Origin of the sequence: Streptomyces marispadix (genome assembly GCF_022524345.1) — a bacterium.
In the GTDB taxonomy this organism is placed as follows: domain Bacteria; phylum Actinomycetota; class Actinomycetes; order Streptomycetales; family Streptomycetaceae; genus Streptomyces; species Streptomyces marispadix.
Map to the genome: position 1 here is coordinate 5663701 of NZ_JAKWJU010000002.1, position 57671 is coordinate 5721371.

General features: G+C 70.6%; 45 protein-coding genes and 5 pseudogenes (2 of these 50 only partly in view). 34 read left to right on the plus strand and 16 right to left on the minus strand.

Annotation, left to right across the window (positions count from 1 at the left end; translation table 11 throughout):
* Positions 1–658: the 5' portion of a hypothetical protein gene (locus MMA15_RS23580; RefSeq protein ID WP_241063416.1), read on the minus strand. The gene continues 74 nt to the left of window position 1, outside the view; the window shows 658 of its 732 coding nt (coding positions 1–658); the start codon lies at positions 656–658; its stop codon lies off the left edge, out of view.
* Between the two features lie 880 nt (positions 659–1538).
* On the opposite strand from MMA15_RS23580, the pseudogene MMA15_RS23585 reads away from it, so the two are divergent.
* The 10 genes and pseudogenes from MMA15_RS23585 to MMA15_RS23620 form a co-directional block, all read left to right on the plus strand.
* A pseudogene (locus MMA15_RS23585) lies at positions 1539–3605 on the plus strand (beta strand repeat-containing protein); the annotation flags it as partial.
* Positions 3606–3615: 10 nt separating this feature from the next.
* On the plus strand, positions 3616–4206 hold the full coding sequence (locus MMA15_RS28565) for an Ig-like domain-containing protein (RefSeq protein WP_372498370.1): 591 nt from the start codon (positions 3616–3618) through the stop codon (positions 4204–4206).
* Entirely contained in the window at positions 4149–5774 is a 1626-nt protein-coding gene (locus MMA15_RS23590; RefSeq protein WP_241062092.1) for an Ig-like domain repeat protein, read from the plus strand. Before MMA15_RS28565 ends, MMA15_RS23590 begins: the two co-directional genes overlap by 58 nt.
* A 290-nt stretch (positions 5775–6064) precedes the next feature.
* A pseudogene (locus tag MMA15_RS28575) lies at positions 6065–6136 on the plus strand (hypothetical protein); the annotation flags it as partial.
* 340 nt (positions 6137–6476) lie between these two features.
* Positions 6477–6563: pseudogene (locus MMA15_RS28580) on the plus strand (hypothetical protein); the annotation flags it as partial.
* A gap of 152 nt (positions 6564–6715) precedes the next feature.
* Positions 6716–6961, plus strand: coding sequence for an Ig-like domain-containing protein (locus MMA15_RS23600; RefSeq protein WP_241062093.1), 246 nt, complete (start codon positions 6716–6718; stop codon positions 6959–6961).
* A 22-nt stretch (positions 6962–6983) separates the two neighbouring features.
* The gene (locus MMA15_RS23605) at positions 6984–8984 is read left to right on the plus strand and encodes a beta strand repeat-containing protein (RefSeq protein WP_241062094.1); all 2001 of its coding nucleotides are present in this window, start codon (positions 6984–6986) and stop codon (positions 8982–8984) included.
* 213 nt (positions 8985–9197) lie between these two features.
* The gene (locus tag MMA15_RS23610) at positions 9198–9608 is read left to right on the plus strand and encodes a MerR family transcriptional regulator (RefSeq protein ID WP_241062095.1); all 411 of its coding nucleotides are present in this window, start codon (positions 9198–9200) and stop codon (positions 9606–9608) included.
* Between the two features lie 75 nt (positions 9609–9683).
* Entirely contained in the window at positions 9684–9884 is a 201-nt protein-coding gene (locus MMA15_RS23615; protein ID WP_241062096.1) for a hypothetical protein, read from the plus strand.
* Between the two features lie 299 nt (positions 9885–10183).
* Entirely contained in the window at positions 10184–10798 is a 615-nt protein-coding gene (locus MMA15_RS23620) for a GyrI-like domain-containing protein (protein ID WP_241062097.1), read from the plus strand.
* A gap of 186 nt (positions 10799–10984) precedes the next feature.
* On the opposite strand, the gene MMA15_RS23625 is transcribed toward MMA15_RS23620, so the two are convergent.
* Positions 10985–11563: an HhH-GPD-type base excision DNA repair protein gene (locus tag MMA15_RS23625; RefSeq protein WP_241062098.1), complete on the minus strand. Its 579-nt coding sequence runs from the start codon at positions 11561–11563 to the stop codon at positions 10985–10987.
* Between the two features lie 438 nt (positions 11564–12001).
* Here MMA15_RS23625 and MMA15_RS23630 point away from each other — a divergent pair, with 438 nt between their 5' ends.
* The gene (locus MMA15_RS23630; RefSeq protein WP_241062099.1) at positions 12002–12925 is read left to right on the plus strand and encodes an alpha/beta fold hydrolase; all 924 of its coding nucleotides are present in this window, start codon (positions 12002–12004) and stop codon (positions 12923–12925) included.
* 139 nt (positions 12926–13064) lie between these two features.
* Here the strand turns inward: MMA15_RS23630 and MMA15_RS23635 are convergent, their stop codons facing one another.
* The gene (locus MMA15_RS23635; protein WP_241062100.1) at positions 13065–13484 is read right to left on the minus strand and encodes a hypothetical protein; all 420 of its coding nucleotides are present in this window, start codon (positions 13482–13484) and stop codon (positions 13065–13067) included.
* Between the two features lie 447 nt (positions 13485–13931).
* Between MMA15_RS23635 and MMA15_RS23640 the strand changes: the two genes are divergently transcribed.
* From MMA15_RS23640 to MMA15_RS23655, 4 genes are all read left to right on the plus strand, one after another.
* Entirely contained in the window at positions 13932–15953 is a 2022-nt protein-coding gene (locus MMA15_RS23640; protein ID WP_241062101.1) for a LodA/GoxA family CTQ-dependent oxidase, read from the plus strand.
* 41 nt (positions 15954–15994) lie between these two features.
* On the plus strand, positions 15995–17290 hold the full coding sequence (locus MMA15_RS23645) for an NAD(P)/FAD-dependent oxidoreductase (RefSeq protein WP_241062102.1): 1296 nt from the start codon (positions 15995–15997) through the stop codon (positions 17288–17290).
* Entirely contained in the window at positions 17287–18009 is a 723-nt protein-coding gene (locus tag MMA15_RS23650) for a hypothetical protein (RefSeq protein WP_241062107.1), read from the plus strand. The genes MMA15_RS23645 and MMA15_RS23650 overlap by 4 nt, the downstream gene beginning before the upstream one ends.
* Before the next feature lie 92 nt (positions 18010–18101).
* Positions 18102–18539, plus strand: a complete 438-nt coding sequence (locus MMA15_RS23655; RefSeq protein ID WP_241062109.1) for a PaaI family thioesterase — start codon at positions 18102–18104, stop codon at positions 18537–18539.
* 281 nt (positions 18540–18820) lie between these two features.
* On the opposite strand, the gene MMA15_RS23660 is transcribed toward MMA15_RS23655, so the two are convergent.
* Positions 18821–19393, minus strand: coding sequence for a helix-turn-helix domain-containing protein (locus MMA15_RS23660; protein ID WP_241062111.1), 573 nt, complete (start codon positions 19391–19393; stop codon positions 18821–18823).
* 67 nt (positions 19394–19460) lie between these two features.
* Between MMA15_RS23660 and MMA15_RS23665 the strand changes: the two genes are divergently transcribed.
* From MMA15_RS23665 to MMA15_RS23675, 3 genes are all read left to right on the plus strand, one after another.
* A complete protein-coding gene (locus MMA15_RS23665) occupies positions 19461–20462 on the plus strand; it encodes an NAD(P)/FAD-dependent oxidoreductase (protein ID WP_241062121.1) in 1002 nt (333 codons plus the stop codon).
* Entirely contained in the window at positions 20462–21112 is a 651-nt protein-coding gene (locus MMA15_RS23670) for a class I SAM-dependent methyltransferase (protein ID WP_241062123.1), read from the plus strand. The genes MMA15_RS23665 and MMA15_RS23670 overlap by 1 nt, the downstream gene beginning before the upstream one ends.
* 172 nt (positions 21113–21284) lie before the next feature.
* Complete coding sequence (locus MMA15_RS23675; RefSeq protein WP_308290584.1) at positions 21285–22613, plus strand: 4-hydroxybenzoate 3-monooxygenase; 1329 nt, start codon at positions 21285–21287, stop codon at positions 22611–22613.
* A gap of 135 nt (positions 22614–22748) precedes the next feature.
* Here the strand turns inward: MMA15_RS23675 and MMA15_RS23680 are convergent, their stop codons facing one another.
* The 4 genes and pseudogenes from MMA15_RS23680 to MMA15_RS23695 form a co-directional block, all read right to left on the minus strand.
* Positions 22749–23045 carry a DUF1330 domain-containing protein gene (locus MMA15_RS23680; protein ID WP_241062130.1) on the minus strand — a complete coding sequence of 99 codons (297 nt, stop codon included), beginning with the start codon at positions 23043–23045 and terminating at the stop codon, positions 22749–22751.
* Positions 23046–23317: 272 nt separating this feature from the next.
* Positions 23318–24678, minus strand: a pseudogene (locus tag MMA15_RS23685) (flavin monoamine oxidase family protein); the annotation flags it as partial.
* Between the two features lie 31 nt (positions 24679–24709).
* Entirely contained in the window at positions 24710–25042 is a 333-nt protein-coding gene (locus MMA15_RS28320; RefSeq protein ID WP_241062131.1) for a 2Fe-2S iron-sulfur cluster-binding protein, read from the minus strand.
* The gene (locus tag MMA15_RS23695; RefSeq protein ID WP_241062137.1) at positions 25032–27020 is read right to left on the minus strand and encodes an FAD-binding oxidoreductase; all 1989 of its coding nucleotides are present in this window, start codon (positions 27018–27020) and stop codon (positions 25032–25034) included. The genes MMA15_RS28320 and MMA15_RS23695 overlap by 11 nt, the downstream gene beginning before the upstream one ends.
* 67 nt (positions 27021–27087) lie before the next feature.
* On the opposite strand from MMA15_RS23695, the gene MMA15_RS23700 reads away from it, so the two are divergent.
* The 7 genes from MMA15_RS23700 (at position 27088) to MMA15_RS23730 (ending at position 34326) form a co-directional block, all read left to right on the plus strand.
* Entirely contained in the window at positions 27088–27720 is a 633-nt protein-coding gene (locus MMA15_RS23700) for a TetR/AcrR family transcriptional regulator (RefSeq protein WP_241062138.1), read from the plus strand.
* 338 nt (positions 27721–28058) lie between these two features.
* Positions 28059–29402 carry an MFS transporter gene (locus MMA15_RS23705; protein WP_241062140.1) on the plus strand — a complete coding sequence of 448 codons (1344 nt, stop codon included), beginning with the start codon at positions 28059–28061 and terminating at the stop codon, positions 29400–29402.
* Positions 29403–29469: 67 nt separating this feature from the next.
* On the plus strand, positions 29470–30393 hold the full coding sequence (locus MMA15_RS23710; protein WP_241062143.1) for a LysR substrate-binding domain-containing protein: 924 nt from the start codon (positions 29470–29472) through the stop codon (positions 30391–30393).
* Between the two features lie 298 nt (positions 30394–30691).
* Positions 30692–31957 (plus strand): flavin-containing monooxygenase, encoded by a 1266-nt coding sequence (locus tag MMA15_RS23715; protein WP_241062146.1) that lies wholly within the window; start codon positions 30692–30694, stop codon positions 31955–31957.
* Between the two features lie 149 nt (positions 31958–32106).
* Positions 32107–32523, plus strand: coding sequence for a RidA family protein (locus tag MMA15_RS23720; protein ID WP_241062148.1), 417 nt, complete (start codon positions 32107–32109; stop codon positions 32521–32523).
* Positions 32520–33188, plus strand: a complete 669-nt coding sequence (locus MMA15_RS23725) for a DUF1028 domain-containing protein (protein ID WP_241062153.1) — start codon at positions 32520–32522, stop codon at positions 33186–33188. Before MMA15_RS23720 ends, MMA15_RS23725 begins: the two co-directional genes overlap by 4 nt.
* A complete protein-coding gene (locus MMA15_RS23730) occupies positions 33181–34326 on the plus strand; it encodes a M20 family metallopeptidase (protein ID WP_241062154.1) in 1146 nt (381 codons plus the stop codon). The genes MMA15_RS23725 and MMA15_RS23730 overlap by 8 nt, the downstream gene beginning before the upstream one ends.
* A 43-nt stretch (positions 34327–34369) precedes the next feature.
* On the opposite strand, the gene MMA15_RS23735 is transcribed toward MMA15_RS23730, so the two are convergent.
* On the minus strand, positions 34370–34591 hold the full coding sequence (locus MMA15_RS23735; RefSeq protein ID WP_241062155.1) for a helix-turn-helix domain-containing protein: 222 nt from the start codon (positions 34589–34591) through the stop codon (positions 34370–34372).
* Positions 34591–35082, minus strand: coding sequence for a DUF2975 domain-containing protein (locus tag MMA15_RS23740; protein WP_241062156.1), 492 nt, complete (start codon positions 35080–35082; stop codon positions 34591–34593). The genes MMA15_RS23735 and MMA15_RS23740 overlap by 1 nt, the downstream gene beginning before the upstream one ends.
* Positions 35083–35473: 391 nt before the next feature.
* Here MMA15_RS23740 and dnaK point away from each other — a divergent pair, with 391 nt between their 5' ends.
* Positions 35474–37360, plus strand: coding sequence for a molecular chaperone DnaK (gene dnaK, locus MMA15_RS23745; RefSeq protein ID WP_241062158.1), 1887 nt, complete (start codon positions 35474–35476; stop codon positions 37358–37360).
* Between the two features lie 146 nt (positions 37361–37506).
* Here dnaK and MMA15_RS23750 read toward each other — a convergent pair whose 3' ends face one another.
* Entirely contained in the window at positions 37507–39369 is a 1863-nt protein-coding gene (locus tag MMA15_RS23750; protein ID WP_241062160.1) for a PucR family transcriptional regulator, read from the minus strand.
* Between the two features lie 426 nt (positions 39370–39795).
* Between MMA15_RS23750 and MMA15_RS23755 the strand changes: the two genes are divergently transcribed.
* The 5 genes and pseudogenes from MMA15_RS23755 to MMA15_RS23775 all read left to right on the plus strand — a co-directional run bounded on the left by MMA15_RS23755 (position 39796) and on the right by MMA15_RS23775 (position 46887).
* On the plus strand, positions 39796–40719 hold the full coding sequence (locus MMA15_RS23755; RefSeq protein ID WP_241062161.1) for an FAD binding domain-containing protein: 924 nt from the start codon (positions 39796–39798) through the stop codon (positions 40717–40719).
* Positions 40710–41315 (plus strand): annotated as a pseudogene (locus MMA15_RS23760) ((2Fe-2S)-binding protein); the annotation flags it as partial. The gene MMA15_RS23755 and the pseudogene MMA15_RS23760, both read left to right, overlap by 10 nt.
* Before the next feature lie 91 nt (positions 41316–41406).
* Entirely contained in the window at positions 41407–43851 is a 2445-nt protein-coding gene (gene pucD, locus MMA15_RS23765; protein ID WP_241062168.1) for a xanthine dehydrogenase subunit D, read from the plus strand.
* Between the two features lie 150 nt (positions 43852–44001).
* Complete coding sequence (locus tag MMA15_RS23770; protein WP_241062170.1) at positions 44002–45489, plus strand: NCS2 family permease; 1488 nt, start codon at positions 44002–44004, stop codon at positions 45487–45489.
* A gap of 126 nt (positions 45490–45615) precedes the next feature.
* Entirely contained in the window at positions 45616–46887 is a 1272-nt protein-coding gene (locus tag MMA15_RS23775; RefSeq protein ID WP_241062172.1) for an XdhC family protein, read from the plus strand.
* Between the two features lie 164 nt (positions 46888–47051).
* On the opposite strand, the gene MMA15_RS23780 is transcribed toward MMA15_RS23775, so the two are convergent.
* Positions 47052–48140: an ArsR/SmtB family transcription factor gene (locus tag MMA15_RS23780; protein WP_241062173.1), complete on the minus strand. Its 1089-nt coding sequence runs from the start codon at positions 48138–48140 to the stop codon at positions 47052–47054.
* Positions 48141–48479: 339 nt separating this feature from the next.
* Here MMA15_RS23780 and MMA15_RS23785 point away from each other — a divergent pair, with 339 nt between their 5' ends.
* Positions 48480–50375 carry a helix-turn-helix domain-containing protein gene (locus tag MMA15_RS23785; RefSeq protein WP_241062174.1) on the plus strand — a complete coding sequence of 632 codons (1896 nt, stop codon included), beginning with the start codon at positions 48480–48482 and terminating at the stop codon, positions 50373–50375.
* 109 nt (positions 50376–50484) lie between these two features.
* On the opposite strand, the gene MMA15_RS23790 is transcribed toward MMA15_RS23785, so the two are convergent.
* The gene (locus MMA15_RS23790; protein ID WP_372498294.1) at positions 50485–51573 is read right to left on the minus strand and encodes an endonuclease/exonuclease/phosphatase family protein; all 1089 of its coding nucleotides are present in this window, start codon (positions 51571–51573) and stop codon (positions 50485–50487) included.
* A 287-nt stretch (positions 51574–51860) separates the two neighbouring features.
* Here MMA15_RS23790 and MMA15_RS23795 point away from each other — a divergent pair, with 287 nt between their 5' ends.
* A complete protein-coding gene (locus MMA15_RS23795) occupies positions 51861–52265 on the plus strand; it encodes a YciI family protein (protein ID WP_277401360.1) in 405 nt (134 codons plus the stop codon).
* A 40-nt stretch (positions 52266–52305) separates the two neighbouring features.
* Here the strand turns inward: MMA15_RS23795 and MMA15_RS23800 are convergent, their stop codons facing one another.
* Positions 52306–53745 (minus strand): MFS transporter, encoded by a 1440-nt coding sequence (locus MMA15_RS23800; RefSeq protein WP_241062178.1) that lies wholly within the window; start codon positions 53743–53745, stop codon positions 52306–52308.
* A 210-nt stretch (positions 53746–53955) separates the two neighbouring features.
* Between MMA15_RS23800 and MMA15_RS23805 the strand changes: the two genes are divergently transcribed.
* A complete protein-coding gene (locus MMA15_RS23805; protein WP_241062180.1) occupies positions 53956–55644 on the plus strand; it encodes an AMP-binding protein in 1689 nt (562 codons plus the stop codon).
* A 190-nt stretch (positions 55645–55834) separates the two neighbouring features.
* On the opposite strand, the gene MMA15_RS23810 is transcribed toward MMA15_RS23805, so the two are convergent.
* Together MMA15_RS23810 and gcl are read right to left on the minus strand one after the other, a co-directional pair.
* Positions 55835–56725, minus strand: a complete 891-nt coding sequence (locus MMA15_RS23810) for a hypothetical protein (protein WP_241062182.1) — start codon at positions 56723–56725, stop codon at positions 55835–55837.
* 766 nt (positions 56726–57491) lie between these two features.
* Positions 57492–57671: the 3' end of a glyoxylate carboligase gene (gene gcl, locus MMA15_RS23815; RefSeq protein ID WP_241062183.1), read on the minus strand. The gene runs 1539 nt beyond the window's last position; only the last 180 of its 1719 coding nucleotides appear in the window; its start codon lies beyond the right edge, outside the window; the stop codon is at positions 57492–57494.

Sequence of the window (57671 nt, forward strand, 5' to 3'; positions counted from 1 at the left end):
CGCGCAGCCGCGTCGCCTCCGGCTCCGGCTCCACGTCCGCGAGCGCCGTGAGGGCTGGGGCCATGCCCACCAGATAGCCCAACTCCTCGCGCAGCCGCAGCGATTCGGTGAACCCGTGCCGGGCCTCCGCCACCTCGCCCTCCCGCAGCGCGAGCCCGGCCAGATGCCGCCAGGTGAACGAGCACAGCAGCATGTCGTCGAGCGCGGCCGCCGCGGCATGCGCACGCCGATACGCCGCGAGCGCCGACTGCGGTGTGTCGCTGAGGTGTTCGGCCAGCAGCCCGCGCCGGTAGTCGAGCATGGCCCGTCCGCGTGCCGTGGGCGGCAGCAGTGCCGCGGCCCTGCCGAGCGCCGCACGGGCCTCGTCGGAGCGGTCGCGTACGCCCAGAACCGTTGCCGTGTACGCGAGTTGGCCCCGCTCGCAGGCGGCCGCGCCGCGTTCCTCGTCGTCCTGGGCGAGGGCCTCGGCCGCGCGCAGCGCGGATTCCGCCGCGTCCCAGCCGTCGTTGGTGAACATGCACTGCTCGACCAGCAGCGCGGCCCGCCGCAGCGACGCGGCCGTGTCCACCGCCGCATACGGTTCGAGCAGCGCGGCCGCGTCCTCCCAGCAGCCGCGTGAGCGCAATCGCCACACCGCGCCGTCCACCGGCGAGGCCATGCCGGGCTGTACCGGCGGTGCGCCACCACCGAACACCGGTGACGGCTCGCCGTCCCCGGTCTTCAGTTGCACCGAACGTGACATGGCGGTTTCCGCCACAGTTGCCCTCCCAAGCGCACCGTTGAGCTTTCGAGCCGGATGTGAGCGCATCTCAGCACGGAGTGAGGGACTCGGCCAAGTGTTTGCTGTGAATCAGTTCACAAAGTTTTACTCGAAGGGCATGATTGCCAAGCACGGTCGGCACAGCGAGACCGCCTGGCGCCCACCCGCGGCCCGCACCGAGACCGTCACGAAGTCGCCCATGACAGGCCGACGTTGGGTCTCAGGGCCGCTTCGCCCGGCCCGCTGCGCCCTCTTCTCGGCGCGCTTGACCCGCTGCTCGTACGTACGGAGCCGCTCCGGCGACTCGGGACGGGAGCTGTCGGCCGCCGAGCGGTGCGCGTCCTGCTGTCCCCCAGGGCCGAACCTCCAGTAACCGGGACCCGCCCCTTCGGGTTGGGAACCGAAGCTGGTCCATCGCTGGAACACGGGCCCGCCAGGGGCTTGGTCCGGGTCGACGTTGCCGTGCGACGCGGTCACGAATGGAATCCGGGACGGCGACGCAAGACGGAGCGTGAACGGTGTCAACGCGCGCTGTTCAGTGCCGAGTTCGCCCCCAATGTGATGCCGCGCGCTGCACCATACGAGGTAATTGCCGCTTTTGCTCTGGTGTGCCGTCGCGAGGCGTGGGTTCATCGATGGTATTGGCCGCTGGTCACCCGTACCTCGTCGCCTGCGGGCGCCGCGCGGAGAGACGTTCTCTCCTCGCGCTCCCACTCCGGGCGAGGTCAGGGGTGTTGAGCCCTGACCCAGGGGCGGCGTCGAGTGAGCGCCCCGGGTGATGACGGTGCGGTCGGCACTACGAAAGGGGCGCATCGTGGCATCACCCACCCTTACCCAAGTGACCTCCTCGCCCGCCTCGTCTGTCTTCGGCCAGCCGGTCACCTTCACCGCCACGGTCACCTCCGTACTGTCCGGCCAAGGCGTCCCGACAGGGACCGTCACGTTCGTCATCGCCGGCAGCGGAGGCGGCAGTTTCACGGTGCCTCTCGACTCGAGCGGGAAGGCGACCGTCACCGCGACCTCCCTCGGGACAGGCGCGCACGCCGTCACCGCCACCTACAACGGCTCGGCCCAGTTCTCGCGCTCAAGCGGCACGTTCCGGCACGCGGTCCTCAGAGCCGCGACGACCACCGAGGTGTCGTCATCACCCAACCCGTCCCTGCCGGGGGCACCGGTCACCTTCACCGCCACCGTGACCGCGGTGCCCCCGGGGGCCGGAACACCCGGCGGCACGGTCACCTTCGTCATCGACGCGCTTCCTTCCATGACCGCGCCGCTCAACGCGAGCGGGAAGGCGACGGTCACCGTTTCCGGGCTGCCGGCCGGGCAGCAACCCGTCGTCGCCATCTACACCGGCAGCAACAACTTCCTGCCCTCCACGGCCAGCGGCACCCAGGACGTGACGCCGACGAAGAAGCCGACCACCACCACCGTGACGTCCACGCCGGACCCTTCGGTCTACGGTCAACCGGTCACGCTGAGCGCTTCCGTCGCCCCTGTGCCGCCCGGTACGGGGACCCCCACCGGTACGGTCACCTTCACCGTCGACGGCTCCGGCGGAGGCACGTTCACGGCGCCGCTCAACGCGTCCGGTGTCGCCAACGTCAGCCTCGTCACGCTCGGCACCGGCAGCCACAACATCGCCGCTGCCTACAACGGCGACGCCGCCTTCGCCTCCTCCGCGGGCAGCGACACTCACACCGTCGACCGGACGGCGACCGCCACCGCGGTCGTCTCCTCCCCGGACCCTTCGGTCTTCGGCCAGGGCGTCACCTTCACCGCCACCGTCACCTCCGTGCCTCCGGGCGCCGGAGTACCGACGGGCGACGTCGTCTTCACCGTCGAGGGCGCAGGAACGTTCACTGTGCCGCTGGCCGGGGACGGCACCGCCGCCACCACTCTCGACGCCCTGCCCGCCGGAGATCTCACGGTCACGGCCGTCTACAGCGGTGACACCGAACACGCCCCCTCTTCCGGCAGCGACACCCACACCGTCGACAAGGCGGCGACCGCCACGACGGTCGTCTCCTCGCCCGATCCCTCCGTGCCGGGCCAGGGCGTCACCTTCACCGCCACCGTCACCGCAGTGCCTCCGGGCGCCGGAGTACCGACGGGCGACGTCGTCTTCACCATCAGCGGCGGTCCCACCCTCTCCGCAGGGCTCGCCGGCGGCGTCGCCACCGTCACCACCAGCGCACTCTCGCGCGGGACGCACACGGTCACCGCGGACTACCAGGGATCAGCGGACTTCGCCCCGTCCACCGGCACCGACACCCACATCGTCGACGGCGCCTCGACCACGACCTCGGTCACCTCCTCGCCCGACCCCTCGGTCTTCGGTCAGCCCGTCACCTTCGCCGCGGTCGTCTCACCGGTGGCTCCCGCGACGGGAGTCCCGACAGGCACCGTGACGTTCGACATCGGTGGCACGCCCGCCACGGCGACCCTCGACTCGAACGGCGTGGCCCGCGTCACCGACAGCACCCTCCACGCTGGTGCTTACTCCGTCACCGCCACCTACAACGGCGACAGCGCGTACAACCCGTCCACGGGGTCCGCCACGCACACCGTCGCCCAGGCAGCCACGACCACCGTCGCCGCCTCCAGCCCCGACCCTTCGGTGTTCGGGCAGGCGGTCACGTTCACTGCCACGGTGTCTGCGGTGGCGCCGGGTGCGGGCACGCCTACGGGGAGTGTGACTTTCACGGAGAGCAGTGGTGGCACGGTCACCGTGCCGCTGGATGGGAGCGGTGTCGCCAGTTTCACTTTCGCCGAGCTTCCCGCGGGTACGTACAGCGGCACCGCCACCTACAGCGGAGACGCCGACTTCGCGTCGTCGTCGGGCAGTGACACGCATGTCGTCAGTCCGGCGGATACCACGACGACGGTCAGCTCGGCGCCTGATCCATCGGTGTTCGGGCAGGCGGTCACCTTCACCGCTACGGTGTCTGCGGTGGCGCCGGGGGTGCGTGTTCGGGCAGACGGTCACCTTCACCGCGACGGTCTCCCCCGTCCCGCCCGGCGCTGGTACGCCGTCGGGCACCGTCATCTTCACCGTCGACGGCACCACCACTCTCATCGCGACCCTGGACACCTCCGGTACCGCCACCGTCAGCACCGACGCGCTCGCTGCCGGAAGCCACACGATCGAAGCCGCCTACGCCGGGAGAGCCGAGGTTCCTCGCCTCGGACGGCAGCGGCACCCACACCGTCGACCAGGCGGCGACCACGACCTCCGTCTTCAGCGACCCCGACCCGTCCGTCTTCGGGCAGCCGACGACCATCACGGCCCGGGTGACGCCCGTCGCCCCCGGTGCCGGGTCTCCGACCGGGGCCGTCACGTTCGTCTTGAGCGGCGGCGGGGGAACGACCACCGTCCCTGCTCGACATGGACGGCACGGCACAACTCACCCTCGACTCGCTTGCCGCCGGGTCGTATTCGGTGACCGCCGCCTACAGCGGCGACACCGACTTCGCACCGTCCACGGGGACGGACACCCACACCGTCAACCAGGCCGCGACCACCGTGACCGTCACCGACACTCCCGACCCCTCCCCGTCCGGGCAGGTCGTCACCATCAGCGCGACGGTGGCATCGGTCGCACCGGCGCAAGGTACGCCCTCCGGCACGGTCACCTTCGTGGTCTCCGGCACCGGCGGCGGCACGTTCACCCAGAACCTGGACGCCAACGGGACAGCTCAACTGGCCATCAGCAGCCTCGGCTTGGGCTCGCACACGATCACCGCCACCTACAACGGCGCTCCGGATTACGCCGTCGCCAGCGGCACGGCGACCCACACCGTCGAGGTAGAGCCCTCCAACACCACCACCCTCACCTCGTCGCCGGACCCGTCCGTCTTCGGGCAGCCCGTCACCTTCACCGCCACCGTCACCCCGAGCCAGCCGGGACCGGTACCGACCGGCACCGTCACGCTGGTCGTCTCCGGGGCCGGTGGCGGCACCTTCACGGCGCCTCTCGACGGCGCCGGGACCGCCCAGTTCACTCTCGACACCCTGGGCGTGGCGACCCACTCCGCCACCGCCACCTACAGCGGCGACACCGACTACAGCGCCTCGACCGGCTCCGACACGCACGTCGTCATCCCGGCAGCCACCACCACGACCGTCGACTCCTCGCCCGATCCGACCCTGTTCGGGCAGCTCGCCACCTTCACCGCCACCGTCGCTCCCGTCCCACCCGGCGCCGGTACGCCATCCGGCACGGTCACCTTCAACATCGGCGGCACGACCCTCTCCGGGACGCTCGCCGGGGGAACGGCGTCCGTGAGCACCAACTCCCTGCCCGCGGGCACGCATTCGGTGACCGCCACCTACAACGCCGCAGGCGATCCGAACTTCAACGCTTCCTCCGGCTCCGACACCCACACGGTCAGTCAGGCGGCCACGACCACCACAGTCACCAGCACGCCCGACCCGTCCGTCTTCGGTCAGACCGCCACTGTCACGGCCCAAGTGGCACCCGTGGCTCCGGGCGCCGGTACACCGACCGGCACGGTCACCTTCACCATCGACGGCGGAGGGGGAGGAACCACGACCGTCCCCCTCGCAATGGACGGTTCGGCGACGCTGGTCCTCAACTCGCTTGCCGCCGGGTCGCATTCGGTGACCGCCGCCTACAGCGGCGACACCGACTTCGCCGGTTCCTCCGGCACCGACACCCACACGGTCAACCAGGCGGCCACGACCACCACCGTCTTCACCACCCCCGATCCGACAGTCTTCGGACAGACCGCCGTGTTCGCCGCCGTGAGCTCCGCAATCGCACCGGGGGCCGGGACACCCACCGGCACCGTCACGTTCGCAATCAGCGGTGGCCCCACACTGACCGGAACACTCGACGCCTCCGGAATCGCCGTCGTCACGGCCAACACGCTGCCCCCCCGGCCAATACACCATCACCGGCACCTACAACGGCGACAGCACCGACACCGGCGTCCTCCGGCAGACGGACACCCACACCGTCAACCGCGCCAGCGACATCAACGACGCTGACGTCCTTCCCGGACCCCTCCGTCGTTCGGGCAAGCGGTCACGTTCACCGCCACGGTCACCGCCGTACCACCGGGCGCGGGCACGCCCACCGGCACCGTCACCATCAGCGGCGACACCGGCGACCCCGTCACCGTCCCCCTGGACGAAAACGGCGTCGCTACCGGCACCCTTCCCCGACCTTCGCGGCCGGGTCCTACTCCGCCACCGCCACCTACAGCGGGGACACCGACTTCGCTCCCTCTTCGGGCAGCGACACCCACACCATCCAACCCGCTCCGACGACGACCGTGGTGACGTCCTCGCCTGATCCTTCGGTGTTCGGGCAGGCGGTCACCTTCACCGCCACGGTCACCGCCGTGGCCCCTGGAGCGGGCACGCCCACCGGCACCGTCACCTTCGCCCAGAGCGGCGGCGGGACCGTCACGGTCCCGCTGGACGCGAGCGGCGTCGCCAGCGTCACCTCCGCCCAACTCCCCGCGGGAACCTACAGCGGCATCGCCACCTACAACGGCGATCCGAACTTCAGCACCTCCAGCGGGACCGACACCCACACCGTCGATCCAGCGGACACGGTCACAACAGTCAACTCCGCACCGGACCCCACCGTCGTGGGCCAAACGGCCACCTTCACCGCTACGGTCGCTGCGGTGGCGCCCGGTACGGGTACTCCGTACCGGTACGGTCACCTTCACCGTCGACGGCATGACTCTTACCGGGACGCTCGCCGGGGGGACGGCGTCGGTGAGCACCAACTCCCTGGTTCCGGGGACGCATTCGGTGACGGCCACCTACAACGCGGCAGGTGATCCGAACTTCAACACCTCCACCGGCTCCGGCACCCACACCGTCGACCAGGCGGCCACGACCACCACCGTCTTCAGCTCGTCCCAGTCCTTCGGTCTTCGGGCAGCCGGTCACCTTCACCGCTCCAAGTGGCCCCCGTGGCACCGGGCGCCGGGACACCCACCGGAACCGTCACCTTCGCTCTCAGCGGCGGCGGAGGAAGCACGACGGTTCCCGTGGCCGTGGACGGAACCGCTCGGCTCACGGTCGACTCACTGCCCGCAGGCGCGTATTCGGTCACCGCCACCTACAGCGGCGATGCCAATTTCGCCTCGTCCAGCGGCAGTGACTCGCACACCGTCAATCAGGCGGCCACCGCGACGACGGTGACATCCGACACCTGATCCGTCGGCGGTGGGACAGACGGTGTCGATCAGTGCGACCGTCTCACCGATCGCCCCCGGGGCGGGAACTCCGTCCGGCACGGTCACCTTCGTCGTCTCCGGCACCGGCGGCGGCACGTTCACCCAGAACCTGGACGCCAACGGGACGGCTCAACTGGCCGTCAGCACCCTCGGCTTGGGCTCGCATACGATCACCGCCACCTACAACGGCGACCCCGATCACAGCGCCTCGACCGGCAACGACACTCACACCGTCGAGGTCGAGCCCTCCAACACCACCACCCTCACCTCGTCCCCGGACCCGTCCGCCTTCGGACAGCCCGTCACCTTCACCGCCACCGTCACCCCGAGCCAGCCGGGACCGGCACCGACCGGCACCGTCACGCTGGTCGTCTCCGGGACGGGTGGCGGCACCTTCACGGCGCCTCTCGACGGCGCCGGGACCGCCCAGTTCACCCTCGACACCCTGGGCGTGGCGACCCACTCCGCCACCGCCACCTACAGCGGCGACACCGACTACAGCGCCTCGACCGGCTCCGACACCCACACCGTCATCCCGGCAGCCACCACCACGACCGTCGACTCCTCGCCCGATCCGACCCTGTTCGGGCAGCTCGCCACCTTCACCGCCACCGTCGCTCCCGTCCCGCCCGGCGCCGGTACGCCATCCGGCACGGTCACCTTCACCATCGACGGCACCACCACCCTCACCGGAACACTCGACGCCTCCGGCACCGCCACCGTCAGCACCCCCACACTCACCGCCGGAAGCCACACGATCCAAGCCACCTACAACGCCGCCGGAGACACCAACTACAGCACCTCCACCGGCACCGGCACCCACACCGTCGACTCCGCAGCCACCACAACCACCGTGGTCAGCGGCCCCAACCCATCGGTCTTCGGGCAGGCTGTCACCGTCACGGCGCTGGTCTCTCCAGTGGCTCCCGCGACGGGAGTTCCCACGGGTACGGTCACCCTCTCCGTGGCCGGAGGAGGCACCTCCACGGTGCCGGTGGCCCTTGACGGCACGGCACAGGCCACCTTCAGCTCCCTGCCGCCCGGCAGCCTTCCGGTGACCGCCGCCTACAACGGCGACGCCAACTTCGCTGCGTCGACTGGGACTTCCACCCACCTCGTCAATCCGGCGGCCACCACGACCGCAGTCGTCAGCACCCCCGACCCCACCTCCTTCGGCCAGACGGCGGCCTTCACGGCCCAAGTGACCGCCACGGCACCGGGAGCCGGAACACCCACCGGCACCGTCACCTTCACCGTCAGCGGCGGCCCCACACTGACCGGAACACTCGACGCCTCAGGGACCGCCACGGTGAGCACCGGCGCACTGCCAGTCGGCACCTACACCGTCACCGCCGCCTACAGCGGCGACACCCACTTCCGCACTTCCACCGGCACCGACAGCCACACCGTCAACCGCGCCCCGACGACCACCACAGTCACCGCCGCCCCCGACCCGTCGTCCTACGGCCAGACGGCCACCTTCACCGCGACGGTCACCTCGAACGTTCCCGGAGCAGGCACCCCCACCGGCACGGTGACGTTCCTCTTCGACGGCACGACACCGGTCACCGCCCCTCTGGTGAACGGCACGGCCACCGTGACCCGCAGCAACCAGACCCCCGGTACGCACACGGTCACCGCGAACTACGGCGGATCCTCCGACTTCGCCGCGTCGAGCCAAGCGGGCACCCACACCGTGACCCGAGGAGCGACCACCACGACGGTCGTCTCATCGCCCGACCCTTCACCCCCCGGCAGCCTCATCGCCTTCACCGCCACGGTGACGGCCACGCCTCCCGCAACGGGAACGCCTACCGGGACAGTCACGGTCACGATCGGAGGAAGCGGCGGTGGCACGTTCACCGCGGTACTGGTCGGCGGCGTCGCAACGGTCACCAACAGGGGGCTGTCCGTCGGGCCTCACGCCATCACCGCCACATACAACGGCGACACCACCTTCTCTCCCTCCACCGGCACCGACACCCACACCGTGAGCCCGTGACGGGTCCGGATTCGCACGTCGTACGCCGGCCGAAGCGCGGGACACGGGTTGCACGGGCGTCGCAGCGTGGTCACGCAGCAGCGGACCCGTAGCCGCACCCCCTTCCGTGGGTCCAGCGGCGTCCGCAGTCGGCCGCTGCGGTCGGTCCCCCGACTCTCGCCGTCCGCCCCGGCTCTTGACCTGGAGTGGACTCCAGGTTGCAGAGTGCTCGCCATGACGACGTCTCAGGGGTACGTGAGCATCGGTGAGGCCGCGCGGCAGTCGGGGCTGACCGTGGACACCCTGCGCTACTACGACCGTGAGGGCCTGCTCGGCGACCTGCCCCGCGACGCGGGTGGGCGGCGGCTCTTCGACGCGGACGCGCTCGGGCTGCTGGGCGTTCTGGTCGCACTGCGCCGTACCGGGATGCCGATCGAGGCCGTACGCGAATTCAGCCGGCACTCACGCAGCGGCAACGACGCCACCAGGGCCGCTCGGCTCGCGCTGCTGCGTTCCCACGGCGAACGAGTGCGGGCGGACCTGCGCCAGCTCCAGGCCGATCTCGAACTCATCGAGTGGAAGGTGGCCGCCTACACGGCGGCCGAGAACGGGCAGGACCCTCCCCCGAGGAAGGACGTGCCATGAACAGGACGACGGACACCACCACGTGGTTCAGCAGACGACCGGGCTTATCCCGCTGACTGGCAAGAAGGAGATTCCGTGTTCCCCATCGAAGGCCCGATCATCGTGAATGCGATGCGCGAGGCGGGTTCTGCCATGCCGGACGCACCCGTGGCCGACGAAGCACCCCGCAGACCGCGTCGCTCACGGCAGATGCTGGCCCGTTCACTGCGTTCGCTCGCCGACTGGCTTGAGCCTCCGCGCTGCGTGGAGCCCACCCTGCGACCGCACCCGCGTTAGTCCTAATCAGCGCTTCCCGCAGCAGCACGCCGGTGATCGTTTACGGAGAAGGTTCACGTCTCCTCGCGCGACCGGTCAGGGGCGCGCGCTCGCCGCTACCCGGAACCCGGAACGTGCTGATGGACGTGGTCCGTTCGACGTGTGCGTGCGCCGCGCGAACGTGATCCGGGCCGTCCGTACGAGCGCTATCGTCGACCCGTCTCCTGAGCACCGCAGGCCCCTGCGGTGGGCGTGGCCGTACGCACCGAGCCTCCTGGAGGCAGAAAGGGCGTGGCTCACAGCCCGAGCCCAGGTACCCGATGACCGACAAGACCGACTTCAAGAAGACCCTCGACAGCTACCGGGCTAAGCGAGGCGAGTTCCGGATTCTGCACCTGCCCGCCATGCGGTATCTGATGGTCGACGGGCACGGCGATCCGAACAGTTCACCGGCCTTTGCCGAGGCGCTCGGAGCGCTGTATCCGGTGGCGTACAAGTTGAAGTTCGCCAGCAAGCTGGATCTCGGGCGGGACTACGTCGTCCCGCCCTTGGAGGGGCTGTGGTGGGCCGAGGACATGGACTCCTTCACGTCCTCGCGTGACAAGTCTCGGTGGGACTGGACGATGATGCTCATGGTCCCTGACTGGATCGGCCAAGGCATGTTCCAGGCTGCCGTCGAGCAGGCCGGAGCCAAGGCCCCTCCCGTACGTCTCGGCGACGTCCGCCTTGAGTCTCTGTCCGAGGGCCGGTGCGTGCAGACGCTGCACATCGGGTCGTTCGACGACGAAGCCGAGGTCCTCGAGCGGATGCACCATGAGTTCATCCCCGGCCATGGTCTTCGCATGGACGGCAAGCACCACGAGATCTACCTCAGCGACTTCCGCAAAGTCGCACCTGAGCGTCTGCGCACCATCCTCAGGCAGCCGGTTCTCTGAACGACCGCGGCCACCGGCCGAGCCCGGGAACGGCCACGTTCTTCGACGAGCCCGACCCCGAAGTCATCGGTCAGCGGCCCGAATCGGATCGCGGGTGCTGACGTGCGGACGGGAAAGCCATCGCGCTAGGGGCCTGACGAGATCCTGGAGGTTGCGGAGAGGGGCCGCGATCCTGACCGCCCGCCGTCATGCCTTCTTCCGTGCCCGTTTCGCCTCCTGCTTGTAGGCGCGGACCTTCTCCAGGGACTCCTGTCCCGTGATGTCGGCCGCCGAACGGTGCGCGTCCTGCTCGCCGTAGGGGCCTGCCGCCTCCCGCCAGCCCTCCGGGGTCACGCCCATCTGCTTGCCCAGCAGCGCGAGGAAGATCTGCGACTTCTGCTTCCCGTAGCCGGGAAGGTCGTTGAGCCGGTCCAGCAGTTCGCGGCCTGTGGCGACACCGCGCCACACCGCGCTCGCGTCACCGTCGTAGTGGTCGACGAGGTACTGGCAGAGCTGCTGCACGCGCTTGGCCATCGATCCCGGATAGCGGTGCACGGCGGGCTTCTGCGACAGCAGCGCCGCGAACTGCTCCGGGTCGCTCGCGGCGATCACGTGCGCGTCCAGGTCGTCCGCGCCCATGCGCTGCGCGATGGTGTACGGACCCGTGAACGCCCACTCCATGGGCACCTGTTGGTCCAGAAGCATGCCGGTCATGGCGGCCAGGGGGCTGCGGCTGAGCAACTCGTCGGCTTCCGGTTGCTGTGCGAGGCGAAGGGTGATGTCCATGCCCCGATGATCGCCCTCTCGGCGCCGCATCGCACGCCTGCCGCTGCGTCTTTCACAGGGCGTGACCGGCAGTTCGTCGTGAGCCGGGGGCGGTCTGTTCTCGGACTCGGGACAGGTCGGCGGCCGCGAGGGAGAGGGCGAGCATCACGAGAAGCAGAATCCATCGTGGGTCGTCCAACATGAGATCGTCGGCGGCTTGTCGGCGCTCGTCGGCCCCCAGCGCCCTCGTCGCCTGATCCGACTCGGCCCAGCCCCCGGGGGGCGTCGGGAGGCGCTGTCCACAGGACAGCAGGGCCTCTGTCGCGGTGCTCGTTCCACAATGCGTGAGCGCCGAGCTCTGGCGATATCTACGCCCTCGGCGGTAAGTGGCGTTTTCACCGTAACCCGCGTGTCAACAGGAAAGCATCGAGCTGCGAGTCGATTTTCCGCCGCCGTTCCTTGGCTACCGTCGCGGCCATGCCAGAAATGAAAGCGCTGAATGTCGGCCCGTCAGGAATCGAGATCGCCTACGAGCGCTTCGGTGAGCTCGATACGCCGCCGGTCCTGCTGATCATGGGCGCCGGTGCACAGATGATCAACTGGCCGGATGGGTTCTGCCAGGAGCTCGTGGCCCGCGGGATGCAGGTGATCCGGTTCGACAATCGTGACGCCGGCCGGTCTACGCACTTCTCCGAAGCGCCCGTGCCGGATTTCACGGCGGCGATGGCCGGTGACGTCTCCACGGCGTCCTACACGCTGTCGGACATGGCGGGCGACGCGATCGGTCTGCTCGATGTGCTGGGGTTGGGCAGCGTGCACGTCGTAGGTGCCTCGATGGGCGGGATGATCGCGCAAGTGGTCGCGCTGGAGGCCCCGGACCGGGTTCGTTCGTTGACGTCGATGATGTCCACCACCGGTGCACCCGACGTGGGGCAGGCCGATATGTCGGTGTTCGCCGAGTTGGGAAGACCGCCGCAGGACCGGGACGCCTTCGTCGAGTGGCACGTGCGCGCCATGCGGATCGCCGCGTCGCCGAAGTTCGAGTTCGACGCGGCCGCGGCAGCCAAGCAGGCCGGACGGATCTACGACCGTGGCTACGACATCCTCGGCTTCCACCGCCAGGGCATCGCAGTCCTGGCGACAGGCGACCTCACGCCGCGGCTGACGAGACTGCGGGTTCCCACGCTGGTGGTGCACGGCACCGCCGACCCCCTGTTCGACATCAGCGGCGGGCGGGCCACCGCGGCCGCTATCCCGCACGCCGAGCTTGTGACCGTCGACGGCATGGCCCACAGCCTCCCGAGGGAGCTGTGGCCCGAACTCGCCACGCACATCGCCCGTCTGGTCAACCGCGCCGAGGCCGACACGGTCCCCGACGCCTGACGGAAGGGGCGATCCGCCCAGGCGGCACCGAGACCGGTGTGACGCGGTGCGCCAAAACTCGTTCATGACTCGTCATGGAACCCTGCCGGGCGGCAGTGGGCCCGGCAGCCGCCTCTCGCTCACGCCCGCCGGGAGCCGGTCAGCAGGCGATGTCGACGATCTGGATGTTCTGGATGTTCGTCACCTTGTGCCAGCCCGGACCGACGGGCGCCTCTCCGGACGGTCTGACCTTGCAACCCGGGGCGACCCAGTAGCCGTCGACGTCTTTCACGCCCACGTCGGGGCCGTCCTGACCGGTCTTGAGCACCCGCCACGTCGAGGAATCGTGCTGCCTTCCCCACTGGTCGGTGATCAGGAGACGGTGCCGGTCGTCACGGTTGTGGACCTCACCGCAGATATGGCCGCCGATCTCGCAGGTCCCGAGGAGACGCGACCCCGCGGCCACTTGTGCTCCGCTGTGCGGACGGGCACCCGTCGTAGCGGCCGTCGCGGTCGGCGCCGAAAACGCCACCAGGGCGCTCGCCGTCAGCGCCACGAGGACCGAGCTGAGTGATCGCAATGAAGCCTCCTCTTTCGACCAGTCGTCATCATCCGTCAGGGACAGGGAACTTCCGCGCTCTGAAGACGGGCACCTGATTCACCTTCATCGCCCCGGGCAGGTGCGTCGTCTTCAAGGCTGCCGGGCGTGGAGTTGTCGCGCAGCCCCGGTCTCCACGGAAGCCCCGGTCTCCACGGAAGCCCCGGTCTCCACGGAAGCAGATCCCTCCGCTGCGGCCAGTGGGCGCTCCCACCCCGTGTGAATCCCCTGTGCGATTCCTACGTGTGGTTTCCACCGCGTACGCTCCGCCCCCGCGCGGCCGCCCGTAGGCACGGGGCCCTGGATACGGACCCGATGCGGCGCCGTGGTCCGAAGCCGTAACCCATGTGGCGGTCAAGGAATATCGGCAGGGAAAGCACGAACCTACGTTTGAGACCGGACTCGGGCCCCACGAGGGAAGGCTCTTCGGTGGACGGTCGAATAGTGCAGGTGAAGATCCACCCGGCCATAGGCGTCGCCCGCATCGGCAACAGCGACGAGGCACCCTTCATCGGCCCGGAATCACCGGATCAGGAACCAGGGGAACCCGGCTCGTACAAGGACGCGTCCGGAGCGATCCGCAGACAGGCCGCACGTTTCCGGGTGTACGGCTACAACGCCGCGGGGGAAGTCGTACGGGAGTTGAAGCCGGGCGACTCGGGTGTCTCCGAGATCCGGTGGACGGTGCACCTGGCGAACAAGAAGGCCGCCTGGTACCAGTTCCATGTGCCGCTCGACATCCCTGAGGGGAAGACGCTCGCGGCCACGCAATACGCCCGGAGGAACGCCGACGTCGCCGGTGCCGACCGTAGGAAGCTGGTGATCGACCCCGGAAGCCGGACCGTTCGCGGCTCGGCGGCCGAGGCGCAGAAGTTCGACACCGGCAAGATCATGGGCAAGGCGGTGTATCTGGGGGAGATCTCCACCCGTTCCGACGGCCGCCTCTTGGTGCTCGGCGGCAGGGGGAATTCCGCCTCGTACAAGAACAAGCCGATCACGGGAGTCGCCAACAACGACACCTGGTACGACGATGTGGCCGACGGGCCGGTGACGGCCAAGGTCAGTATCGACGGCAGGGAGTTGACCGCCAGCCCGGCCTGGGTGGTGGTGGGCCCACCTGACTACGCGCCAGGCGTCAAGTCCGTTCGCACCCTCTACGATCTGCTCTTCGACGTGTTCGTGGAGGCCGGTTCGCTGACCCGCCCGCAGACGATCTCTTTCGCCGACCACATCGAGCCGATTCTGCGGCGATTCTCCGAACTCCAGTGGGTCAACCACGGCTTCGCGACCCAATTCGGCCGGCAGGGCCCCAACTTCTTCCTCGACCCCGCGTTGCGGAAACGGCTCTCCGACCCTTCCGAGCGCAACCGCGAACTGCGCCGCCAGATGTACGTAGCCCTGCGCGACTACGGCCGCGACGGCAAGTCACCGCTGCCGTGGCCCTGGCTCTACGGCGACGCCATGGCCGGCAAGCCGAACTCCGTGCGTCAGCACATCAAACTGTCCCCGGTGCAGGACTGGATGCTCCAGCGCTGGGCCGACGGCGCGTTCGAGGCCGAGCCGCTGCGGCACCCCCGCCCCGTGGCCGATGAAGCACCCGTCGCGGAGCAGCCGGGACTGCTGGACCGCGCGGCCCTGGAACACTGTGCCGCCGAGGCGTTCCACCCGGGCTGCGAGGTCACCTGGCCCATCAGGCATACGACGATGTTCGCCGAGCCCTTCCGCATCCTGCACCGCGCGCCGGGCACCTCGGAGCCGGACTTCGGGCCGACGCTCACCCCGCAGGAGGCGGCCGTCAAGAACGGTCCCCTCTACGCGCAAGGGCCCGGTGACCTCACGCGCTGGATGGCCGCCCCATGGCAGGCCGACACCGCGAGCTGCCGCTCCGGCTACGAGGTGGTGGCCAACCTCGGCCCCCGCTACAGCCCGTATCTGCCGACCTTCTGGCCTGCCCATGTGCCCAACCACGTGCTCAAGGCGGAGGACTTCGAGACGGTCAACACGCCACCGTCCGACGGTGACGACAGCGCCCGCGAGAAGGCGTTCGAACGTCGGGCGACCTGGCTGCGCGGCCTCAACGGGAACATGAACCAGCAGCGCGCCCAGATGATCAAGGACTGGCCGAAGCTCGGGATCGTCGAGGTCCGCGAATACACCGTCGGCGACGGGAAGTTCCCCGACCGCATACAGGTCGAGTCACACCCGGGAGCACCGCTCGACGAGGCGATGAACACGGCGAACCTCGTCAACTTGCAGGTGCCCGAGGCGGGTTCGGCCGTGCTGGCCGCCGCGGCGGGCACCTGGCCCGAGGAGAGGCCCGAACCCGAGACGGTCGAGGCCGAGCACGTCGCACGCGCCGTCAGCGAGGCCGCGGAGGCGACCGGCTACAGCGAGGAGGAGATCGCCGCCGGATATCTGGAGAGACTCGACCCCTTTCACGATGCGTTGTGAGCGCTCGTATCGCCGGTGCCGTTGTGAGTGCCGGGAGCGCTGTGGGCACGGACTCCGGCGCCGGGATCTACGACGTGGTCGTGGCGGGCGGCGGCCCGGCAGGCTGCGCGGCGGCGCTGACGCTCGCGAGGGCAGGCCGTACGGTCCTGCTCGCGGACGCCGGCACCGGCCCGCCGAAGCTGGGTGAAACCCTCGTGCCCGCGGGCCGGTTGCTGCTCGGGGACCTCGGTGTCGCCGACCTCCCGGTTGCCGGCCTCGGTGTCGCGGACACCGGTGTCGCCGAACGCGTGCCCGGTCGGGGTCATCTGCCCTGCTACGGCAATCTCTCGGCGTGGGGCTCGGCGGAGCTGCACGCCGTGGACTTCGTCAACGATCCGCACGGCCACGGCTGGCACCTCGAACGGCCGCTGTTCGACCGGCAGTTGCGCGACGCCTCGCGTGCGGCCGGGGCAGAGGTCGCCGAGGGCACGGCGGTACGCGATGCGGTGCGGCACGCGGTACGGCGCTCGGCGCCCGGCGGCTGGTCCCTGTCGCTGCGAGCCGCCCGTACCGTTCCCGGTTCCGGGACCGCTGAACGTGCGGTGCGCTGCCGCTGGTTGATCGACGCCACCGGCCGCGCCGCCCGTATCGCCGTAAGGGCCGGGGCGCGCCGACGAATCCATGACCGGCTGACCGCCGTCCATACGATCCTGGAGGCGAACTCGCGCGACACAGACCGCCGTTCACTCGTCGAGTCCGACGAGAACGGGTGGTGGTACACCGCCTTGCAGCCCTCGGGCGGCCGCCTGGTCGCCTACTTCACCGACGCCGACCTGCCCGCCGCCGCGCACACGGCACGCCACTTCGGGCGGCGGATGCTGGCCACCCGCCATGTGTCCCGCTCGGTCCGCCCTCACGAGCAGTCCATCCCAAGTGCCGCCCCTCCCCGCCGAGTCGCCGCGCACACCGCCGAACTGGACCGGATCTACGGGGACGGCTGGATCGCCGCCGGGGACGCGGCCGTCGCATTCGACCCGCTCTCCTCCCAGGGCGTACTCACCGCCCTCTACACGGGGTTGAGCGCGGGCGAGGCCGTCGACGCCTGTCTGAACCGTACGGGCAGCGGTCCAAGCCGTATGGACATCGGCGAGGAGGCGGTCCTCGCCGACTACGCGCGGAAGGTGTCGGAGACGCGAACCGCGTATCTGCGCGGCCACCGAGTCGTCCACGCCCAGGAGAGCCGCTGGCCCCACCGCACCTTCTGGGCGCGGCGCCACGCACACCTGACCGATCCCCTCCTTCACTCCCGCCCTCCCGAAACGCCGCTACCGACCGCAGGAAAGGACCAGTTCCCATGAGTACGGAAAAGGAGCACCGGAACGATCCCCGAAGCGGAGAACTCCACGGCCTCCACCGGTTTCTGCTGATCGGCAAGAGACGGATCTTCTCCTACCACCTCGCGCTCTACAACGTGGAGGCACACGCCTTCCAGGCGATCGTGACCCTCGACCTCACGGACGCCGTACGCCACGCATATCTCGCGGACCTGGAGAAGAACCAGGACGAGCGGGTCTTCTACAGCCTCTTCTCCCCGGAGCACTTTCCGCTCGCGGATCTCAAGAACGGCAAGACCTTCAAGGTCCGACTGGAACGTGTCGTCGTCAAACCGGACGGCTCCAGGGAATTCCAGAAAATGCTGAACGGGCAGCAGACCGACGCGGTTTGCAGACCGGAGGACGTACGGTACTTCCGCAAGCTCGGCGGCCTCGAATACCCCCGCTACCTCACATACCTCCTGTTCGGCGAGGGCGACGAGGTGCACATCGCACACGAGCTGGCGAAGAAGCCGAACTGGGACGAGGTCGTCACCGTCACCGACACACGGAACATCGACCCCGGGATCATGACCAAGATCCCGGACATCACCGTCGAGTCGATCGCGGACCCTCACGGCGTAGTGGAGGAGAGCCCGTTGAAGAAGGGCCGGAGATACGACGCCAAGGTCGACGGAGCCGGTGCTTCGATCAGCTTCAAGGCGGGCCGCCAGGGCTGGTGGAACCACACCAGCCTCAACTAGGCGATACCTGGTATTCCAGCCGTAGATCGTGATGTTCTTGGCCGGGTCCGACCTCGAGACGGCGACGGCTACCGCGTCATAGGGTCGTCGCCATGACCATGGAAGCGCAGGGGCAGGGCCTGTTCTGGGATGTTCAGGCCGGGCGAATCCCGCCACCAGCCGCAGCGGTGACCCTGGGCTGGGAATTGATCGCCGTCGATCCCGAGCACGGGACCATCGAGGTCGCCTTTCAGGCAGGCGAACAGTTCCTGAACCCGGCAGGGGTGGTTCAAGGCGGCTTCCTGGCCGCCATGCTCGACGACACGCTGGGCCCGGCGCTGGTCGCGACCCTGCCCGCCGGGCAGTTCGCGCCGACCTTGGATCTCCATGTCCAGTTCCTCCGCCCTGCCAGCCCAGGGCGTCTTGTCGGCCGAGGACGTGTCGCACAACGCGGCAACGAGGTGTGTTTCTTGGCTGGAGAACTCGTCGACCCCGACGGGAAGACCGTTGCCGTGGCGACCGCAACCGCACGGATCAAGAATGTTTCCTGATCAGTGCCCCACTCAGACCGTGATCTTCATGTGTGGGATGCGGCCTGTCGCCGGTAACGGCTCGTGCGTGATCGCTCCCGATGGCGGCGTCGCCGATCGGACCAGCCGAGTCAGTGGGTCATGTCGCGGAGAGGAGCCGGCCCGCACCGGTGGCCGCTTCGGCCGAGCGAAAACGCGCACGGCGTCGGCCGCGGACCTGCCCGAACACCGGCTCCCGGTCGGTGTCGTCGGCGCCGGGCGACGATCCGGCCGGGTCAGGCCCGGTGGTCCTCAGGGCCAGGTCAGGCCCCCGACCTGACGTGCATCCGTTCGCCCTGGGGCCCGAAAAGCCCCAGCATCTCCACGGGTTGGTCGCCGCGGTTGGCGATGACGTGCGGGGTGCGGGTGTCGAACTCGACGACCTCGCCCGGCTTGAGGTCGAGTTCCCGGTTGCCGAGGACGAGGTACAGCCGGCCGGACAGCACGTAGATCCACTCGTAGCCCTCGTGGACCTTCGGCTCGTACGGCTCGGGCGGGTCGTGCGGCGGCACGATCACCTTGAACGCCTGCACGCCGCCCGGCCGCCGGGTCAGGGGGACGAATGTGCGGCCGTGCCGCTTGATCGGTTTCGCCCGCACTCGCGGATCGCCCGTCTCCGGTGCGTCGACCAGCTCGTCGAGCGGCACCTGATGGGCGCGGGCCAGCGGCAGGAGCAGTTCCAGGGTGGGCTTGCGCTGTCCGGATTCCAGCCGGGACAGGGTGCTGACCGAGATGCCGGTGTTCTTCGCCAGTTGCGTCAGGGTCGCGCCCCGCTCCACGCGCAGTGCGCGCAGCCGGGGACCGACCCCTTCGAGTACGTCGTCGAACTCTGCCATGCCCCCAGTTTGCCAAAGCGGCAAGAATGTTTGCCAATCTCTGGGAAGTGTCCGCACCCTGGCAGACATGGACAACGAACCGACAGGAACGCACATCGACGAGTCGTACGACGTGGTCGTCGTCGGCGGCGGGGCCGCCGGGCTGAGTGCCGCGCTGGTGCTGGGAAGGTCCCGGCGCTCGGTGCTGGTGATCGACGCCGGCGAGCCCCGTAACGCGGCCGCGGACCATATGCACAACTACCTGGGCAGGGAGGGCGCGAGACCGGCCGAGCTGCTGGAGTCGGGCCGCGAGGAGGTCGGGCTGTACGGCGTGGAGGTGCGCGCGGGCCGGGTCTCCTCCGCGGTACGCGACGGCGGCGGCTTCGAGTTGGGCCTCGACGGCGGCGGCCTCGTGTCCGCCCGGCGGCTGGTGCTCGCCACCGGCGTCGTCGACGTGCTGCCGGACGTGCCGGGGCTGGCGGAGCGCTTCGGCCGTGACGTGCTGCACTGCCCGTACTGCCACGGCTGGGAGGTGGCCGACATGCCGCTCGGGGTCGTGGCGAGCGGCCCGGACTGCGTCGAGCGGGCCCTGCTGTTCCGGCAGTGGAGCAGTGATGTGGTCATCCTGCTCAACGGCCGTACCGCCCCGGAGGGTGACGACGCCGAGAAGCTCGCCGCACGCGGCATCCGCTGTGTGCCGGGCGAGATCGCACGGGTCGTCGTCGAGGACGACTCGCTCACCGGCGTCGAGCTGGCCCACGGCGAGATCGTGCACCGCAGGGCGCTGGTGGTCACCACCGACCCGGTGCCCGACACCGCGCTGCTCGACGCCGTAGGCGGCCCGGAGACCCCCGGTCTGAAGGTCGTCGGCAACGCGGCCACCCCGTACGCCGGGGTCATCGCCTCGGCCGCCGACGGCATGACCGCGGGGACCTTCCTCAACCACGAACTCATAGTCGAGGAGACCGCGGCGGCCGTCGCGAAGCACCGGAAGCACGGCGAGCACCGGAAGCACGGGGAGCACGGCAAGCAAGAGGAGCACGGCGAACACGGGAAGAACCGGAAACAGCACCTGAAGGAAGCCGCCTGATGAGCGACCACGCACACCACCTCACCGATGAGGAGGCGGCCATCTTCGAGCCGCCGAGCTGGGAGGAGCGCTACTCCGGCGAGGGAAGCTACTGGAGCGGCGACCCCAACCCGCAGTTGGTCGCCGAGGTTTCGGGCCTGACCCCGGGCACGGCGCTCGACGTCGGCTGCGGCGAGGGTGGCGACGTGATCTGGCTCGCCCGGCAGGGCTGGAAGGTCACCGGCGCGGACTTCGCCGCCAACGGCCTTGCCCGCGCCGCCCGTCACGCGGAGGAGGCCCACGTCGCCGACCGCATCGACTGGTGGCAGGTCGACGCCCGTGCCTTCGCCGCCGACGGGCGCTCCTACGATCTGGTCACCACCCATTTCCTGCACCCGCCGGACGGCGGGATGGTCGAGGTGACGCGGCGCCTGTCCGAGGCGGTAGCGCCCGGCGGTCACCTCCTGGTCGTGGGTCACGCCCCGTCCGAGGTGTTCACCCAACTCACCGCGAACCAGCGCAGGGCGATGTTCGTCGCCGAGGACCTGCTGCCCGGCCTGCCCGAAGGCTTCGACGTCCTCGTCGCCGAACAGCGCCCACGGAGAGTGGTCCGCGACGGCGTGACGGTCGACATCGACGACTCCACGCTCTTCGCCCGGCGTACGGCCTGACACGCTCCGGGGGCGCGGGCACACGCGACGCCGGCGGGGGCGCACACCACCTGCTCCGAGGGCGCCCCTGCGCCGCTGTACACCAAGATCACGCTGCTCTAATCTTGTGCGCCGGCTTGGTGGTTGACGTTCCGTCAGTCGTTTTTGTGGCGCGGTGTCTTGGGAGGTGCGGGTGGTTTCGGAGGAGCAGGACGCGGGTGCCTCGACGCCCCCAGCGCCCACATCCGGGTCCGTACCCACGACCGCTTCCGCTCACGGGGAGGCGAACGCGTCCGGTGGCGGTCCCGGCACGGGCCCCGGGCCCGGTCCCGCTGCCGAGTCGGCGTCCGTCGTCGTCGTGGGCGCCGGGCCCGCCGGACTCACCCTCGCCAACCTGCTGCTCGCCGAGGGCATCGACTGCGTCGTGGTGGAGGCGGAGAGCCGCGAGTTCATCGAACAGCGGCCGCGGGCGGGCTTCTTGGAGGAGTGGGCGGTACGCGCACTCGAACGGCGCGGCCTCGCCGGGCCCGCACTGCTCGGCGCTCAGGCGCAGGGCGACTGCGAGTTCCGGCTGGGCGGCACGCGGCATCTCTTCCGCTACGGGGCGCTCTCCGGCCACCGGCACATCGTCTATCCGCAGCAGTTCCTGGTGACGGACCTGGTGCGCGCCTACGCGGACGAGGCGGGCGGAGACATCCGCTTCGGCGCCCGCGACGTCGCCGTGCACGGCATACGTACCGAAAGCCCGTCGGTGACCTGGACCGACCCGGACACCGGCCGAGAGCGGACCGTGGTCTGCGACTTCGTCGCCGGATGCGACGGCGCCCGCGGCTCGTCGCGTTCCGCGATACCGGAAGGCGGCGTCGAGGTCTTCCGTCACGATCTGGGCGTGGGCTGGCTGGCGTTGCTCGCCGAGGCGCCGCCCTCCGCGGAGCGGGTCGTCTTCGGACTGCACCCGCAGGGCTTCGCGGCGCACATGGCGCGCAGCCCGCAGATCACCCGCTACTACCTGGAGTGCCCGCCGGGCGACTCGGCGGACAACTGGCCGCACGAGCGCGTCTGGAGCGAACTGCGCACCCGGCTCGCCGCACGTGGCGCCGACCCCCTCAACGAGGGCGAGGTGATCGAACGCCGCGTCCTCGACATGCACAACTACGTTGTCGAGCCGATGACTTACGGCCGCCTCCACCTCGCGGGCGACGCGGCGCACCTGGTGGCACCCGTCGCCGCGAAGGGCCTGAACCTCGCGCTCAACGACGCGCTGCTGCTGGCCGACGCCTTCCGTGCCTACTACCGGGAGGGCGACGAGAGCGGCCTGGAGGGCTACTCGGACGCCTGTCTGCGCAGGGTGTGGCAGTACCAGGACTTCAACCGCTGGGTCTCGGAGATCGTCCACGGCCCCTCGTCAGGCGACCCGTTCCGCGCGGGTGTCGCGGCGGCCCGGCTGAGGCGCATGACCCGCTCGGAACGGGCGGGCCGCGCGGTCGCCGCGCTCTACATCGGCAGCGACGCCGACCACTGACGGGCCGCCCGGCTACGGGCTACGGGCCTACGGACTACGAGTCACGGGCATGCGAGTTGCGGGCCATGAGTCACGGACTGCGAGTCACGGGCGAGTGCGGGCCGCTCGCGGTCCCGCGGCCCCGGCCGACTGCCGCTACGCGTAACCGCCTTCGACGAAGAGCAACCGGCGGTCCAGCGCCGTGGCCCTCAGCGCGAGAGCCTCCGCGTACTCGGGGGAGTCGTACCAGCTCCGTGCCGCGTCCATGTCGGGGAACTCCAGCACGATCAGCAGCGCTTCGTCCGGCCACTCACCCTCGACCGCCTCGGGCCGCCGCCCACGGGAGAGGTAGCGCCCGCCGTACAACTCGATGGAGGCGGCGGCCAGTTCGCGGTAGCGGGTGGCCTTCTCGCCGTCGACGACGGTGACTTCGGAGACGACGTAGGCAGGCATGCGGGCAAGCGTAGCCAGCCGAGGAGGGAGGACGGTCGGCGGACGGCCGCGGGGAGAGTTCTCCGGCCGAGAGCGTGTTGAACGGCGGGGGAGCCGGACAGGCCGGTCTCCTCCACGGAACGCGGACGTTCGGCGACTGCCGGGTTCGCGGGACCCTGGCAGAACGCCTTCAGCCGCATGGCCCAGGCGTCCTCGATGGGAACGGGACGACCGAGGACGTCCGACGCGGCGCGGTGGCCGGAGCGGATCGCCGCGTTGACCGTTGCCGGGTCGTCGGTCCACGTCGCCTCGCCCGCGAGGTGCAGCACCCCGCCCACGGGGGTGGCGAGCAGGTCGTGGTCCTCGGGCGCAGATCCCACGGTCATGTACGCATACGACCCTCGCGAGTAGAGGTCGTCCTGCCACGAGGTGACGTGCACACCGACGGGCTCTTCGACGCGGTCGCCGTAGAGCGGCGCAGTTCGCGGAGGACCGAGTCGACGATCTTCCCCTGCTCCCATCCTCGCGTCTCCTGCGCGGCCGGACCGGCGGCGAACGTGAGGAGCGTCGGCTCGCCGTGTACGGCGGTGAGGTCGTACCAGGAGTGCCACCAGGCCCCTCCCGGCCCTTGCTGACGGATGCCGTACACACCGTCGTCCCAGAACTTCGAGCTGAAACGGAGGAAGACCTTCTCGAAGGCGTTCATCTCAAGGCGCGCCAGCGCACCGGCCACCGGTTCGGGCAGCGGGGGCTCGATGACGAACTCCGCGGACTTCAGCACCCCCACCGGGACGGTGACCACGGCACGGTCGGCCGCGAACACGCCCTGACCGGCGGTGACTTCGACTCCGCCGGAAGACCGGCGCACCGAGGTGACGACGTGGCCCAGCCGGACGTCGAGGCCCGTCGCGAGGTGCGTCGCGAGGGCGTCGTAGCCGTCGGGGAAGACGACCTCGTCGCCGTCGATCGAATCGTCGTCGAGCCCGTGCGCGTCGAGCTCGTCGATCCATACGCCGTACTGCTCCTCGGTTCGGTGGCGCAGGTACTCCCGGACGCGCTCGGCACGTTCCGCCTCCCAGCCCTGGGCGGCGAGGGCCGCCTCTGCCGCCTCGCCGTACGAGCGTCCCGGGGCCATGGCGGCCACGACGCGGGCGAGTTCGGCGTCCACGGCGTCGATGTCGGCCACGAAGCGCTCCACCTCGTCGTCGGTGAGACGAACGCCCGAGGGGCCGTAGTAGGCGATGGGCCGGCTGTAGGGCTGGTACCCGCCGACCGTGAACTCCACGGTCCGCAGCCCGAACGCGGCTGCCGCCGCTGCGACCGGGCTGTCGGTGACCCCGTGGACCCAGGACGCGCCCAGATCGGTGACGACCCCGCCGTTCCGGTCGCTCCACACACGTCCGCCGATGCGATCGCGAGCCTCCAGCAGGACGACCCGCCGGCCGTTCCGGGAGAGCAGCCGTGCCGCGGTCAGTCCCGCGATACCCGCACCGACGACGATCGTGTCGACTCGCTCCATCGCACCCACCCCTTCCCGGCGCGCTTCGCGCGGCGCGCCGGTCAGCGTACTGGGCGGCGGGCGGTGGGCGGCGGGCGGTGCGGGCTCTCCCGGAGCACGGAGGCTGCGGGTCAGCCGCGAGGGCCGGACCGTCATGGCCGCGCTCTCGCGTGTGACCGGCTGCGTGTCACGGGTCGGCGATGTCGAGGGTGACCTTCGACAGGGGGCGGCCCACGCATGTCAGCACATAGCCGTCGGCCTTCTGACGTGGCGTGAGGCAGTTCGGCTCGTTCTGCGTGACCTCTCCGCTGCGAAGCCGCACCATGCAGTCGCCGCAGTTCCCGACCGTGCAGGAGTACGGCATCGGCACTCCCGCGGCGGCTCCCGCCTCCAGCAGCGTCTGGCCGGGCTCGACCACCACCGTGCCGACGGAGCGCCCGCCCTCCTCGACGGTCATCTCCTGCGGCACGGTCGTCGTGGACCCGGTGTCCGCCGCGCTGGTGTAGCGCTCATGGCGCACCAGCTCGTCCGGGACTCCGAGGCGCCGCCAGCACGCCCTGGACGGTCTCCGTCAGCGGCCCGGGACCGCAGACGTAGTAGCGGGCGTCCCGGGCCGGGGAGAGGCCGGTGACCCAGCGACGCACGCCGTCCGCGTCGAGCCGCCCGTCCCGTCGGGTCAGGACGTGGGTGACCGACAGCCGGTCGGGATGGGCCTCGGCAAGCCGGGTCAGTTCGTCGGCGAAGATGATCTCGTCCGCGTTGCGGCTGCTGTAGAGGAGCGCGATCCGGCCGCGGGGCCGGCGGACGTCGAGCTGCGCTCGGAGCATGCTCATCATCGGCGTCACGCCGCTGCCCGCCGCGACGAGCACCGTCTCGTCCGGGGGCTGCGGCTCGGCGTGGAAGGACCCCGACGGGCCGTGCAGCGCGAGACGGTCCCCGGCGCGGAGACCCCGGTGTACGTGGGTGGAGAACCGGCCGCCTTCGATGTGCTTGACGGTGACCTCCAGCCGCGACGAGCCGGGCGCCGACGAGGCCGAGTAAGCCCGTCGCACCCGGCGGCCGTCTATGTCGGCGACGAGTGTGAAGAACTGGCCGGGCCGGAAGCCGAACGGTCCGGGGCGCTCGCCCACGTCCTCCAGTACGAGGGTGACGGCGCTCGGTGTCTCCCTGCGCACCTCGGCGACGCGCACCTCTCGCGGGTGCTTCTCCGTCCTGCCCTCGTCGGCCGGGGCTCGGTGCGGGACGCCACGGCGGCGGCTGTTCCCCGCGGGCTCGACGTCCTCATAGCCCTCCTTGCGCAGGCCGGAACGGTAGGCACGGTTCATCACCAGTCGCAGCAACCGGTGCAGTCCCGGGATCGCGCCGACGGCCTTCAGCAGGAACGTGGGCGGACCGCCGCCGTCGGCGGCCGAGTTGGCGGCGAGGTGTTCTCCCGCCAGCGCCATCAGGTCCGGCACCGTGCCGCGGTCGGGGTGCGCGCCGGGGACCCAAGGCCGTGAGCGTGCGAGCGCGTCGTTGGCGGTCACCTCGGCGTGTTCGACGTCGACGAGCAGCGCCAAGTGCGGGGGCGTCCCGCGCAGCGCCATCGTCTCCAGCAGTGCGGGATCGTCGGTGATCGTGCCGTGGCCCCGTACGTGCAGGACACCGCTGCGCCCTGGAACGAGCGCGGCGAGAGAGAGCCGGTCGTCGTGCAGCAGGTTGTGGAGCGTGTCGGCACGTTTGTTGCCCTTACGGTCCGGGATGGCGAGCGTGCGGCCGTCCAGGATTCGCGCCGCCGTGTGCCGGTCCCCTCGCGGGCTGGTGTCGCTTCCGCCGGAGGAGTCCCACGTGGACAGCGCGAGGAACGGTGCCTCGGCCAGGAACCGGGCGACGCCGGGCCGGTGCAGGGGCCCGTCTCCCGTGATCTCGGCGGCCGGTTCGGCTGGGCCGGGCGGCTGCCACAGGCGGGACCGGAGGACGGCCTGCGCGCAGTGCACATACGCCTCGTCGATGTCGACGGTCGTCTCCGCGCCCTTCCGCGCCGCCGCCGAACCGTTGACACGCAGGATCTCCCCGACGCCCGGCAGGAGGAAGAAGAACGAGACCGGACCGTGCGGGTCGTCGCATTCGGGCACGGAGAACGAGATCCGCGTAGGCGAGTGGACGCGTACGAACCCCGGCGTGCCGCCGATGAAGGTCGTCCTGCTGAGGCCGTCCGCGTCCCGGTAGCCGAAGGCCGCGAGGGGGCACCGGGCGAGGACCGCCCGGCAGCCCTCGTCGAGGGCGCTGATCTGCTTGAGCCTGATCACCGGTGCCGGGCGGCCGACGGCCGTCTCGACCTCGTCCGCCGTCGTCAGCCGTCGCAGGGCGCTCAGCCGGTCTGCCTGCTGCACAAGGATTCCTCTCGGCCCTGGGGCGTACCGGCTCGGCACCGGCGTCCGCTGGGTGGTCCGGGCCTCGTCCGAGACGGTCGGCGTCCGCAGCCCGTTATCGAGCACGGTCTTGTTTCCGCAGCTCATGGCACTATTGTGAACAATTACTCAGCTCTTTGGCTACTCGCTTTCCCACGTCTCCGGGAGGACTCGGATGCCGTCGGCCGACCGCCGCGTTCAGCCACGTCGCAAGCCTCGTCAGGTGCGCGCCGAGCTCACCTACGAGCGCATCCTCACCGCCGCTGCTCACGTTTTCGCCGAGCACGGCTACGCCGCCGGCACCACCAACCGCATCGCCGAACGTGCCCGCATCTCCGTCGGCTCGCTGTATCAGTACTTCCCGAACAAGGACGCCATCCTCGCCGAGCTGCTGGTGCGGCACATCGACCGTGGCAGGTGGACACAGGCCGACCGACTCGACTTGTCCGCCGGCACCTTGGAGGCGATGGTGCGGGCACTGGTGCGCGACGCGATCGACAACCACCGCGACGATCCGCAACTGCTGCGCATCATGATCGAGGAGGCGTCGTTCTCGCCCGAAGTGCTCGAGACGATCGAACGGCACGGAAGGCTTCGCGTCGGTCAGGTACGCGACCTTCTCGCCCGGCACCCGGACGTCCGCGTACGAGACCTCGACACCGCGGCCGAACTGATCGTGACCACAGTGGAGATGAACACGCACAAGCTCATGGCCGATCCTCGGACCATTCCGGTCGAGACGTTCGAGAACGAACTGGTGGACATGGTCACCCGTTACCTGCGCGGCGATCGCTGGCCGAACGGATAGACGGCACGGGCGAGTTGAGAATCAGGGCGCCCGCCGGCACGGAATTGCCCGGGACGTCGCTGCCCTGCGGCAAGTGCGCGCGGCCACCCACTCCGCTTGCCCGGCCGGACCCCTTACGAACACCTACGGGCGTAAGCCCCACCGTCACGGGACCACATCGGCAGCCGCATGCCGAAAAACATCTCGCAGCCTCGGCGGCAAGAGGCATCGATCAGACCGTGGGCACCATCGATTTTTTCCTCTGGTTGGGAGCCGGAACGGCCGCCTACGCTGCTGCGCACCCCCCGGCTACCGGGCCCGCTGACGTACTAACGGGCCCCGCTGATGTAGGAGCACCGATGGCAACCACGCTTGCGGATGACCGGGCCACGCAAAAAGGTCTACGACGCAGTGTCATCGCTGGGTCGATCGGCGTCCTCGTCCACTGGTTCGACTGGGCGGTCTACGCTTATATGGCCACGACGATGGCGGACATCTTCTTCCCCAACCAGGACGGTACGGCCAGTCTCCTGTCCGTATTCGCCGTCTTCGCCGTCGCGTTCTTCGTCCGGCCACTCGGATCGGTCATCTTCGGTCACCTCGGCGACCGCTTCGGCCGCAAGAAGACGCTTTCCCTGGTCATCATTTCCATGGCCGCCGGAACTCTGCTGCTCGGTCTGATACCGGGCTACGACACGATCGGTCTGCTGGCGCCGATACTCCTCGTCGTCGCCCGGATCATCCAGGGAATCGCGGCCGGTGGTGAATTCGGTTCCGCCGCCGCCTTCCTCGCGGAATACTCCCCGGCGAAGCGCCGCGGTCTGGGGACCTCCTCCATCGAGGTCGGTTCCGTTCTCGGCTTCCTCCTCGCGTCCTTCGTCGTGTGGGCGCTCCACACGACGATGAGCGAAGCGGCGATCACCGCCGGTGGCTGGCGAATTCCCTTCCTCATCACCGTTCCTCTGGCTCTCGTCGGCCTGTACATACGCCTCAAGGTCGAGGACACCCCGGAATACCGAGCGCTGGAGGAGCTGGACACCGTCCCGGCGTCGCCCGTACCCGAGGTCTTCAAGAGCAACCGCAAGCAGTTCTTCCAGACCATCGGCATCGAGACGTTCATGAACTGCACGTTCTATGTGGTGCTCGTCTATCTCCTCACCTATCAAGAGGAGATCGTGGGGCTGCACCCCGACCAGGCCGCTCTGCTGTCGACCGTCGCCTCCCTGGTCGCCATCGCCCTCATCCCGCTCTCGGGCATCGCCTCCGACCGCGTCGGGCGCAAGCCGGTCCTGCTGAGCGCTGCCGGAATGCTCATCGTGGGTGCGGTGCCCCTGTTCCTCCTCATGCGACAGGGCACCCAGAACGCCGCCTTCGCGGCGACCGCGGGCCTCGCCGCCATCCTGGCGGTCATTCTCGGCACGCACTCCGCGACCGTCGCCGAGCTCTTCCCCACCCGCACCCGGCAGAGCGGCCTGTCCATGGCGTACGCGATCGCCGGTGCCCTCTTCGCCGGCACCCTGCCGTACATCAACACGTGGCTCATCTCGGTGACGGACGACCCGATGGTCCCGGCCTACACCCTCATCGTCGTCGGCGTCGTGGGCCTGCTGACCGTCCTGACGATCCCGGAGACCAAGAGCACCGACCTTCTCCATGAGTCCGACGTTTCCGCGGGAGGTTCAGTCCCGGCACCCGTACGCTGACCAGCAGCGATGGCGTGGCCGCCAGGCCGGCCTCGCTGTCGGTGCACCGCGGCGGACGGGAGTGCTCGTGATCAATGTGACCCTGCGACAGCTCGACTACCTGGTGGCGGTCGCCGAACACGGAACGGTCACTGCCGCGGCGCAGGCACTCCATCTCTCGCAGTCGACGGTCTCGTCGGCGATCGCCGACCTGGAACGCATCCTCAAGATCACCCTTTTTGTGCGGCACGCCCGGGGGCTCTCGCTCACCCGTGACGGGCAGATGGTCCTCGCCGAGGCCAGGCGCCTGCTGCGGGAGGTCTCAAGCCTGGAGCGCCGCGTGGCCGGCCTGAGCGGGGAGTTGGCAGGGGAACTCCGCATCGGGTGCTATTCGACGATTGCGCCGCTCCTTCTTCCCGCCATCGTCACCGAGTTCATGCTCAATCACCCGGCCGTGGACGTGAACTTCTCGGAAGGGTCGCAGCACGCGCTCCTGGAACAGATGGAGCAGGGCAAAAGCGACGTGGCCGTCATGTACGCGTACCGATTCCGGAACCATCTGACGGACCTCGGCCACACCGCCACAAAGCTCACGGCCGTGCCGCCGTACGTCCTGCTCCACCCTGAGCACGGACTTGCCGGGGCGGACACCGTCGCATTGCGTGATCTCGCGAACGACCCCTATATCCTCTTCGACCTCGAGCCGGGCGGGCAGTACTTCCTGTCCGTTTTCGACGCGGAGGGCGTGACCCCCGACGTCCGCTTCCGCACGCCCAATTCGGAACTCGTGCGCTGCCTTGTCGCCAGGGGTGCGGGGTATTCGCTGCTGAGCCAGCGGCCGAAGACGACGGTCAGCTACGAGGGCCTGCCGTATGTGGCCAAGGAACTCACGGCCAGGCACGAGGGGTTGGACGTCGTAGCGGTCACACCGGGCGACCGCATGCCCAGCAAGCGGGTCGCGACTTTCATCGAGATGGCCGTGGATCTCCTCAGGCCCGAGGTATTGAGATAACCGAAGGGACCTACGGAAATCCATTCTGGTTGACGAGGCCCCTTCTCCGTACGGTGGTGAATCAGTCCAATCCCCGGGCAGCGTCGTCGACTCGGAGGGAGCCACGTGCCACCCATGGGAACGGAACTCGTCGAGTTCCCGAATGCGGCGACGCCCGCGACAGCCGGCAGGCCAGGACGGGAGGCATTCCTCACTCCACCTCGCCTGTGCCGTCGCCGGTGGCGACCCGGAGTGAGTTCTCCCGGACGAGTCGCCGAGCGGCGGTGCAACAGATGAAATCCAGCGGAGGTACGTACGGATGTCGAGCACAGCGACGGAAGTCCTCGTCGTGGGCGGGGGCCAGGCGGGGATCGCGATGAGCGAGCACCTCGGCAACTACGGTGTCCCGCACATCGTCCTGGAGCGCGACCGCGTCGCCGAGCGGTGGCGGACTTCCCGTTGGGATTCCCTCGTGGCCAACGGCCCGGCGTGGCACGACCGTTTCCCGAACCTGGAATTCCACTGCGACCCCGACGCCTTTCCCACCAAGGAAGAGGTGGCGGCCTATCTGGCGGAGTACGCGGAGAAGATCGACGCTCCGATCCGCACCGGGGTCGAGGTGACCTCCGTGACCAAGAACATCGGAGAGCCCGGCTTCCGTGTGGCGACGTCGGAGGGCACCATCGACGCCCGCTACGTCGTGGCCGCGACGGGGCCCTTCCAGAAGCCGGTGATCCCGGACGTCATACCCGAGGCGGCCCGCATCCACCAGATCCACTCCGGCGGCTACCGCAATCCGCGGCAGCTACCCGAAGGGGCCGTCCTCGTCATAGGGGCCGGGTCCTCCGGTGTGCAGATCGCGGACGAACTGCGCCGGTCCGGGCGCGAGGTCTACCTCGCCGTCGGCCCGCACGACCGGCCCCCGCGACGCTACCGCGGCCGTGACTTCGTCTGGTGGCTCGGCGTCCTCAACAAGTGGGAGGCGGCAACGCCGCCCCAGGGCGCCGAGCACGTCACCATCGCGGTCAGTGGAGCCCGGGGCGGCCACACAGTGGACTTCCGCGACCTCGCCGAGGACGGCATCACGCTGGTCGGGACGGCCGAGTCCTACGAGGACGGCAAGATCCGGTTCGCCTCGGACCTCAAGCAGAACATCGTCCAGGGCGACGCCAACTACCTGTCACTGCTTCAGGAGGCCGACGCCTACATCGAGCGCAACGGCCTCGACCTGCCCGAGGAGCCGGAGGCGCACCGTCTGCGGGCCGACCCGCGGTGCGTGACGGACCCCCTGCTCGAACTCGACCTCGCCGAGGCGGGCATCGCCTCGATCGTCTGGGCCACGGGCTTCACACAGGACTACGGCTGGCTGAAGGTCGACGCGTTCGACGAGAAAGGGCGACCGCGGCACCGGCGTGGCATCTCATCCGAGCCCGGCGTCTTCTTCCTCGGGCTGCCGTGGCAGTCACGGCGGGGATCAAGCTTCATCTGGGGTGTCTGGCACGACGCGAGATTCCTCGCCGACCACATCATGATCCGCCGCTCCTACCGCGCCTACGGCTCGATGGAGGCGCCTGCGACAGCGTGACCGGACCCGCCCGCCGAGGCGCCTCCGGGACGGCACTCCGTCCCGCCGACGCACCGTCCGACGGCTTCGATTCCGGGGCCCCGAACGGCACTTGGGGCCCTTGCCGCGCCCTGTAGACCGGCGCGAGCTCTCGAAGATTGGGGAACTCTGTGAAGCACACGAGGATCCGTACGTTCAACACCAAGGACACCTACCCCGAGCAGAACCTCGACAACGACCTGTGCCAGGCCGTCGTCGCCGGTGGCGTCGTATATCTGCGGGGTCAGATCGGTCAGGACCTCGAAACCCGCGAGAGCGTCGGCATCGGCGACGTCGAGGCCCAGGCGGAGAAGGCGATGTCGAACATCGCCATGCTGCTGGAGGAGGCCGGCGGTGAGCTTCAGGACATCGTGAAGGTCGTCGTCTACCTCACCGACATCCGCTACCGCGAGAGCGTCTACCGCGTGATGGGGCGTTGGCTCAAGGGCGTCCACCCCGTATCGACCGGCATCGTCGTACAGGCGCTCGCCCGCCCCGAGTGGCTCGTAGAGATCGACGCCACGGCCGTTCTCGGGGAGCGTGCATGACTTTCTCCATCTTGGCCAGGGACGACTCCGGCGCCTTCGGAATGGCGGTCACGTCGTCCTCTCCCTGTGTGGCCGCGCGATGCCTCCACCTTCGCTGCGGCGTGGGCGTCGTGGCCTCCCAGAACATCACCGACCCCCGGTTCGGTGACTGGCTCCTCGACAGGCTCGCCGAGGGCGACTCGGCCGACGAGGCGCTGGCAAGGCTCCGCGAGCACGACGGCACCACGGCCTACCGTCAGTTGGCGGTCATCGGGGCGCAGGACGCTCCCGCCGTCCACTCCGGCGAGCGGACACTCGGCGTCCACCACTCGCGGACGTCGGAGCACGCCGTGGCGGTCGGCAACCTGCTCGACAACACCGGCGTCGTCGACGCCGTCCTGAGGCAATTCCAGTCCGCCACCGGCGAGTTCGAGCAGCGGCTGCTCACAGCGCTGAAGGCCGGTCTGGCTGCCGGAGGCGAAGCCGGCGACCTCCACTCGGCCGGACTCGCGGTCGTCCGCGACGCCGGGTGGCGCGAGACCGACCTGCGCGTCGACTGGAGCGAGACCCCGGTCTCCGACCTGGAGGCGCTGCTCGAGATGTGGCTGCCGCAGCGCCGTGACTACGTGACGCGCGGCGTCGACCCCCGCACGGCCCCGGCATACGGGGTGCCCGGCGATGAGTGAGACGAGCGAGGCGAAGAAGCGCGTCCAGGACGACGTCGAGAGTGTCCACGGCGAACTGATCGCGCTGTCCGAGTACTTGCACCGCAATCCCGAGACGGCGTGGAACGAGGTCGAGTCCGCCAAGAAGGTGGCGGAGGTCCTGCGCCGGTACGGCTTCGACGTCACGGAGGACTTCGTCGGCCTGCCCACCGCCCTTCACGCCCGGTTCGGGTCGGGCACGAGGCGGATCGGCTACATGGCCGAGTACGACGCGTTGCCGGGCATCGGGCATGCGTGCGGCCACAATCTCATCTCGGCGATGTCCGTAGGCGCGGCGATCGCTCTCGCCCCGCGGGCAGACGAACTCGGAATCACCGTCGAGGTCTTCGGCACCCCTGCCGAGGAGGGCGGCGGCGGCAAGATCGAGATGCTCGACCGCGGCGCGTTCGAGGGCCTCGACTTCGCGATGATGGCCCACCCGGCTCCCGTGGACGTCGCTCGCGCCGTGCCCTTCGCCGTGTCGCACTCGGCGGTCCGCTACACGGGCAAGGCGGCGCACGCGGCCGCGTACCCGACCCATGGAAGAAACGCCGCGGACGCGTTCACCATCGCGCAGGTCGCGATCGGACTGCTGCGCCAGCAGTTGCCGCCCAGCGTGCGTGTGCACGGCATCGTCACCTCGGGCGGCGAGGCGCCGAACGCCATCCCGCAGTCGACGGCGGGACGTTGGTACGTGCGCGCGGAGGACATGGCCGAACTCGCCGAGACCGAGGAGAAGGTGCGCCGCTGTTTCGAGGCGGGCGCGCTGGCCACGGGGTGCGACGTGGAGATCGAACCGGAGTCGCAGCCGTATTCCGACTTCCGCACTCACGAGCCGGCGTTGGCGTTGTACGAGCAGAACGCCGTCGAGTTGGGGCGCGAGTTCGTCACCGAGGGTCCGGAGACGCAGATGTGCCGCGCCTCGACGGACATGGGCAACGTCTCGCAGGTCGTCCCCGCCATCCACCCCTACATCGGTCTCGGCTGCTTTCCGGTGCTCAATCACCAGAGGGAGTTCGCCGATCACTGCATCGGCGAAGTCGCCTCGCGGACCCTGAGCGATGGTGCGACGGCCCTTGCGTGGACGGCGGTCGACCTGGCACAGGGCTGGATGTCCTGAGCGGACACGACCAGGTGTCCCTCGGCGTCCTGGCCGGCGCGGACTAAGTCCGGGACATGTCCTCGGCCTCCCAGCGCAGCAGGTCGCCCGGCTGGCACCTGAGCGCCTCGCAGAGCGCGGCGAGCGTCGCGAAGCGCACCGCCTTGGCGCGTCCGTTCTTGAGTACGGCCAGGTTGGCGGGCGTGATCCCGACGCGGTCCGAGAGCTCGCCGACGGACATCTTCCGTCTGGCCAGCATCACGTCGATGTCTACGGCGATCGGCATCAGATCACCTCGTCCAACTCGGCCTGCATCTGCGCGGCTTGGACGTCGCGTGCGACGGCCTGGGCGAGGAGCATCCGCAGCACGAGCACGATGAGCGCGACTCCCAGGATGCCGACGCCGACGCCGCCCATGATGAGGGTGACGCCAGGGTCGGCCCGCTGGCCGGGCGCGTTGAGGGCCGTGACCGCGAACCACACGAGGGCAGCCGCCACGATCGCGCCGATCACGACGTCGACGTAGCGGAAGGCGGCGTGGGAGAACACGGTGCCGCGTCGCACCATCGTCACCAGCCGCCATACGCAGACCCCGACGACCTGGACGGTCCCGATGCCCAGGATCGTGATCACGCGCAGCGGGGTCAGGGGGAGCGACCCGTCCTCAGGGTCGTTGCCGCTGACCAACGCCCACACCATCAGTGCCTGTACGAACACGGAGCCGGTGAGCACCACCACGAGCACGGTGCGCAGCGCACCCACTGTCAGCTTTCCCATGGCCCATCCCTCCATCGAATCGCGATGGGAACCTATCGAGTTTCGATAGATGAGGCAAGGGGTGGGACGGACGATGGGCGGCCGACTCGCGCCGTGGCAGGGCGCCGCCGCCCGACGGCGCCGGCACATGCTGTGCCCCGCGTACCTGGCGCCCCCCCGTCGGCTCCTGAGGACGCTCCTGGGGACTGGCCAGGTTTGTGCGCCCAGGAGCGGACACCCGGCCCTCGACGGATGGCAACGACTTTTCACCCGGCGCAGTGGGCGTTCGTCCGGCCTCCGGCAGCGGGCGGCAGGGCGAAGTGTCAGCCCGGTCGGCCCCTGCCGTGCCTGTGGGGGGCGTGCAACGGGCGCCGCCGCTCGCTCGGCGGTCATGGAGGAGAGGTGAGTCGAGGTGGCCCGCGCAGTCGGTCTCGACCTTGGTACGACCAATTCCGTGGTGTCCGTCCTGGAGGGCGGTGAACCCACCGTCGTCCCCAACGTGGAAGGGGCGCGTACGACACCGTCCGTGGTGGCGTTCGCCAAGGGCGGTGAGGTGCTCGTCGGCGAGGTGGCCAAGCGGCAGGCCGTGACGAACGTCGAACGCACGGCACGGTCGGTCAAGCGCCATATGGGAGACCCGGAGTGGCGCTTTCCCGCGTCCGGAAGTGTGGACGGCAGCCGCTACACCGCGCAGGAGATCTCCGCACGTGTGCTCCAGAAGCTGAAGCGTGACGCCGAGGAGTACCTGGGCGAGGACGTGACGGACGCGGTCGTCACGGTGCCCGCGCACTTCAACGACTCGCAGCGCACGGCGACCAAGGAAGCGGGCGAGATCGCCGGTCTCAACGTGCTGCGGATCATCAACGAGCCGACGTCCGCCGCCCTCGCGTACGGCCTGGACAAGGAGAACGACCAGACGGTCCTCGTCTTCGACCTGGGAGGCGGGACGTTCGACGTCTCGCTGCTGGAGATCGGCGAGGGCGTCGTCGAGGTCAAGTCCACCTCCGGAGACACCGGGCTCGGCGGGGACGACTGGGACCAGCGGATCGTCGACCATCTCGTGACGCAGTTCAAGAACGGCTACGGCGTCGATCTGTCCAAGGACAAGATGGCCGTGCAGCGGCTTCGTGAGGCCGCCGAGAAGGCGAAGATCGAGCTGTCTGCCGCCACCGAGACCACCGTGAACCTGCCCTACATCACGGCCTCGGACGAGGGCCCCCTCCACCTCGACGAGACGCTCACCCGGGCCCGCTTCGAGCAGCTCACCGACGATCTGCTGGAACGCTGCAAGGCCCCGTTCCACACCGCGGTGGAGGACGCCGGCATCGAGGTGTCCGACGTAGACCATGTGATCCTGGTCGGCGGCTCGACCCGGATGCCCGCGGTGACGGACCTGGTGAAGGCCCTCACCGGCAAGGAGCCGCACAAGGGCGTCAACCCCGACGAGGTCGTGGCCATCGGAGCCGCCCTCCAGGCAGGTGTGATCAAGGGCGAGGTCAAGGACGTGCTGCTGCTGGACGTCACACCGCTCTCCCTCGGCATCGAGACCAAGGGCGGCGTCATGACCAAGCTGATCGAACGCAACACGACGATTCCCACGAGGCGTTCGGAGGTCTTCACCACGGCCGAGGACAACCAGCCCTCCGTGACCGTGCAGGTCTACCAGGGAGAGCGCGAGATCGCGGCGTACAACAAGAAGCTCGGCGTCTTCGAGCTGACCGGACTGCCGCCGGCGCCGCGCGGAGTCCCGCACATCGAGGTCGCCTTCGACATCGACGCGAACGGCATCATGCATGTCTCCGCCCGCGACCAGGGCACGGGCCGGGAGCAGAAGATGCAGGTCACCGGCGGCTCCAGCCTGCCGAAGGACGAGATCGACCGCATGATGCGCGAGGCCGAGCAGCACGCCGAGGAGGACCGCAGCAGGCGGGAGGACGCCGAGATCCGCAACCAGGCCGAGCAACTCGTCTACACGACGGAGAGGTTCCTCGCGGACAGCGGAGACAAGATCCCCGCGGAGACCAGGTCCGAGGTGGACACCGCACTCGCCGACCTGAAGGAGAGGCTCAAGTCCGAGGACACGGCCGCGGTCCGCAGCGCGAGCGAGCAACTCGCCACGGTCAGCCAGAAGATGGGGCAGGCGATGTACGCCGAGGCCGGGACGGAGAGCGCGGCAGGAGCGGGAGCCCAGGGGCCCGGACCCGCCGCCGAGGGCTCTTCCGGGGCCGAGGAGGAGGACGTCGTGGACGCCGAGGTCGTCGACGACGAGAGCGACGAGCAGAAGGGCGACGCCGCGTGATTCTCCGGCGCCACGGCGGAGACGCCGCGAACGTGGGGCGGCCCCGCTACCGCGTGCCGCGCCGGGTGCGCGGCCTCGTGGGCCACTGAGGCGACAGGTGCACGGACCTGCCGGCGGTCTCGAAGGTGCGGTCCGGCCGCGGTCGCTCAACTCAGGCGCAGCGCAAGGAAGAAGTCGAGCTTGTCCTCCAGGCGGGACAGGTCGCGTCCCGTGAGCTGTTCGATGCGGCCTATGCGGTAGCGGAGGGTGTTGACGTGGAGGTGGAGGCCGTCCGCGCATCGGGTCCAGGAGCCGTCGGCGTCGAGGAACGCGGAGAGCGTGGGGAGGAGTTCCGCCCGGTGGCGGCGGTCGTACTCGCGAAGCGGTGCCAGCAGCCGGGCCGTGAAGGCGCGGCGCACGTCGTCCGGCACGAACGGAAGCAGCAGCACATGCGAAGCCAGTTCCTCGTGCCCGGCCGCGCATACGCGTCCCTCGCGGGCCGCGGCCACCCGCCTTGCGTGACGGGCCTCTTCGAGTGCGCCGTGCAGCCTGTCGGCGGAGTGGACGGTGGCGCTGACGCCGAGGGTGAGGCGTTCGTCGCCGGTGAGGCCGGCGGACAGCGGATCTTGTACGGCGGCCAGGAGGGCGCCCGCGTCCAGGCCGTGCCGGCGGGAGGCCGTAGCGGATGAGGCGTCGGCGGCGCCGTGGCTGTCGGCGGTGCCGCGTGCGGCGGACGCGCCGCGGTCGGGCGGGAGCGACGGAAGCGGTACGAGGGCGACGGCTTCGCTGCCCGTGTCGGTGACCGCCGCACGGTCGGCCGTCTCCACACCGGTGGCACGCGGATCGAGCAGGATCTCCTCCAGCAGCGACCGGCATCCGGGCCCGTCGGGGTGCGGCGAGCCGTCGAGGCGTGCGACGACGACCTGCCAGTGCGGCGCGCTGCCCAGTCCGGGCAGCAGCACCGGTGCCGCTACCCGCAGCCGTGCGCCGATCTCCGCGGGCGGGGCGCCGGTGTGCAGCAGCTCCAGCACCTCGGTGGCGAGGCGGCGGCGTACGGTGCGGGCCGCGTCGCGGCGGTCGCGTTCGACGGCTATGAGCTGGGTGACGCCGTGCAGCAGGTCGAGCCGTTCCTCGGGCCAGTCGCCGGCGTCGTCCTCCACGGCGAGGAACCAGTCGGCGAGTGCGGGCCCTTCGGCCCCTTCGTGCACCGGGAAGAGTGAATACGTCGTGCCGCCGGCGTCGACCCGGTGCGGGCGCCGGGCGAGCGGCGAGCCCTGACCGGACGGTGCGCCCGGGCCGGACGCGGGGCGCCCGCCCTCGTGCCAGGGCCTGCCCCGGCGTACGGCCGCGAGGTGCTCGCCCGCGAGGCGTGAGCGCACTTCGGGGGGCAGGGCACCGGCGCCCGGGTTCCCGGCCGGGTTCGGGCCCGAGCCCCCGGCGGGCCCCGCTCCCGTTCCCTTCCCCGTCGCCGTTCCCGATCCCGAGGTGGGTTCCGAGCCCGCGCCCGCGACCGTACGGCCCGTCACGGACAGGACCCACGCCCGCAGGTCCAGGTCCGAGCCGAGCAGGTCGAGTACGACGTCGGGGCCGCCGCCCGCCGGGCCGGGCGACATCATCCGCCGGTGCCGGTCCACGACGGCCGCGAGGTCTCCCGCCCGCCCCGTGGAGACCTGCCGCAGGACATGTTCGGTGACCGTCGCGAAGGCCACGTCCTCCGTGACGGCGAACAGCGGCATCCGGTGCTCCGCGCAGGCCGTCACCAGGGACTCCGGCACCAGTCCGAACTCGGCCTCGCCCGCGGCCAGTCCCGTCACACCGGCGCCCGCGAGGATGCGTACGAAGGGCTCGGCGTCCTCCGGATTCCGGTACCAGGCCAGGCCGGTCAGCACCAGTTCGCCGCCGGAGAGATAGCGGCTCGGGTCGCGCAGATCGGTGGTCATGACGCCCCGCACCGCGCGGTCCAGCCCGTCCTCTCCTGTGAGGAGGTGCAGACCGAGGGTGCCGGTCTCCAGGAGTGCGCGGAGACGCATGGTCTTTCGCCGCCGTTCCGGGATGTGAGGGAGTGGCCCGAGGTCCGCGGTACCCGGGCGACCGTGGCCACGCCGATCCGTGTCCCCGTGTCCCCGTGCGCCCGTGCCCGCGCGGGCCGTGTGATGCCGCGAGAAATCAGCTCCGCGGCGTTCGTGCGAATCTACAAGAAGGCCGGGGTCGGGAGGCAAGACCTTCATGGTTTCGGTGACTGCCCCTGGCAAGTGATGCCCGGATGTACTGAACGGACATCGCCCGCGGCAGGGCCTGCCCGCGACCGGAGCCGGTCTCTCAGGCCCCTGTGCGGGCCTCTGCGTTCGGCACGGCGCACCCGCGTACGCCGCCGGACCGAGCAAGACGGGCAACCTGAAGAACCCGAGCAAGCCGAGCGAACTGAGCAAGCCGCGCGAACGAATCAAGAGGAGCCCATGGACTTCCTGCGTCCCGCCCGGTGGGAGGATGCGCTCGCCGCGAAGGCGGAGCACCCCGCCGCCGTGCCCATCGCGGGCGGCACAGACGTCATGGTCGAGATCAACTTCGACCAGCGCCGCCCCGAACAGCTTCTGGACCTCAACCGGATCACCGAGCTGTACGACTGGGAGACCGGCGAGGAGGAGGTCGCGCTCGGCGCCTGCGTCCCGTACACGAGGATCATCGAGAACCTGCGCCGTGAACTGCCCGGACTCGCGCTCGCCGCGCACACCGTCGGCTCCCCGCAGATCCGCAACCGCGGCAGCGTCGGCGGCAACCTCGGCGCCGCCTCGCCCGCGGGCGACTCCCACCCTCCGCTGCTGACCGCCGGTGCGGAGGTCGAGGCCGAGTCGGTACGCGGCTCACGCCGTATCCCCGTCGAGGAGTTCTTCACCGGGGTCAAGCGGAACGCGCTCGCCGACGACGAGCTGATCAAGCGGGTGCACGTCAGGAAGGCGAGCGGGCCGCAGCAGTTCTCCAAGATCGGCACCCGCAACGCCATGGTCATCGCGGTGTGCGGCTTCTCCGTGGCGCTGCATCCGCGGACCCGCGCCGTGCGGGCCGCCGTCGGCTCCGCCGGGCCGACTCCCTTCCGTGCCACGGCCGCCGAGGACTTCCTGGGCGCCGCCCTGGAGGAGGAGGGGCTCTGGGAGAGCGGCGGGTCCGTACCGGCGTCCGTGGCCAAGAAGTTCGCCGGGCTGTGCTCCGCGGCGTGCAGCCCCATCGACGACGTACGAGGCAGCGCCGCCTACCGCAGGCACGCCGTCGGCGTGATGGCCCGCCGGACCCTCGGCTGGGTCTGGGACGCCTACCGGGACGGCGGCCCGTCAGCGGCGGGCCACGGCGCCGGAAACGACGAAGGAGGCTCGCGATGCGCGTGACATTCACCGTCAACGGAAGGCGGCACGAGGCCGACGACGTGTGGGAGGGCGAGTCGCTGCTCTACGTACTGCGTGAACGCATGGGCCTGCCCGGCTCCAAGAACGCCTGTGAGCAAGGCGAATGCGGCTCCTGCACGGTGCGGCTCGACGGCGAGTCCGTGTGCGCGTGCCTCGTGGCCGCGGGTCAGGTGCAGGGCCGGGACGTGGTGACCGTGGAAGGGCTCGCCGAGTACGCGCGGCAGCGCACCGCCGGCGCGTCAGGCGCGGCATCCGGCGGTTCCGCCGGGCCGGCCGGCGCCGCCGCCGCGCCGGCGGCCGTGTCCGCCGTCGACGAGCAGCGGTGGGAGCCGTCGCCCGGCCCCGACGCCGACGTTCCGCTCTCGCCCATGCAGCAGGCGTTCATCGACGCGGGCGCCGTCCAGTGCGGCTTCTGCACACCGGGTCTGCTCGTCGCCGCCGACGAGTTGGTCGAGCGCAACGCGCAGCCCTCCGACGCCGACATCCGTGAGGCGCTGTCCGGGAACCTGTGCCGCTGCACCGGCTACGAGAAGATCCTCGACGCCGTACGGCTCGCGGCAGCCCGTACGGAAGACGCCGCAGTCACGGCGAAGGGTCCTCGACACGGCGCCCGGCAAGGCGGGAGCCAGGGCGGGTCCCGATCCGCAGGGAACGGGGAGGTGGCCTGAGATGCCCGGAGCCAGCCCCACCCGCGTCCCCACCGCGCTCAACCAGGGCACCCCCACCAAGGGCGGTATCGGCGAGTCCACTCTGCGCCCCGACGGGACGCTGAAGGTCACCGGCGAGTTCGCCTACGCCTCCGACCTGTGGCACGAGGACATGCTGTGGGGCTGCACCCTGCGCAGTCCCCACCCGCACGCCGAGATCCGCTCCGTGGACATCGCGGAGGCGCTGAAGACCCCCGGCGTCTACAGCGTCCTCACCCACGACGACCTGCCCGCCGCCACGCACTACGGGCTGGAGATCCGCGACCAGCCGGTGCTGGCGAAGGACCGGGTGCGCTACCACGGCGAGGCCGTCGCCATCGTCGCCGCCGACCACCCCGAGACCGCACGCCGCGCCGCCGCGAAGATCCGCGTCGAGTACGCCGAACTGCCGCCCGTACACGACGAGTCGAGCGCGACCGCACCGGACGCACCCGTGCTGCACCCCGGCCGCGACGACCATCACGCACCCCATGTGGCGCACCCCAACATCGTCCACCGCCAGCCCATCGTGCGCGGCGACGTCGCGGCGGCGAGGGCGAAGGCCGACGTCGTGGTGCGCGGCGAGTACGAAGTCGGAATGCAGGACCAGGCGTTCCTCGGGCCGGAGTCAGGACTCGCGGTGCCCGCCGAGGACGGCGGCGTCGACCTGTACATCGCCACGCAGTGGCTGCACGTCGACCGCGACCAGCTCGCGCCCGTACTCGGACTGCCCGCGGAGAAGGTGCGGCTGACGCTCTCGGGCGTCGGCGGCGCGTTCGGCGCACGCGAGGACTTGTCGATGCAGGCGCACGCGTGCCTGCTGGCGATGGCCACCGGCAAGCCCGTGAAGATCGTCTACAACCGCTACGAGTCCTTCTTCGGGCACGTTCACCGCCATCCCGCCAAGCTCACCTACGAACACGGCGCGGACCGCGACGGCAAGCTGGTCTATATGAAGGGCCGCATCGTGCTGGACGGCGGTGCGTACGCCTCGTCGTCCCCGGCCGTGGTCGGCAACGCCGCGTCGCTGGGCGTAGGCCCCTACGAGGTGGAGAACGTCGAACTCGAAGCGCTCGGCCTCTACACCAACAACCCTCCGTGCGGCGCGATGCGCGGCTTCGGCGCCGTACAGGCGTGTTTCGCCTACGAGGCGCAGATGGACCGTCTCGCGGCCGAACTCGGCATGGACCCCGTCGAGTTGAGGCAGCGGAACGCCATGTCGCAAGGCTCGCTGCTGCCGACCGGGCAGCAGGTCGACTCACCGGCGCCGGTCGCGGAGATCCTCCGCCGCGTGAAGGCGATGCCGATGCCGCCGGAGCGCCAGTGGGAGAGCCTGGACGGCTCCGGCACGGCGGGCGACGGCACAACGGCAGGCACCGGCACCACAGGAGTCGACGTACGGGCCCTGCCCGGCGGCCTGTCGAACACCACTCACGGCGAGGGCGTCGTGCGCGGCGTCGGCTACGCCGTCGGCATCAAGAACGTCGGCTTCTCCGAGGGCTTCGACGACTACTCCACGGCCCGTGTGCGCCTGGAGTCGATGGGCGGAGAGCCCGTGGCCGTCGTGCACACCGCGATGGCCGAGGTCGGGCAGGGCGGCGTCACGGTGCACGCGCAGATCGCACGCACCGAACTGGGCGTCTCCGGAGTGAGCATCCTGCCTGCCGACACCCAGGTCGGCTCGGCCGGTTCGACGTCCGCCTCCCGGCAGACCTATATGACGGGCGGCGCCGTGAAGAAGGCGTGCGAGGCCGTACGCGAGAAGGTGCTGCGGCTCGGGCGTGAGAAGTACGCGGGGCAGCACCCCGCGTGGGCCGACGGCGGCCGGCTGCTGCTGGAGGGCGGCAAGGTGGTCACCGACGGCGGCGAGGTGCTCGCCGCGCTCGCCGACGTCCTCGGCGCCGAAGCCGTCGAGGAGGAGGTGGTCTTCAGGCACCGGCCGACCGAGCCGTTCGATCTGAAGACCGGACAGGGCTTCGGCCACGTCCAGTACTCCTTCGCCGCGCACCGTGCCGTCGTCGAGGTCGACACCGAACTCGGCCTGGTGAAGGTCGTCGAACTCGCCTGCGCACAGGACGTCGGCAAGGCGCTCAACCCGCTGTCGACCGTCGGCCAGATCCAGGGCGGTACGACACAGGGCCTCGGCCTGGCCGTCATGGAGGAGATCCTCGTCGACCCCGGCGGGAAGGTACGCAACCCCTCGTTCACCGACTATCTGATCCCGACCATCCTGGACACCCCGGCAATCCCGGTGGACGTCCTCGAACTCGCCGACGAGCACGCCCCGTACGGGCTGCGCGGAGTCGGCGAGGCGCCGACGCTCTCCTCGACCCCGGCAGTCGTCGCCGCGATCCGTGACGCGACCGGTCTCGCCCTCAACAGGGTGCCGGTCCGTCCAGAGCATCTGACCGGCACCGACGTGCCATAGCCGTCCGCGTACGGCGGCGCCCGGCACGTGCGCCGCCGTACGCACGGCACCTTCCTCTCGTCTCGGGCCGTCCCCCGGGTCGTGCATCCCAAATCCCCGCTGTGCCACGGCACTTCGGGGTGCCCCGACGAAACTTGGGAGACGCAGACCATGCCCCAGTCGCAGACAGAAACCCGCGAGCCCGCGCCGGGTGCCGGACCCGCCGCCGGCGGAGCGCGCACCGGCCCGCGATCGCTGCTCGACCGCTACTTCCGGATATCGCAGCGCGGTTCGACCTTCGCTCGTGAGGTACGCGGCGGCGCCACGACGTTCATGGCGATGGCCTACATCGTGCTGCTCAACCCGGTGATCCTCTCCGTGCCGGACGTGGAGAAGGCCACCCTCGACGGCGGCCAGGTCACCACCGCGACCGCCTTCGCCGCCGCCGTCACCACCCTGGTGATGGGCGTGCTCGGCAATGTGCCGCTGGCGCTGGCCGCCGGGCTGAGTGTCTCCGCGGTGCTCGCCTACCAGGTCGCGCCGCAGATGACGTGGGCGAACGCGTTCGGGATGTGCGTCGTATACGGCGCGGTGATCATCCTGCTCGTCGTCACGGGACTGCGGCGGCTGATCATGGACGCCATACCGCTCGCGATGAAGCACGCCATCACCATGGGAATCGGCCTGTTCGTCACCCTCATCGGACTGGTGCAGGCCGGTTTCGTGACCGGCATGCCCGGTCCCGGCGGCGTCGCGGGCGCCAAGCCGGTACAGCTCGGCACCCACGACATGCTCACCGGCTGGCCCGTGCTGTGCTTCGCGGTCACGCTGCTGCTCGTCTTCGTGCTCCAGGTACGGCGGGTGCCCGGCGCGATCCTCACCGGCATCGTCGGCGGCACGGTCGTCGCGGGCCTCGTGCACCACTTCGCGGGCCTGGAGAAGAAGGACTGGGGCGGGCGGAACGCGCCGGAGGTCTCCGGGAGCATCGTGAGCACGCCCGACTTCGGCCTGTTCGGCAAGGTCTCCTTCGACGGCATGGCCGACGTCGGCGCCGTCTCCGTCGGCGTCATCGTCTTCACGCTCGTACTCGCGGGCTTCTTCGACGCCATCGGCACGATCATCGGCATCGGGCAGCAGGCCGGTCTCGCCGACGCCGACGGGCGCATGCCGGGACTGAACAAGGCACTGGCGATCGACGGCGCGGGCGGAGTCGCCGGAGGCGTCACCGGCGCCTCGGGGCAGACCGTCTTCGTGGAGTCGACGGCCGGGGTCGGGGACGGCGCCCGTACGGGCCTGGCCAGCGTCGTCACCGGACTCGGCTTCACGCTCTGCCTGTTCTTCACGCCGCTCGCGCAGATCATCCCCACCCAGGTGGCCGCGGCGGCGCTCGTCGTCATCGGCTCGATGATGATGACCAACGCACGCCACATCGACTGGAACGACGTCGCCACCACGGTGCCGGTGTTCCTGACGATGGTTCTGATGCCCTTCACGTACTCGATCACCGCGGGCATCGCCGCTGGAAGCATCTCCTACGTCGTGATCAAGGCGGCCCAGGGGAGGTGGCGGGAGGTGGGGCCCCTGATGTGGGGACTGGCCGCGGTGTTCCTGCTGTACTTCGCGCTGAGCCCGCTCGAAGGATGGCTCGGGGCGGGGTGACGGCATGACCGCCGAACCGGGGTGAATATCGAGGTGTGAACCCCGGAATCCCCGGTCCGCCAAGCGCGTTGACCGAAGGCCGTACACCGTCGAGGCCCGCAGACCGATGCCCGTGAGGAGCCACCGATGCTCGACATCGCCGCCGAACTGCACCGCTGGTGCGAGGACCGGCGCGACTTCGCCGTCGCCACCGTCGTCGCGGTGAGCGGCAGCGCGCCCCGGCCGCCGGGTGCCGCGCTCGCCGTGGACGCGGACGGCGAAGCCGTCGGCAGCGTCTCCGGCGGCTGTGTCGAGGGCGCGGTGTACGAGCTTTGCCAGGAGGCGCTGGCCTCCGGGCAGAGCGAGGTCCAGCGCTTCGGATACAGCGACGAGGACGCCTTCGCCGTGGGCCTCACCTGCGGAGGCGTCATCGACGTGCTCGTCACTCCGGTACGGGCGGGCACCGGCGCCTACCCGGTGTACGCGGCGGCGGTCGCCGCTGCCGCCGAGGGCGCGGCCGTCGCGTTCACCCGGGTCGTCGAGGGGCCGGAGGAGCTGCTGGGCGGTGCGATGTACGTCCCGGCCGGCGGCGAGGCGTCCGGCACCCTCGGCGGCTCACCGGCGCTCGACGCCTCCGCCGCCGCGCAGACCCGCGCCCTGCTGGACGCGGGCCGTACCGCCACCGTCGAGACCGGCACCGAGGGCGGGCCGCCCGGATCGGGCGGTCCGGGCGCCGCGGGCGAGGGCGATCCGCTGTGCGGGCCCGCCGTGACGCTGCTCGTCGAATCGAGCGCGCCGCCGCCACGGATGCTCGTCTTCGGCGCGATCGACTTCGCGGGCGCGCTGGCACGCGTGGGCGCGTTCCTCGGCTACCGGGTCACGGTGTGCGACGCCCGCCCGGTCTTCGCCACCGCCGCCCGCTTCCCCGACGCGGACGAGGTCGTGGTCGAGTGGCCGCATCGCTATCTCGACTCCCAGGAGCTGGACGCCCGTACGGTCGTGTGCGTGCTGACGCACGACGCCAAGTTCGACGTGCCGCTGCTGGAGCGGGCGCTGCGGCTGCCCGTCGCCTATGTGGGCGCCATGGGCTCGCGCCGCACCCATCTGGCCAGGCTGGAGAAGCTGCGCGAGGCGGGCATGGGCGAGGCCGAACTGGCGCGGCTGCACTCGCCGATCGGCCTCGACCTGGGCGCGCGTACGCCCGAGGAGACGGCGCTGTCGATCGCCGCGGAGATCGTCGCGGTACGGCACGGAGGCACCGGCGTCCCGCTCACGGGTGCGCACACGCCGATCCACCGTGAGAGGGGCACCCTCGCGGAGGCCGGTCCGGAGGCCGGGCCGGAAGCGGAAGTAGACGCGGGCACCGGCACCGGAACCGGCGGGGAGGCGGCCCGAGCGCGGGAGTCGCGGACCGTCTGAAGGGACCGATGACACACGACAGGTGACGGATGACAGAAGACGTTCTCTGTCATCCGTCATCCGTCATCCGTCGCCTGTCAGCCGTCACAAGCCGGTGCCTCTCCGGCGACGCAGCCGCGACGCCCTCTTGCGGCGGCCTTTCACGACCACCCGCACGGCGCCCCTTACGACGTCCCCGCGGCGGCCCCGGCCGCTGAGAGGGCCGCCGCGGGGACTGACCGGAGCACACCCGCCGCCGCGCCGCCGGGCGCCGGTATCACGGCCGCGGGCCGCCCTTCGAGCAGCGCAAGGCCGACGGGTGTGAGCGTGTGCCGTACCGCGTTGCGCTCCCGGCTGCTCGTGAGCAGCCCCGCGCCGCGCAGCACGGCGGCGTGCTCGCTGGCGGAGGAGACCGACACCCCTGCCCGCCGGGCGAGTTCGGTCGTGGTGCAGTCGCCGCCGACGGACTGGAGCACCGCCGCCCTCGTGTGCCCGAGGAGCCGTGCGAGGTGCGCGGCCGTCTCGTCGCCGGTCGAACCGGCTTCGCGGAGTCCCGTACGGCCCGTACGGGCAGGCGTCCGCGCGGGATACACCAGCGTCGGCGGCAGCGCCGGATCGGCCAGCGCGACAGGTGTACGGCGGCAGAAGTAGGAGGGGATCAGCAGCAGTCCCCTGCCTTCCAGCCACACGTCGTAGTCGGCGGGGTAGTCGCACTCCAGCACCGGCGGCCTCCAGCGCATGCGCGGCCCGAACGTCCGCAGCATGGCCTGGGTGCCGCCGTACCACTGGACGCGGGCACGCCAGCCGCGGTCCGCCTCGATGCCCGAGCGGACCTGCTGCCACGACGAGCCGAACGCCGTACGCCGGTAGTCGCGCAGCGCGTCGCCCAGGCGGTGCAGCGCGGGCGCCGATCCTTCCGCGACGGAGCGCACCCACGCGCTCGGAGTCCTGCCGGCGCTCAACCTCTCCAACTGGCCGCGCAGTTGGGAGCGCGGCGTGGACAGCAGCGAGTCCAGCCCTGCCTCGAACCCCTCCAGTCCCTCCGCGGGCGTGAGGAAGTCGGGGAAGTAGCCGCGGGCCGGCACGAGCGGCAGCAGCAGCCGCAGCGACGGGGCGGCGCCTTGCAGCACATGGCGGCGCCAGTCGTCGAGCGGTGCCTCCCGGTTGCGCTCCTGGAGCTGATGCAGGCTCAAGACCGCCTCCCACAGCGGATCAGGCCCGTCGGCGACCCTCGTACGGGCCAAGTCCCCAGCGGTGAAGTGCACACGCAGCATGAATCCCCCCGATTTCTCAGCGTGTTCGCCGCTCGCCGCGCTCGCCCCCCGTGCGCGGTTCGCCGGTGTTCACGGACGTACATCGGACGTAGATCGCTCGTACCGCGGACGTATCGCGGACGTGCTGACGTGGGTGACGTTCAGCCGTGGACACCGGCGCAGGCGGCCGTGAACGACCTTGCTGTGCCTGCTCCTCCCATGGCAAGGGGAAAGCCCCCGCTTGGGACAACGGGACGACGAGCCCCGCGTGAGCTGCTAATTTCCGTGGAAGTGGGACGAGTTGGAAAACCGTCCCAGCGGGATGCGGACCGGGGGGAACGCAGAAGGGGGACCGCGAGAATGTCGACGGAAAGAGACCGTTCCGTTCCGGCGGGGCTGGGGGAGGAGCTGGAGGCGCTCAAGCTGCGCAGCGGTCGCAGCTATGCGGCGCTCGCCCACCGCACCGGCCTGAGCCGCTCGTCAGTGCACCGCTACTGCCAGGGGCTGACCGTGCCGGGCACGTTCGGCACGGTCGAGGCCGTCGCGCGTGCCTGCGGGGCGGACGACCAGGAGGTGGACCGCCTCTACCGGGCGTGGCGGCGCTCCGTGTCGGTGGGAGAGCCGGTGGCGGGGCAAGCGCGGGAGCTCGTGGAGGAGGTGGCGGACCCCGGCGGCACCGCGAGGGACGCCGAATCCGCTACGGGAGCCGCGCAGGGGGCGGGAGCCGGGTCCGGCCCTGCTGTCTCGGCGGCCACGGCCCCTGCCTCGAAGGCGGCCCCGACGTCCGCGCGCCGGGCCTTAGCCGAGGCACCGCCACCCGGCACCGGCACCGGCGCTGGCGGCGCTCCGGGCCACGGCCGCCTGACCGCCGCCGAGGCGCCTCGCCCGCGTGCCGTACGTTCCCGTTCATGGCTGCGTGGGGTGACGTTGCTGGCCGTACTGGCCGTCGTCTCGTACGCCGTGACCGTCTCCGCTCCGTACCTCGACGGCGCGGGGCCCGGCCCCGGCACCGCCGTGCGCCCGGAGGCGCGCGGCAAGTCATCCGGGGGTCAGCGACTCGAAGGCCCCGACTGGACGGTGAAGCCACGCGGTGTGTCCCCAAAGTTCTTCGGTCTCACGCTGAACACGGACACCGGTCGCATGCCCGGCTTCCGTACGGGCTCCGTACGGCTGTGGGACAGCGAGACGCGCTGGGGCTCGATCGAGCCGCACCGCCGCGACTACGACTGGTCGACCGCGGACCGGATGGTCAGCAGTGCCCAACGCAAAGGACTGCCGGTCCTGTTCACTCTTTCCGGTACTCCGCTGTGGGCGGGCCCGCCGCACGCCCGTAGAAGCGGCTACGAGGATTCGCTCGCCTCGCCGCCCCGAGACCTCGCGGACTGGGACCACTTCGTGAAGAAGGTCGCCGAGCGCTACAAGGGCCGCATCGACTCCTACGAGCTGTGGGACTACCCGAGTCACCGACTGCACTACGCGGGAAGCCTCTCCACGCTCTCCGAGATGGTCGAGCGCGCATCCCGCATCATCCGCCGGGCCGACCCGTCCGCGCTGGTCGCCTGCCCGTCGTTCGGGCGGCTTTGGACGAAGGAGGGGAGGGAGCGGCTGCGGAGCTTCGCGCGTACGGGCGCGTTCGGAAGCTGCGACGCCGCGGCGCTGAAACTGGCGCCCCGCAAGGCCACGGGGCCGCCCGAGGAGATCATCGAACTGGCGCGCACCGTACGGGACTTGCTCTACGAGGAGGGCGTCGCCGACATCCCGCTGTGGAACACCGGCACCGACCGGGACATCGCCGTCGCCCCGCCACTCGACGCCCGCCGGGCCCGCGACTACGCGGTGCGCTTCTATCTGGCGGGGCTCTACGGCCACCACTCGGGCGTGCGCCGCATGTACTTCTACAGCTGGGGCAGCACCGGCGTGCCCCTCGTGGTGCAGCCCGTCGCGGGGCGTCCCACGGAGGCCGGGCTGCGCATGGAGCGGCTCTACGAACGGCTCGCGGACGCACGCGTCTCCGGCTGCGGCAAGGGCGAGGCGATGGGGCTCGCGGACGGCGCGTACACCTGCCGCTTCGAGCGTCACGGCGAACGCCTCGACGTCTTCTGGACCGCACGCGGACGCGCGGCCACGGTACTCGCCGAAGACGCGCATCTCGTGCGGCACTTGGACGGCACCGACGAGCGGGCGCGGGCGGGAGCACGGCTCGGTTTCGGAGAGGAGCCGGTACTGGTCGAGCACCGCAAGGGCGGCGAGGGGTGACACGGGCCGCCCCGTTCGAGCCGAAGTACGCGCGCCCGAGCCCTGGTTGGCCGTCCGGGACCCAGCCGGCCGTCCGGGGCCGGGCGTGCGAAGGCCGTGCCCGGCGGACTCAGAAGAGCTTGATGTCCGCCAGCACCGCGAGATGGTCAGAGCCGTCGAGGTCGACGAACTGCGCTTCGACCGCCGTCAGCGGATCGCTGACCAGGATGTGGTCGATCTGCGCGCCCATCGGCCGCAGCGGCGTGTGATCGGGCCACGTCGGCGTGCGGGACTGCCCCGTGAGGCGCGCGGAGTCGTTCAGCCCCGTACGGAGCACGGCACGGAAAGCGGCGTGGTCCTGCGACGAGTTGAAGTCTCCCGCGACGATCGTCGGGGTGCCGCCGCGTGAGGCGCCGTAAGAGCGGAGCGCGCCCAGTTCCGCGCGCCAACTGCTCAGTGCGTCCGGCTTGGGCGGCATCGGGTGCGCCACCTGCACCCGTACGCTGGTCCCGGCGATGTCGGCGACGGCGTTCGGCATGGCCAGACGCCCCGGCAGGGCGCCCTGCCGCTTCAGCGGGAACGTGCTCAGCAGCGCCGAACCGCTCGCCCCGTCGCCCTCGATGATGTGCCGGTAGGGATACGACTCGCTCATCCGCACGTCGCGCAGCGCCCGCACGCACCGGCTGTCGCACTCCTGCACCGAGACGATCTGCGGGCGCTCCCGGCGCAGCGTCTTCAGCAGCGACTCGGTCGCGTCGCCGTAGCGGAGATTCGCCGTCAGCACACGGAAGCGTGCCTTGCCGGTGCGCTCTGCCGCGCCCGCCGGAGCGTCCGGACCCTGGGGCAGGGTGTATCCGACGGTCGCGGCCAGCACGGCGATCGCCCAGAGCGCCACCAGCCCGCGCCGGGTCAGCACGGCGTAGAGCAGGGCCAGCCACCCCGGCACGAGGAACCAGGGGAGAAAGGCGAGGAGTTGAGCGATGGGGGTGGGTCCGTCGTCGTCCATGCCGCGGAAGGTGAGCGGCACGCTCAGCACGATCAGCACCAGCCACACGAACCAGGACAGGGGACCGCGGCGCGTCCGCCGCGGTGCCTGTTCGCGCCGTACACGCTCATAGCGGGGGCGGACGGGCCGAGGAGCGGGCTGGAGCGGATGCCCCGTCACCGTGCCGCGGCCGCCGCCCCGCCTGATGCGATGGTTCCGGTCCCCCGTCAACACATTCCTGATGGTGCCTTATCGCACGCGTCTTCGGGCGCGCGTCCTCCTGATCTTTTCTTCGTCCGCGCACTTCCCGACGAGACCTGCCGTACGTGGTCGCGCGACCGTCAAGAAGTCCCCTCACAGGCTTCGCAAGAGCGGGTGAGCTTGCCCCCTTTTCGCTTGGTGAGGGGCGTTCCGTGCGATGAGTTCCAGGCCAGGCGGGTGTCTGTCTCCGTACAGGCCCCGCACACGGTGCGCACGGGCGAGGCAGGAGCGAGGGATACGGGAGGACCGCCGTGAAGTTCATGATCATGCTTCAGGGGACGCAGACCGACTACGACGCCATGGAGGGAAGCGCCTCGAAGGAGGCACCCGTGTGGAGGCAGGACGAGCTGCAAGCGATGTTCCGCTTCATGCAGAAGCTCAACGAGGACCTCGCCGCCTCCGGTGAGTTCCTGGAGGGCCAGGGCCTGACCGCCCCGTCGCAGGCGCGCCTCGTCACGGCCGACGACAACGGCAGACCCGTCGTCTCCCACGACGGCTACGGGGAAGGCCGGGAAGTCCTCGCCGGATACTGGCTCCTGGAGTGCGAGAGCATCGAACGGGCGACGGAGATCGCGGCACGCGTGCATCAGTGCCCCGTACCGGAGGGCACCTCCTCGCACCCCGTGATCGTGCGCCCCGTACAGGAGGAGCCGCCCGTCGCTTAGCGGACGCGGCAGGCGGGGCGGCGACCTCGGCGGCGAAGGCTCAGCCCGGAGAGGCCGGTGACGAGTCCGTCGCGGTGGCCGTCGGCAGGCACGAGGCGACGCGGTCGGCGGTGGCCCGTGCACGCGGACCGGTGGTGACGACCGCCGCCACCAGTACGGCCACACCGCACCCGGTGAATATCCACCACGCCGTGGTGTGCGAACCGGCCGCCACCGCCGCCCCGATGACGGCCACGCCCAGGGCCGAACCGATCTGACGGCTCGTCGAGGCGATGCTCGCGGCCAGCCCGGAACGTGCGCGCGGCATCCCGGACACGGCGGCGTCGGTGATGGGCGCGTTCACCAGTCCGAAGCCGATGCCGAACAGGACGTAGGAGGTCAGCAGCGGCACCTCGCTCCGCTCGGCGTCGAACAGCGCGAACAGCACGCCGCTCGCCGTCATGAACACCCCCGCCAGCAGCAGTGGCAGCCGTGCGCCCCGCACCGCCACGAGATGCCCGGAGAGCGGAGCGAACACGGCCGTCATCGCCGCCATCGGCAGCAGATGCAGCCCGGCCTGGAAGGCGGAGAGCCCGCGATCGTTCTGAAGATGCAGAGTGCTGAGGAAGAGGAACCCGGCCAGCGCCGCGAACGCTGTGATCGCGGTGAACGTCGCCCCTGAGAAGGGCAGGGAGCGGAAGAAGCGGAATTCCACGAGGGGTTCGCTGCGGCGGCGCTCATACGCGGGCAGCACGGCGGCTGCGCAGGCGCTCGCAGCGAAGCAGCCCAGGATCAGCGGCGACGTCCAGCCCGCGTTGCGCCCCTCGATGATCGCGAAGGTGAGCGAGCCGAGCACGGCCGTCACCAGTAGCTGACCGCCAGGGTCCAGCCGCCTCGGCTTCGGCGCCCGCGACTCCGGCACGAACAGCGCCGTCAGCACCAGCGCGGCCATGCCGACGGGGATGTTCAGCCAGAAGATGGCCCGCCAGTCGACCGCCGCCACCAGCGCTCCGCCCAGCAGCGGCCCCGCCGCCATGGAGACGCCGACGACGCCTCCCCACACGCCGATGGCCCGCGCCCGCTCCCGCGGCTCCGTGAAGGTGTTGGCGATGATGGCCATGGCCACCGGGTTGAGCATCGAGCCGCCGACCGCCTGTAGCGCACGGAACGCCACCAGCCAGCCCAGCCCCGGCGCGAGCGCGCACAGCAGCGAGCCGCCGGTGAACAGCACCAGCCCCGTCTGGAACACCCGGCGCCTGCCCACCCTGTCCGCCGTCGAACCGGAGAGCATCAGCAGGGAGGCGATGACGAGCGTGTAGGCGTCGAGGGTCCACTGCAACCCCGGTACGGAGGCGTGCAGATCCCGCTGGAGCGAGGGCAGCGCGACGTTGAGAGCCGTGACGTCGAGACTGACGATCAGCAGGCTCATGCAGCAGATGCCCAGCACCAGCAGGCGTCTTGGGGTGCTCGCGCTCGTCGCACCGGAGGAAGCGGAGGCCATCCCTCCAGCATCCACGGCAGTCGTACGAACTACGGCCCGGGGGTGGTGCGTGCGGGCCCGGTGACCCAGGATGATCCGCAGTGTGACCAGCGGCAGGGCCGCCGGGCCGGCGTGCGGACGACCGATCGGCAGGGCGACGACCGGCTTTACGGGCGACCGCGACCGGAGGCGCGCACCGGCAGCACAGCAAGCGGCATCCGAGGAGTGACGATGACGGCGACCGAGCCCACCAGCCCCACCGACGCCTTCCGCGCCGCCCGGGACATCCTGCTGCGGCACCGTACGGACTACGACGCGGCACGCGCCGCCTTCTCCTGGCCACGCCCGGAGCACTTCAACTGGGCGCTCGACTGGTTCGACGCCGTCGCCGAGGACAACGACCGCACGGCGCTGCACATCGTCGAGGAGGACGGCAGCGCCGCACGCCACACCTTCGCCGAGATGCGCGACCGTTCCGCGCGGGTCGCCAACTGGCTGCGCGCACAAGGAGTTTCACCCGGCCACCGGGTCATCGTCATGCTCGGCAACCAGGTCGAACTGTGGGAGACGCTGCTGGCCTGCATGAAGCTGCGTGCGGTCGTCATCCCGGCGACGCCGCTGCTCGGGCCCGCCGACCTCGCCGACCGCATCGACCGCGGTGAGGCGCGGCATGTGGTCGTACGGGCCGGTGACACGGGCAAGTTCGAGACCGTGGAGGGCGACTACACCCGTATCGCCGTGGGCGGCGCGGACGCCCTGCCCGAGGGCTGGCTCTCCTACGAGGACGCCTACGAGACGACCGCGCACTTCGAACCGGACGGCCCGACCCGCGCGGACGACACGCTGCTGCTGTACTTCACCTCCGGTACGACGGCACAGCCCAAGCTCGTCGAGCACACCCATGTCTCGTACCCCGTCGGCCACTTGGCGACGATGTACTGGATCGGACTGCGACCCGGCGACGTGCACCTCAACATCTCCTCGCCGGGATGGGCCAAGCACGCGTGGTCCAACGTCTTCGCACCCTGGAACGCCGAGGCGACGATCTTCATCTACAACTACACGCGTTTCGACGCCGACCGGCTCCTGTCCGAGATCGAGCAGGCGGGAGTCACCAGCTTCTGCGCGCCGCCCACGGTGTGGCGCATGCTGATCCAGGCCGACCTGAGCAAACTCACCGCCGTCCCACGTGAGGTCGTGGCCGCGGGCGAACCCCTCAACCCCGAGGTCATCGAACATGTGCGGCGTGCCTGGGGCAGGACCATCCGCGACGGCTTCGGCCAGACGGAGACGGCCGTGCAGGTCGCCAACTCCCCGGGCCAGCAGCTCAAGCCGGGCTCCATGGGACGGGCGATGCCCGGCTTCGAGGTGACGCTGCTCGACCCGGTGACGGGAGAGGCGGGCGTCGACGAGGGCGAGATCTGCCTCGATCTGTCCACACGTCCCGTCGGCCTGATGACCGGCTACCGAGGGGACGGCGACCGCACGGACGAGGCGATGGCCGGCGGCTACTACCGCACCGGGGACATCGGTTCACGTGACGAGGACGGCTACATCACCTACGTCGGCCGGTCCGACGACGTCTTCAAGGCGAGCGACTACAAGATCTCCCCGTTCGAGCTGGAGAGCGCGCTGCTGGAACACGAGGCCGTGGCCGAGGCGGCGGTCGTGCCCTCGCCGGACGAGCTGCGGCTCGCGGTGCCCAAGGCGTACGTGGTGCTCGCGGAGGGGTGGCAGCCGGGCCCGGAGACGGCCAAGGCGATCTTCGCGCACTCGCGGGAGACGCTGGCGCCGTACAAGAGGGTCCGCGTCATCGAGTTCGCCGAGCTGCCGAAGACGATCTCCGGAAAGATCCGTCGTGTGGAGCTGCGGGCGCACGCGGCGCAGGGGCCGGGGGAGGAGTTCCGCGAGGAGCGGTGAACGGGCGCTGACCGGGCGCTGACCGGGCGCTGACCGGGCGGGGCGGGCGAGCAGGTCCGGCCGCGCGGCGTACCTCGACTCACCCCCGCTGTCCGGCAGTTCGCGGGTTCTGGGTCCCGGTTCGTCGCTGGCGGTACGCAGTCCGTGGTTCGTGGTTCGCAGTCCCGGGGCCCGGCCGCCCGACCGGCCGTCAGCAGACGGAACGGATCAGCTCGTCGGCCGGGTCGTTGACGGCCTGCGGCATGCCCGTCAGGTCGAGCACGAAGAGCGGTACGCAGAGCGAGTCCGCGCGGGTGCGGGCCTCGCGCGAGTAGCCCGCGAGCGAGAAGCAGGCGGTGCCGACCTCCTCGTTGAGCCCGTTCAGCCAGAGCGTCTCGACCTCGCGGAGCGTCGTAGGGGCGGTCGTCGGGTCGACGTGCGCGATGATCCCCGCGCCTCGTACGTCCACTCCGGAGGACGGCCGTTTCTCCGTCACCCGCACCTCGGGGAATCCGAGCCAGCGCAGATACTCCGCCGCCGCGGTACGGGCGTCCTGCGCCGTACGGATCGTCACGGGACGGAACGCGGGGCGCGAGACGGGACGCGGCTTCCCGCGGTCCTTCCGGGCGCCCTGCGACTTGGCCGGGGCGGCGGGAGCCGAGGGGCCCGCGACCCCGGCAGCGCCGGTCGTCGCGGAGGAAGCGGAATCCCCGGGGGCTTCGGCGCCGCCGTCCGATCCCGCGCGGCTGACCGCCTCGGGGCCGCCGCCGCTCGGATCTTTTTCCTGGCCGGGGGCGCCGTCGCCGCCGGACGGTGCGCCGGTCACTGCCGGTCCGTACTGCGGAGGCACGACCGGCATCCGCAGCAATGTGCCGCAGCCGCAGCCGAGTTCGGGCTGCGGCCACTCCTTCGACACTCCGCACGCCGGGCAGCGGACCTGCACCCATGAGCCCGCCCAGGTACGGTGCCTCACCCGCGCCGGGGCGCCGTCGCGCAGCAGCGGCAGCGTGACGGGGGCGCCGCAGTCGCAGGGGTAGACCGGCGGCGTATAGGTGTGCTCGCGGCGGCACTCGGGACAGCGCACGGGCACGCTTTCTGCCATCTCTTCGGCTCCAGCGGCGTCAGCGGGCGGTCAGCGGGACGGGGACAGGGGAAGTCGACGGGCCTGCCCATATCGTCGCCGAAAGGGCGCGGTTTCCGAAGGGGAACGGAAGAGAAAACGGTGCGAAGCGGGACGGCCGGGTGCGCGGCGCCCCTGTGGCAGCCGTGGCCGGCGGGGACGTCCGACGGTCCGCAGGAGCCACAACCGGCGGCGGCTGCACGCCAGTTGAGCCGTCGTGCCCCCTCGGCCGGGCGGGCACAGGACCTGAACGCCGTGTCGCACGGGGTGGTTGCGGATTCGGTGGGCCGCTGCCGCCGCCGTAGTTCGACCTGTTCGTTCATGAAGCCGGTCAAGAGCTTCAGTTGCTGCTTCGTGTACCGCTGCTTCGTGTACGTCGTCGGCCGGGCCTCGGACGCCGCAACGGTAGCGGGGGAAGCGGCGGACTCCGACCGTGCCGACCGCGATCCGCACCAGGGCGGCGAGGGGTCCAGGGTCAACCGCCGAATTCATGCGGGCTGTTGGAGTCCGGGCCGCGCGGGAGGTCGACCGCGGGATCGGGGCGTACGGCTCCGGTGGCCCGGGGGCGTCGGCGTGGCATCCGCACCGCGACGGAGGGCATGGGGCTGCCGACGGCGTCGGGTGAGGGAGGGAGGCGGCACGGCGCACCTACGAGAACGGCGCCAGCGCCCATATCGGGCCCCCCGGGACCGGACGGGCCGTGCCGCCCCCTCGGCGGCACGGCCCGTCGGTCAGGGCGCCCCGTCCGTCACGCCTCCTCGAACTCCCGCACCGCGTCGATGTCCGGCCCGTGCGGCGTGTTCGCCTCACGCTCGATCATGATCTCCACCAGTACGGGACGCGACGTGGCGACGGCTTCCTTCCGCGCCCACTGGATCGCGCCCGCGATCTCGTCCGGCTCCCACACGCGGCGTCCCGAACAGCCGTA

Excerpts from the sequence above, each read along its gene's own strand:
- MMA15_RS28565 (WP_372498370.1), top strand. The coding sequence starts at position 3,616 with ATGTCGTCAGTCCGGCGGATACCACGACGACGGTCAGCTCGGCGCCTG.
- MMA15_RS23590 (WP_241062092.1), top strand. The coding sequence starts at position 4,149 with ATGGACGGCACGGCACAACTCACCCTCGACTCGCTTGCCGCCGGGTCG.
- MMA15_RS23610 (WP_241062095.1), top strand. The coding sequence starts at position 9,198 with ATGACGACGTCTCAGGGGTACGTGAGCATCGGTGAGGCCGCGCGGCAG.
- MMA15_RS23620 (WP_241062097.1), top strand. The coding sequence starts at position 10,184 with ATGACCGACAAGACCGACTTCAAGAAGACCCTCGACAGCTACCGGGCT.
- MMA15_RS23625 (WP_241062098.1), bottom strand. The coding sequence starts at position 11,563 with ATGGACATCACCCTTCGCCTCGCACAGCAACCGGAAGCCGACGAGTTG.
- MMA15_RS23650 (WP_241062107.1), top strand. The coding sequence starts at position 17,287 with ATGAGTACGGAAAAGGAGCACCGGAACGATCCCCGAAGCGGAGAACTC.
- MMA15_RS23655 (WP_241062109.1), top strand. The coding sequence starts at position 18,102 with ATGACCATGGAAGCGCAGGGGCAGGGCCTGTTCTGGGATGTTCAGGCC.
- MMA15_RS23660 (WP_241062111.1), bottom strand. The coding sequence starts at position 19,393 with ATGGCAGAGTTCGACGACGTACTCGAAGGGGTCGGTCCCCGGCTGCGC.
- MMA15_RS23665 (WP_241062121.1), top strand. The coding sequence starts at position 19,461 with ATGGACAACGAACCGACAGGAACGCACATCGACGAGTCGTACGACGTG.
- MMA15_RS23670 (WP_241062123.1), top strand. The coding sequence starts at position 20,462 with ATGAGCGACCACGCACACCACCTCACCGATGAGGAGGCGGCCATCTTC.
- MMA15_RS23680 (WP_241062130.1), bottom strand. The coding sequence starts at position 23,045 with ATGCCTGCCTACGTCGTCTCCGAAGTCACCGTCGTCGACGGCGAGAAG.
- MMA15_RS23695 (WP_241062137.1), bottom strand. The coding sequence starts at position 27,020 with ATGAGCTGCGGAAACAAGACCGTGCTCGATAACGGGCTGCGGACGCCG.
- MMA15_RS23700 (WP_241062138.1), top strand. The coding sequence starts at position 27,088 with ATGCCGTCGGCCGACCGCCGCGTTCAGCCACGTCGCAAGCCTCGTCAG.
- MMA15_RS23705 (WP_241062140.1), top strand. The coding sequence starts at position 28,059 with ATGGCAACCACGCTTGCGGATGACCGGGCCACGCAAAAAGGTCTACGA.
- MMA15_RS23715 (WP_241062146.1), top strand. The coding sequence starts at position 30,692 with ATGTCGAGCACAGCGACGGAAGTCCTCGTCGTGGGCGGGGGCCAGGCG.
- MMA15_RS23725 (WP_241062153.1), top strand. The coding sequence starts at position 32,520 with ATGACTTTCTCCATCTTGGCCAGGGACGACTCCGGCGCCTTCGGAATG.
- MMA15_RS23730 (WP_241062154.1), top strand. The coding sequence starts at position 33,181 with ATGAGTGAGACGAGCGAGGCGAAGAAGCGCGTCCAGGACGACGTCGAG.
- MMA15_RS23735 (WP_241062155.1), bottom strand. The coding sequence starts at position 34,591 with ATGCCGATCGCCGTAGACATCGACGTGATGCTGGCCAGACGGAAGATG.
- MMA15_RS23740 (WP_241062156.1), bottom strand. The coding sequence starts at position 35,082 with ATGGGAAAGCTGACAGTGGGTGCGCTGCGCACCGTGCTCGTGGTGGTG.
- MMA15_RS23750 (WP_241062160.1), bottom strand. The coding sequence starts at position 39,369 with ATGCGTCTCCGCGCACTCCTGGAGACCGGCACCCTCGGTCTGCACCTC.
- MMA15_RS23755 (WP_241062161.1), top strand. The coding sequence starts at position 39,796 with ATGGACTTCCTGCGTCCCGCCCGGTGGGAGGATGCGCTCGCCGCGAAG.
- pucD (WP_241062168.1), top strand. The coding sequence starts at position 41,407 with ATGCCCGGAGCCAGCCCCACCCGCGTCCCCACCGCGCTCAACCAGGGC.
- MMA15_RS23770 (WP_241062170.1), top strand. The coding sequence starts at position 44,002 with ATGCCCCAGTCGCAGACAGAAACCCGCGAGCCCGCGCCGGGTGCCGGA.
- MMA15_RS23775 (WP_241062172.1), top strand. The coding sequence starts at position 45,616 with ATGCTCGACATCGCCGCCGAACTGCACCGCTGGTGCGAGGACCGGCGC.
- MMA15_RS23780 (WP_241062173.1), bottom strand. The coding sequence starts at position 48,140 with ATGCTGCGTGTGCACTTCACCGCTGGGGACTTGGCCCGTACGAGGGTC.
- MMA15_RS23785 (WP_241062174.1), top strand. The coding sequence starts at position 48,480 with ATGTCGACGGAAAGAGACCGTTCCGTTCCGGCGGGGCTGGGGGAGGAG.
- MMA15_RS23795 (WP_277401360.1), top strand. The coding sequence starts at position 51,861 with ATGATCATGCTTCAGGGGACGCAGACCGACTACGACGCCATGGAGGGA.
- MMA15_RS23800 (WP_241062178.1), bottom strand. The coding sequence starts at position 53,745 with ATGGCCTCCGCTTCCTCCGGTGCGACGAGCGCGAGCACCCCAAGACGC.
- MMA15_RS23805 (WP_241062180.1), top strand. The coding sequence starts at position 53,956 with ATGACGGCGACCGAGCCCACCAGCCCCACCGACGCCTTCCGCGCCGCC.
- MMA15_RS23810 (WP_241062182.1), bottom strand. The coding sequence starts at position 56,725 with ATGGCAGAAAGCGTGCCCGTGCGCTGTCCCGAGTGCCGCCGCGAGCAC.